The organism is Paenibacillus vandeheii, assembly GCF_030433635.1.
Classification (GTDB): domain Bacteria; phylum Bacillota; class Bacilli; order Paenibacillales; family Paenibacillaceae; genus Paenibacillus; species Paenibacillus vandeheii.
Genome location: NZ_JAROCD010000014.1, coordinates 1 through 57,671 on the forward strand (window position 1 = coordinate 1; position 57,671 = coordinate 57,671).

General features: G+C 48.2%; 45 protein-coding genes and 1 tRNA gene (1 of these 46 running past the window's edge). 9 read left to right on the top strand and 37 right to left on the bottom strand.

Annotated features, from left to right (window positions below; translation table 11 throughout):
- Window positions 1-429: 429 nt before the first annotated feature.
- Window positions 430-503 (bottom strand) — tRNA-Arg (locus tag P5G61_RS24810).
- A gap of 280 nt (window positions 504-783) precedes the next feature.
- Here P5G61_RS24810 and P5G61_RS24815 point away from each other — a divergent pair.
- Window positions 784-1,077: a magnetosome magnetite crystal formation protein family gene (locus P5G61_RS24815; protein WP_053783120.1), complete on the top strand. Its 294-nt coding sequence runs from the start codon at window positions 784-786 to the stop codon at window positions 1,075-1,077.
- A gap of 79 nt (window positions 1,078-1,156) precedes the next feature.
- Here P5G61_RS24815 and P5G61_RS24820 read toward each other — a convergent pair whose 3' ends face one another.
- The 3 genes from P5G61_RS24820 to P5G61_RS24830 all read right to left on the bottom strand — a co-directional run bounded on the left by P5G61_RS24820 (window position 1,157) and on the right by P5G61_RS24830 (window position 2,058).
- On the bottom strand, window positions 1,157-1,285 hold the full coding sequence (locus P5G61_RS24820; RefSeq protein WP_256984583.1) for a hypothetical protein: 129 nt from the start codon (window positions 1,283-1,285) through the stop codon (window positions 1,157-1,159).
- A 91-nt stretch (window positions 1,286-1,376) separates the two neighbouring features.
- Window positions 1,377-1,733, bottom strand: a complete 357-nt coding sequence (locus P5G61_RS24825; RefSeq protein WP_079347381.1) for a hypothetical protein — start codon at window positions 1,731-1,733, stop codon at window positions 1,377-1,379.
- A 25-nt stretch (window positions 1,734-1,758) separates the two neighbouring features.
- The gene (locus P5G61_RS24830; protein WP_301248897.1) at window positions 1,759-2,058 is read right to left on the bottom strand and encodes a hypothetical protein; all 300 of its coding nucleotides are present in this window, start codon (window positions 2,056-2,058) and stop codon (window positions 1,759-1,761) included.
- A 195-nt stretch (window positions 2,059-2,253) separates the two neighbouring features.
- Here P5G61_RS24830 and asnB point away from each other — a divergent pair, with 195 nt between their 5' ends.
- Complete coding sequence (gene asnB, locus P5G61_RS24835) at window positions 2,254-4,098, top strand: asparagine synthase (glutamine-hydrolyzing) (RefSeq protein WP_301248898.1); 1,845 nt, start codon at window positions 2,254-2,256, stop codon at window positions 4,096-4,098.
- A gap of 139 nt (window positions 4,099-4,237) precedes the next feature.
- Here the strand turns inward: asnB and P5G61_RS24840 are convergent, their stop codons facing one another.
- From P5G61_RS24840 to P5G61_RS24875, 8 genes are all read right to left on the bottom strand, one after another.
- Window positions 4,238-5,101, bottom strand: a complete 864-nt coding sequence (locus P5G61_RS24840; RefSeq protein ID WP_301248900.1) for an STM4011 family radical SAM protein — start codon at window positions 5,099-5,101, stop codon at window positions 4,238-4,240.
- A complete protein-coding gene (locus P5G61_RS24845; protein WP_301248901.1) occupies window positions 5,098-6,495 on the bottom strand; it encodes an STM4012 family radical SAM protein in 1,398 nt (465 codons plus the stop codon). Before P5G61_RS24845 ends, P5G61_RS24840 begins: the two co-directional genes overlap by 4 nt.
- Before the next feature lie 68 nt (window positions 6,496-6,563).
- Window positions 6,564-7,349: an STM4013/SEN3800 family hydrolase gene (locus tag P5G61_RS24850; protein WP_301248902.1), complete on the bottom strand. Its 786-nt coding sequence runs from the start codon at window positions 7,347-7,349 to the stop codon at window positions 6,564-6,566.
- Window positions 7,342-8,703, bottom strand: coding sequence for an STM4014 family protein (locus tag P5G61_RS24855; protein ID WP_301248903.1), 1,362 nt, complete (start codon window positions 8,701-8,703; stop codon window positions 7,342-7,344). Before P5G61_RS24855 ends, P5G61_RS24850 begins: the two co-directional genes overlap by 8 nt.
- A 3-nt stretch (window positions 8,704-8,706) precedes the next feature.
- Entirely contained in the window at window positions 8,707-9,549 is an 843-nt protein-coding gene (locus P5G61_RS24860; RefSeq protein WP_301248904.1) for an STM4015 family protein, read from the bottom strand.
- A 369-nt stretch (window positions 9,550-9,918) separates the two neighbouring features.
- The gene (locus P5G61_RS24865; RefSeq protein WP_301248906.1) at window positions 9,919-10,542 is read right to left on the bottom strand and encodes an XTP/dITP diphosphatase; all 624 of its coding nucleotides are present in this window, start codon (window positions 10,540-10,542) and stop codon (window positions 9,919-9,921) included.
- Between the two features lies 1 nt (window position 10,543).
- A complete protein-coding gene (rph, locus tag P5G61_RS24870) occupies window positions 10,544-11,302 on the bottom strand; it encodes a ribonuclease PH (RefSeq protein ID WP_024632518.1) in 759 nt (252 codons plus the stop codon).
- Between the two features lie 146 nt (window positions 11,303-11,448).
- Complete coding sequence (locus tag P5G61_RS24875; RefSeq protein WP_079347395.1) at window positions 11,449-12,504, bottom strand: GerMN domain-containing protein; 1,056 nt, start codon at window positions 12,502-12,504, stop codon at window positions 11,449-11,451.
- A 213-nt stretch (window positions 12,505-12,717) separates the two neighbouring features.
- Between P5G61_RS24875 and P5G61_RS24880 the strand changes: the two genes are divergently transcribed.
- Window positions 12,718-13,284: a phosphatidylglycerophosphatase A family protein gene (locus P5G61_RS24880; RefSeq protein WP_024632520.1), complete on the top strand. Its 567-nt coding sequence runs from the start codon at window positions 12,718-12,720 to the stop codon at window positions 13,282-13,284.
- 74 nt (window positions 13,285-13,358) lie between these two features.
- On the opposite strand, the gene P5G61_RS24885 is transcribed toward P5G61_RS24880, so the two are convergent.
- The 5 genes from P5G61_RS24885 to P5G61_RS24905 all read right to left on the bottom strand — a co-directional run bounded on the left by P5G61_RS24885 (window position 13,359) and on the right by P5G61_RS24905 (window position 17,431).
- Window positions 13,359-14,015: a ferric reductase-like transmembrane domain-containing protein gene (locus P5G61_RS24885; protein ID WP_301248907.1), complete on the bottom strand. Its 657-nt coding sequence runs from the start codon at window positions 14,013-14,015 to the stop codon at window positions 13,359-13,361.
- Between the two features lie 33 nt (window positions 14,016-14,048).
- The gene (locus tag P5G61_RS24890) at window positions 14,049-15,092 is read right to left on the bottom strand and encodes an FAD:protein FMN transferase (RefSeq protein ID WP_301248908.1); all 1,044 of its coding nucleotides are present in this window, start codon (window positions 15,090-15,092) and stop codon (window positions 14,049-14,051) included.
- Window positions 15,089-15,484, bottom strand: coding sequence for a hypothetical protein (locus P5G61_RS24895; protein ID WP_301248909.1), 396 nt, complete (start codon window positions 15,482-15,484; stop codon window positions 15,089-15,091). Before P5G61_RS24895 ends, P5G61_RS24890 begins: the two co-directional genes overlap by 4 nt.
- 195 nt (window positions 15,485-15,679) lie before the next feature.
- Window positions 15,680-16,669: an MBL fold metallo-hydrolase gene (locus tag P5G61_RS24900; protein ID WP_301248910.1), complete on the bottom strand. Its 990-nt coding sequence runs from the start codon at window positions 16,667-16,669 to the stop codon at window positions 15,680-15,682.
- A gap of 18 nt (window positions 16,670-16,687) precedes the next feature.
- Window positions 16,688-17,431 (bottom strand): class I SAM-dependent methyltransferase, encoded by a 744-nt coding sequence (locus tag P5G61_RS24905; protein WP_301248911.1) that lies wholly within the window; start codon window positions 17,429-17,431, stop codon window positions 16,688-16,690.
- Window positions 17,432-17,748: 317 nt separating this feature from the next.
- On the opposite strand from P5G61_RS24905, the gene P5G61_RS24910 reads away from it, so the two are divergent.
- Entirely contained in the window at window positions 17,749-18,624 is an 876-nt protein-coding gene (locus P5G61_RS24910) for a DUF72 domain-containing protein (RefSeq protein WP_301248912.1), read from the top strand.
- 128 nt (window positions 18,625-18,752) lie between these two features.
- Here the strand turns inward: P5G61_RS24910 and P5G61_RS24915 are convergent, their stop codons facing one another.
- The 7 genes from P5G61_RS24915 to P5G61_RS24945 form a co-directional block, all read right to left on the bottom strand.
- Window positions 18,753-20,957, bottom strand: coding sequence for a glycoside hydrolase family 88/105 protein (locus P5G61_RS24915; RefSeq protein ID WP_301248913.1), 2,205 nt, complete (start codon window positions 20,955-20,957; stop codon window positions 18,753-18,755).
- 77 nt (window positions 20,958-21,034) lie between these two features.
- Window positions 21,035-21,856, bottom strand: coding sequence for a polysaccharide deacetylase family protein (locus tag P5G61_RS24920; RefSeq protein WP_301248914.1), 822 nt, complete (start codon window positions 21,854-21,856; stop codon window positions 21,035-21,037).
- Window positions 21,857-22,027: 171 nt separating this feature from the next.
- Window positions 22,028-25,363 carry a glycosyl hydrolase gene (locus P5G61_RS24925; protein WP_301248915.1) on the bottom strand — a complete coding sequence of 1,112 codons (3,336 nt, stop codon included), beginning with the start codon at window positions 25,361-25,363 and terminating at the stop codon, window positions 22,028-22,030.
- 232 nt (window positions 25,364-25,595) lie between these two features.
- A complete protein-coding gene (locus P5G61_RS24930) occupies window positions 25,596-27,101 on the bottom strand; it encodes an extracellular solute-binding protein (protein ID WP_301248916.1) in 1,506 nt (501 codons plus the stop codon).
- Window positions 27,102-27,119: 18 nt separating this feature from the next.
- The gene (locus P5G61_RS24935) at window positions 27,120-28,007 is read right to left on the bottom strand and encodes a carbohydrate ABC transporter permease (protein WP_301248917.1); all 888 of its coding nucleotides are present in this window, start codon (window positions 28,005-28,007) and stop codon (window positions 27,120-27,122) included.
- 47 nt (window positions 28,008-28,054) lie between these two features.
- Window positions 28,055-28,984: an ABC transporter permease gene (locus P5G61_RS24940; RefSeq protein WP_301249056.1), complete on the bottom strand. Its 930-nt coding sequence runs from the start codon at window positions 28,982-28,984 to the stop codon at window positions 28,055-28,057.
- Between the two features lie 342 nt (window positions 28,985-29,326).
- Complete coding sequence (locus P5G61_RS24945) at window positions 29,327-31,729, bottom strand: AraC family transcriptional regulator (RefSeq protein WP_301248918.1); 2,403 nt, start codon at window positions 31,727-31,729, stop codon at window positions 29,327-29,329.
- A 249-nt stretch (window positions 31,730-31,978) separates the two neighbouring features.
- Between P5G61_RS24945 and P5G61_RS24950 the strand changes: the two genes are divergently transcribed.
- Window positions 31,979-33,334, top strand: coding sequence for a dipeptidase (locus tag P5G61_RS24950; protein WP_301248919.1), 1,356 nt, complete (start codon window positions 31,979-31,981; stop codon window positions 33,332-33,334).
- A gap of 638 nt (window positions 33,335-33,972) precedes the next feature.
- Here the strand turns inward: P5G61_RS24950 and P5G61_RS24955 are convergent.
- Both P5G61_RS24955 and P5G61_RS24960 read right to left on the bottom strand, forming a co-directional pair.
- Window positions 33,973-34,344 (bottom strand): hypothetical protein, encoded by a 372-nt coding sequence (locus tag P5G61_RS24955; RefSeq protein WP_301248920.1) that lies wholly within the window; start codon window positions 34,342-34,344, stop codon window positions 33,973-33,975.
- Between the two features lie 183 nt (window positions 34,345-34,527).
- Window positions 34,528-41,385 carry an S-layer homology domain-containing protein gene (locus tag P5G61_RS24960; RefSeq protein ID WP_301248921.1) on the bottom strand — a complete coding sequence of 2,286 codons (6,858 nt, stop codon included), beginning with the start codon at window positions 41,383-41,385 and terminating at the stop codon, window positions 34,528-34,530.
- A 345-nt stretch (window positions 41,386-41,730) separates the two neighbouring features.
- On the opposite strand from P5G61_RS24960, the gene P5G61_RS24965 reads away from it, so the two are divergent.
- Window positions 41,731-42,969 carry a HupE/UreJ family protein gene (locus P5G61_RS24965; RefSeq protein ID WP_301248922.1) on the top strand — a complete coding sequence of 413 codons (1,239 nt, stop codon included), beginning with the start codon at window positions 41,731-41,733 and terminating at the stop codon, window positions 42,967-42,969.
- A 167-nt stretch (window positions 42,970-43,136) separates the two neighbouring features.
- On the opposite strand, the gene nagA is transcribed toward P5G61_RS24965, so the two are convergent.
- Genes nagA through P5G61_RS24980 form a run of 3 tightly spaced genes read right to left on the bottom strand, consistent with a single transcriptional unit; the run spans window position 43,137 to window position 45,938 of the window.
- Complete coding sequence (gene nagA / locus P5G61_RS24970) at window positions 43,137-44,345, bottom strand: N-acetylglucosamine-6-phosphate deacetylase (RefSeq protein ID WP_301248923.1); 1,209 nt, start codon at window positions 44,343-44,345, stop codon at window positions 43,137-43,139.
- Window positions 44,342-45,070: a glucosamine-6-phosphate deaminase gene (gene nagB / locus P5G61_RS24975; protein WP_301248924.1), complete on the bottom strand. Its 729-nt coding sequence runs from the start codon at window positions 45,068-45,070 to the stop codon at window positions 44,342-44,344. The genes nagA and nagB overlap by 4 nt, the downstream gene beginning before the upstream one ends.
- Window positions 45,071-45,074: 4 nt before the next feature.
- Entirely contained in the window at window positions 45,075-45,938 is an 864-nt protein-coding gene (locus tag P5G61_RS24980) for a MurR/RpiR family transcriptional regulator (RefSeq protein WP_301248925.1), read from the bottom strand.
- Between the two features lie 243 nt (window positions 45,939-46,181).
- Between P5G61_RS24980 and P5G61_RS24985 the strand changes: the two genes are divergently transcribed.
- Entirely contained in the window at window positions 46,182-46,535 is a 354-nt protein-coding gene (locus P5G61_RS24985) for a hypothetical protein (RefSeq protein WP_301248926.1), read from the top strand.
- 506 nt (window positions 46,536-47,041) lie between these two features.
- Here P5G61_RS24985 and P5G61_RS24990 read toward each other — a convergent pair.
- From P5G61_RS24990 to P5G61_RS25015, 6 genes are all read right to left on the bottom strand, one after another.
- Complete coding sequence (locus tag P5G61_RS24990; RefSeq protein ID WP_017692532.1) at window positions 47,042-47,266, bottom strand: helix-turn-helix domain-containing protein; 225 nt, start codon at window positions 47,264-47,266, stop codon at window positions 47,042-47,044.
- A gap of 264 nt (window positions 47,267-47,530) precedes the next feature.
- Complete coding sequence (locus P5G61_RS24995; RefSeq protein WP_301248928.1) at window positions 47,531-48,499, bottom strand: YhcN/YlaJ family sporulation lipoprotein; 969 nt, start codon at window positions 48,497-48,499, stop codon at window positions 47,531-47,533.
- 236 nt (window positions 48,500-48,735) lie between these two features.
- Complete coding sequence (locus P5G61_RS25000) at window positions 48,736-49,734, bottom strand: DUF4340 domain-containing protein (protein ID WP_301248929.1); 999 nt, start codon at window positions 49,732-49,734, stop codon at window positions 48,736-48,738.
- The gene (locus P5G61_RS25005) at window positions 49,731-51,125 is read right to left on the bottom strand and encodes a GldG family protein (protein WP_301248930.1); all 1,395 of its coding nucleotides are present in this window, start codon (window positions 51,123-51,125) and stop codon (window positions 49,731-49,733) included. Before P5G61_RS25005 ends, P5G61_RS25000 begins: the two co-directional genes overlap by 4 nt.
- A gap of 4 nt (window positions 51,126-51,129) precedes the next feature.
- Window positions 51,130-51,846: an ABC transporter permease subunit gene (locus tag P5G61_RS25010; RefSeq protein ID WP_024632542.1), complete on the bottom strand. Its 717-nt coding sequence runs from the start codon at window positions 51,844-51,846 to the stop codon at window positions 51,130-51,132.
- The gene (locus P5G61_RS25015; protein WP_301249057.1) at window positions 51,843-52,958 is read right to left on the bottom strand and encodes an ABC transporter ATP-binding protein; all 1,116 of its coding nucleotides are present in this window, start codon (window positions 52,956-52,958) and stop codon (window positions 51,843-51,845) included. The genes P5G61_RS25010 and P5G61_RS25015 overlap by 4 nt, the downstream gene beginning before the upstream one ends.
- A gap of 240 nt (window positions 52,959-53,198) precedes the next feature.
- Between P5G61_RS25015 and P5G61_RS25020 the strand changes: the two genes are divergently transcribed.
- Complete coding sequence (locus P5G61_RS25020) at window positions 53,199-54,281, top strand: glycosyltransferase family 4 protein (protein ID WP_363325767.1); 1,083 nt, start codon at window positions 53,199-53,201, stop codon at window positions 54,279-54,281.
- 84 nt (window positions 54,282-54,365) lie between these two features.
- On the opposite strand, the gene P5G61_RS25025 is transcribed toward P5G61_RS25020, so the two are convergent.
- Both P5G61_RS25025 and P5G61_RS25030 read right to left on the bottom strand, forming a co-directional pair.
- Entirely contained in the window at window positions 54,366-55,853 is a 1,488-nt protein-coding gene (locus tag P5G61_RS25025) for a DHA2 family efflux MFS transporter permease subunit (protein WP_301248931.1), read from the bottom strand.
- A 268-nt stretch (window positions 55,854-56,121) separates the two neighbouring features.
- A complete protein-coding gene (locus tag P5G61_RS25030) occupies window positions 56,122-56,469 on the bottom strand; it encodes a hypothetical protein (RefSeq protein ID WP_301248932.1) in 348 nt (115 codons plus the stop codon).
- Window positions 56,470-56,656: 187 nt separating this feature from the next.
- On the opposite strand from P5G61_RS25030, the gene P5G61_RS25035 reads away from it, so the two are divergent.
- Window positions 56,657-57,671, top strand: the 5' portion of a protein-coding gene (locus P5G61_RS25035; RefSeq protein WP_301248933.1) for a glycosyltransferase family 4 protein. Its footprint extends 224 nt past the window's final position; the window shows 1,015 of its 1,239 coding nt (coding positions 1-1,015); its start codon is at window positions 56,657-56,659; its stop codon lies beyond the right edge, outside the window.

The window sequence follows — 57,671 nt, forward strand, 5'->3', positions numbered from 1 at the left end:
TTCATTCTACACGAATCAGGCTATGAGCCATTTTTTTATTTCAGTAGGGTGTCGCACTTCATATTACAATCCGTCTTAAATATATAAATTCTATACAATTTATAGTTTATACCTATAACCTTTCATCTCTTTTCCATCACTACCAATCATTCAACCCCTTTTTAATGCCGACAGGAATCTCTCTACTCTCCTTACAGTCGAGACTGCGAAGTATTCCTATCGAAGCTTATCCTCCGACGAACCTTGGGGTTCTCATCCCCTGAACGCAAAAAAGCTTCCCGAAGGAAGCTTTTTCTTACGTCCCAGGAGGGATACTCTCCTTACTGTCGAGACTGCGAAGTATTCCTTTCGAAGCTTATCCTCCGACGAACCTTTGGGGGTTCTCATCCCCTGAACGCAAAAAAGCTTCCCGAAGGAAGCTTTTTCTTACGTCCCAGGAGGGATTCGAACCCCCGACCGACGGCTTAGAAGGCCGTTGCTCTATCCTGCTGAGCTACTGAGACAAATATGTATAAAAATATGGCGCGATTCCTATTATACTCCGATTTCTATATTTTTCAATAGTTTTATAAAAAAATTAATAATTGCATCTTTTCACTTGTCTTGAACGTATTATTTTCATACTCAACACAGGTACAGAATATGAATGCTTTAAGCAGGCAATATTGAGGATATTAAGCTCAGATGTATATAGAACATGGGCAGACATATTCATGATGAGAATTGCTGGGTAATCTTTTGCATACATACATTTCACTGAATCAGATAAAGGAGAGAAACGCTATGAGACAACTTTTATCCGCATTATCCTATTTTAGTATCTTCTTCGCACCATTCCTGTTTCCCATCATTATTTGGATTGTTGCCAAGGACAACTATATTGAGGGACATGCTAAACGGGCCTTATTCTCGCATATATTCCCGTTTCTTGCCGCCATCCCGCTACTTTATTTCTTCGTTACCGCCCACAGTCTCGGTTCCGCTGTCGGATTTGTAATTCTGTTCTTTGTCATTTATGCATTAAGTTTTGTATACAATATCGTCAAAGGGATTCAAGTGCTTCGTGAATATGCCTGACCACAAGTTTTCACAATCAAGTTAAATTAATCATTCAAAAACCCGCCTTTCGGAAGAAGGGCGGGTTTCTGCATTCCGGTTACTTGTTTCCCTGACGCCACGGATTTTTCTGGGCAGGACGCTTGCTGTTTATGGCTAGCACTTCCTCGGCAAACTCGGTATGATGCGCGTAAAGGTTTCCTTTGTTTTTCTTGAACTTGGAAGCCATTGCTATCACCTCCCCGGAACTTGCATTTAGTATGGCTCCGGGTAATTCCGCTTATCCTTTGCCCCTATCGGCATTTGTTGGAACACTCGCCTTACGCCTGCCCCACCAAATAGCGCTGAAGAGTCGGCCCCAGTAATCCAAAAGCAAGCAGCTCACTCTGAAACCGGGCCTTATCCTCTCCTGCTGTAATGCCTTCACTGTTCTCAAACGCCGTTTCTGTGGCATCTTCAAACGCTGTATGCATATTGTTATTGTACCAGTCCAGAACAGCATCCGAATGATTGCGTACAATTCGAACGACTTCAAGCGAGTTCCCTGGCTGGGTTGCCGCAACGTATACAAGCAAAGACGGGTCCCCCGTATTTCCAGGCTGCACCTCAACTTCTGCACAAGACAATCCATCCACTTCGGTTAATCTGCGTATTTTGGCATCCTGAATGGCATACATTTGTTATCGCGCTCCTTTGTCCATTTCATGTACTTTGTTCGATCTGGTATCGGGTCTCCGGTGTTCCCAAGCGATAAATCTCCCGATACACCTGCTGTAATACAGCTTCATATGCACGATTTACAGACTCCTCCGGTGTATCCGGCCAAGGGAATACCATTCCTGGAAAGGCTTCTTCCTCTTTTTCCTGCATTAGATTAAGCAGTCCCAGTAATTGTTCCGCCTCTTGAGGCGTCGCATGGATAACCCATTCATACGACGTTGCGTACGGGTCCGGAATAACGGAGCGCCCCATGACAGATACATAATAGGTCATACTGTCCATTTGCAAGTTCTCTCCTTCACAGGCATGTTGAGGCCGTTGTCCCTAGAACTAGTTTCCGAAGAGGACAGACATTTTATGCCTGCTTTCGGCATATATTTGTTACGACTTCTGACGAAAAAGACAACATTTGCTGGCTGTTAGCAACTTAAGCAGCCTTTCGGATGAATGACTCGACTAAGAAAGGATGAACAAACCATGTGCGGTATAACCGGCTTCATACAGTGGAATCGGGACTTGACCCAGGAATCAGAGCTGCTGGTCCGGATGACGGACAGCTTGTCGAACCGGGGGCCCGACGCTTCAGGTACATGGATCTCCAATCCTTGTGCGTTCGGACATCGGCGTCTCAGCGTTATGGACCCGGAGAACGGGGCACAGCCCATGCATGCGTTACAGGGAGACACCTCCTATACCGTCGTGTATAACGGAGAACTATACAATGCCCCCGAGTTGAAAAAGGAATTGCTCCAGCGGGGACACCATTTCCGCACACAATGTGATACGGAAGTTCTGCTCGCCTCTTATATTGAGTGGGGACCGGCCTGTGTTGACCGGTTTAACGGAATTTTTGCTTTTGCCATATGGGATGGTGGACGCGAACAGGTTTTTATCGCACGTGACCGCCTGGGGGTCAAACCTCTGTTCTACAGTAATGCAAAAGATACCCTTGTATTCGGCTCAGAGCCCAAAGCACTTCTCATCCATCCGGATGTTGAAGCTGCTGTTGGCCCTGAAGGATTGGCAGAGGTATTTATTGTCGGTCCTGCCCGGACACCTGGACACGGCGTATATTCCTCTCTTAACGAGCTCAAACCTGCGCATGCGCTTATCTACAACCGAAACGGGATTAAAACCTATGCTTACTGGAAGCTGGAAAGTCAGCATCACGAACATAACCTGGAAGAAACAGCTGCCGAGGTGCGCAGCCTGTTGCAGGATACATTAGAACGGCAGCTTGCCTCGGACGTTCCGGTCTGCTCCCTGTTGTCAGGAGGACTGGATTCCAGCGCTTTGTCTGCATTAGCGGTGGATTATTACAACCGAACCGGTCAAGGTCAAGTCAGCACATATTCGGTCGACTATGTGGATAATGCAAAGCATTTTCAGGCCCATTCCTTCCAGCCTGGTGCTGATGGCCCCTGGATTAAGCGAATGGTGGATGAACTGAAGACGGATCATCACTGGATTGAGATTGAAAATGGTGAACTGGTTCATGCCCTGACTCAGGCCATGCTCGTGCGTGATTTGCCGGGCATGGCAGATGTGGATTCCTCCCTCTATCTCTTCTGTAAAGAAATCAAAAAAGGAGCCACGGTTGCCATTTCAGGCGAAGCGGCAGATGAAGTATTTGGCGGTTATCCCTGGTTCCATCGGGAAGAGATGCTGAACTCCGGTACATTCCCATGGTCTGTAGCGCCTGACATGCGAGCAGGATTGTTATCCCCGGACATTCGGGAATGGATCAAGCCGCTGGAATATCTCGCGGATCGTTATTCAGATGCTGTAGCTGAAGTGCCGTTACTCGATGGAGAAACGGGTAAGGCAGCCCAAATGCGAGTCATGTCCTATCTGAACATCACCCGGTTCATGCCTACACTCCTGGATCGTAAAGATCGGATGAGTATGGGGGCCGGGCTTGAAGTTCGGGTGCCTTACTGTGATCATCGTTTAATTCAATATGCGTTTAACGTTCCTTGGGAAATGAAAATGACAGGCGGACGGGAAAAAGGAATTCTGCGTAAAGCGCTGGAAGGTGTATTGCCTGACGATGTGTTATATCGGAAAAAGAGTCCGTATCCGAAAACACATAACCCGCAGTACCTGGCGGCCGTTAAACAGCAGGTGCTTGATATTTTGGATGACGCAAGCTCTCCGATCTTGCCATTAATCGATAAAGCGCAAATTCGCAAATTGGCCTCCTCATCGGATGCTTCATCGAACCTGCCCTGGTTTGGACAGTTAATGTCGGGTCCACAGCTGTTTGCTTATTTGACACAGATCAACTCGTGGCTCCGTACGTACAAAGTGGCCATTCGGTAAGTTGTACTAAGGTTCACATGTATGGGTCAATATTAAAATGGGTGTTTGGTGAACAGCATAGCTGTTCTTACCAAGCACCCTTTTAATATATAAAACCAAAATAATATTCACTTTGAAATTTTGGTTGGAGGCCTTCCTCCTATCCATGGATTGCAGCTGGATTTCGTTCAAGCAATCCACTGCCAAAGATCTCTCTGAACGGTGTATCCTCCATATGAATATAACCGATGTAACAGCCACACTTCTTCATGCCACACGGGCGATCTGCGGCTAAAGCTTCCAAACCATCGCGGTATAAATGTCCTATGATCCGACGATCTTTATAACATCTTTTTACATGCCCTGACCCTTGCACATAAAATACCTGCGAACCAGCGGAACAGCGCTTGCCCAAGCTATCGTAATCCTGCAAATTCCCTTCAAACAGCGGGTCAATCGACCGTAAAAAGGCGACCTCATCTACGGTGTAATACTTCGGTCGATCTTTAAAGGCATTGATCCACATATACACATCTTCGGGTAAAGCCTGCCTCATCGATTCAATAGCCGGAAATGCACTGCGCAATCCAACCGTCCCCACACTAAAAGCAAGCCCCATCTCACGTAAAGTCAAACATTGTTTTACAAAGGAAGACTCCTTCGTCTCACGCGGGTGATAGGTCGCCCAAAATGCCGCTTTCTGATGATTCAATTCACGGGCCCAGTCCAGTTTGACGGATAAATTGGTTTGGACTGCAATTTTGTCAACATGCGGCATATGTGACAGCTCTATCATGGCGTCCCGGTACCAGCGACGTACCAGCGCTTCTCCATACGGGTTAAAGAAAATCGAAAATTGATGTCCAGCGTTCTCCTGTTCCCTCACCCAATTCACAAATTGGCGCAGTTGTTGTTCATCCACCTCAAGCGTCTCCTTGGAATCTATCGTTTTGCTAAACGGGCAGTAAGGGCAGTCGTAATTACAGGATGACAGCTTGCCCCGATAATACAAGGTTGCTCTCATGAGAACACAAACCCTTCCATTTGTTCACGAACCTCAGCGGAGATAAGCCAATCTCCAATGGCATCAGAGTACCCCAAGCCCTCTTCTGTCAAGCGCAGCACCTGACTACCCTCATAATCCCGCTCAAGCTCAGCCATGCCCTCTGACAACAATTCACCCAACCAGACGTAGTCTGACATGACTTCCGTTTTGAATCGCTCGTAATAATCGGACAGCGCCAATCCTTCGCGATGCAGCAGGGCTTTCAGAATAAAGCGGCGCTTCTGCTCCTCCCGGCTCAGGACAATACCGTAATCGGCCACATCATAGCGCTCGGTCGCCACATAATCAGCAATGATGCTTTGTGTGGCCTTATAACTCACACCATACTTGGAAGCATAGTGTACTTCACTGGTATACGAGCGCGCACCGCATCCAAGACCAACCATGCCTTCCTCCTGACAACTGTAGGGCAGAAGCTCCTTACTGCCAAAAGAAGATTGCTCTTTGGCAAATCTGCGCATGGAATACTGGACATAGCCCCGGCTTTTTAAAGTCTCACGCGCAGCCCTGTAAAGCTCCATCCGAATATCCGGTCCCTGACGCTGGATATCGTCCGGTTTCACAATGGTATTCTCACGGGTGTACAGCGGATAAATGAAAATCTCACCCGGTTCATAGGAGAGGACACGTTCCAGGGAATACAGCCATGATTCCACCGTTTGTCCCGGCAGCCCATAGATCAGATCCAAATTCAACAAAGGAAATTCAAAACGCGCAAGTTTCTCAAGCGCGCGTTCCACTTCCTGCGGTTTCTGTGGACGGTAGATCGCTGAGGCTTCCGCTTCAATAAAACTTTGGATGCCCATGCTTACACGGTCCACGCTTCGCTCCTTCATAATCTGCAGCTTCGCTTCCGTTACGGTGTCTGGTGACGTTTCTACCGAGATCGAAGCTTGCGCTGGATCAAGCCCCATCACATGTTCTGCAATATCGAACAAGCGGTTCAACTGAATTTCATTCAATAATGTGGGTGTCCCACCACCGATGGCAAACCTCGAATAGGGTCTGCGTGAAGTGAGTGGTGCCCACTGCTTGGCTTGCCGTTCCAGCGCATCCACATAACGTACATGGGTGTCATCACGGCGATCCGGCAGCGTGAACAGATTGCAAAATCCGCAACGAGCGGCACAAAACGGGATGTGCATATATAAAAAATACGTATCAGTATTCTCACGTTCCCACAACGGACCGAGCGGTAACGGCGGGTTCAAGTCCCGATATGCGGTCTTGTGGGGATACGAATATAAATAAGAGCGATAGGGTGAAGCAAGCACTTCTCTGAGACTGGTAGCTGTATTAGAGCAGGCCTGTGCGGAATGACCAGCTGTCGTATGTTGAGATTGATCGTCCATCGGTCTCCTCCTTATCTCCGGTTTGTTATCGTTCGTAGTACAAGCTGTCTCCAGCAGTTTCAGCAGTTCTATAAAACAAATTCACGGTAAGGCACATTCCAGACGACATCATGCGCCAGCCTGTGGCCCTGATAACCATCCTCACCATAAGCCGTGCCATGATCGGAAAAAGCAAAACAAAACGTAGGCCGTGAACGCTGCCTCATTGCATCAAACAATGGCCCGAGGGCCTTATCCACGTACCGAAGCGCTGCACGCTGTGTCTCTACCGAGTCCTCTCTGGCACCCTCCACAAAATAACGATTGGGCCCGTGGATGGCAGACACGTTCAGGAACAGAAACAGCTTTTCATCCGGTGCGCTCTGCTCCAGCAGCTTCAGGGCATGCTGAACCTGATGCTCGGTCGATTTGGGATTGGTTACCCCAAAGTTCATTCGCCAGTAGCTTTGCTGAAAATAAGCTGGCAGCACTTTGGCGAGCGGATTTTTCTTGGTGAAGAAAATGACCCCGCCAATACAGATCGTACGATATCCTTCAGCAGCGAATCCGGATACGATATCCGGTGTGTCGAACAGCCAGGTATGCGGATGAGTCTTTAATCCGGTATTCCGGGAATGAAAAAGTCGTACGTGAGAGGCTTTGTCCGTATTGGCAGGTGTAGGCATGAAGCCGCCAAAAAAGGCATGATGTGCCGCATACGTAAAACTTCCCGGTGTATGACGCTGCTCCCAGGAACCCGAGCCGCACAGGTTGGGGCAATTCTGTTCCTCCAGCTTGGCCACGTCATACCTTAACGTATCCAGGGTGATCATCAATAGATCATGGGAGCCTACGATGGTGTTCATATCAGGCATGGTTGTAAGGCCCCTTTCGCAAAAGTTCCATTTCCCATTCATACGTTCCAAGTCCGTTATGCTGTACTCTGTACAACAAATCTCCGAACGGATTTACATCCAGAACATAAGCACGGGGTTCAGTGCCACTACTGAGCATCACATCAATACCAGCAGACCATGAGTTGGGAAAGGCAGCCATCGCCGCTTTCGCTGCCGTCTGAACCCGTTCCATCTGCTGTTCATCCAGCCCCGCTTCTGCGGGCAGCAACCGCTCATTGCGCAAATGCAGATTGGTGATTGGTGTCTGACTAAGCCGTACGACAGCATGTCCTGCTTGTCTGCCTGCCACAAGCTGGCGAATATCAAACACGCTTGAACCCTGGGACGCTTTGGCCATCCAGCGTTCAATCTGGGCACCCTCAGCACACAGCCAATCCATGAGCGCTGAAATCTCTGAAGTACGTGTGTACCTGCGCATCCGGCCTTCATTATAAAAAATGGTCTTTCCTTGATCCCGCTCCATTCCCACCGTGGTTATGGCAATTTCAGCACCCGTTCGGGGATTAATTTGATAGGCAACAACGCCTGAAGCCCCGGAACCACACGCTAGCTTCACGAAAACGCGATTCATACCGGCTGTCTTCATTGCAATACGCAGCTCGGCAGCGTTTTTGATCGGCTCCGAAGAGGGGAGCATTGGAGGGATCTGAACCCCGTGTGAGGATAGATGCTGCTGGCATTTCCTTTTATCAAACATGATCGCAATGTCATGGGGATCATTCATGAATCTGGCATTGGGCCAATATTCCCGAGCTTCACGACCGACTCGTTCCAAACATGCCTTCCAGCCACGAAACCATTGGCCGGGTGCGTGGATTCGCCCCCACTCCTGTTCAAGAACGAGTGTCTGTTCTGCCGAAATCATGCTTGCAGAAGTACCATCCTTTAACTGAGCTATATCACTCCCAGCTCCAAGAAAGAGCAGCTCACGCTCTACCTCCCATTCCTCACCAGGAGCGTCCATTCGAATAAGAGGTATGTTAATCGCTCCGTGAATTGAATCATGATTCGCATAGGACATCGATGTTGGTGAAGATATCCATGTCTCTCCGTACATGTGCGTAGTCCCTCGCGCTCCCAGACATTGCTGTAAAGCATCCGCTATAGTTCCGCCCTGTCTCCATGTCTGTAGCAAACGAGCATAAGGCAGCACAAGTGCAGGTTGTAAGCCAAGGCGCTGTCTTGCCTGCTGTAATTCAAGGGTACGGCGATTATTCGGATTTCCAATTAACAAAAATGGCTGCTCCAAAATCATATCCGAATGCTTAGCTAAGCGTTGCAAATTTTCTTCCATTTCCGTCATGCCTGACATCATTTATTCCGTTAACGACGGGTAACGCCAGTCATCTTCATCACTCTGTTGTTGCTCGCTGACATCTACAGATATGCCAGAACGTTTCCAGCGAATGAGCATTTCGTCCGTCATGTAGTGGTAACTAAGATTAAGATGCTTAAGTTTTTTGATCTTGTCACTGGCAAGCAGTGCTTCGGCCCCTTCATCAGACAACGTGCCCTCCGACAGATCAAGGACCTCCAGTTGATCCAAAATCGGCGCCTCTGCTGCAGCTTTTGCAATCTCATCCTGAATCTCACTATCTTTCAGACCCAGGTAGACGAGCTTTGGAAACAAGCCTTGTTCCAAGAATGGAAGTACATCCTGAAGCGAACCATCGAACCCGTAATCCTCCACACCCAAATATAGTTCAAGCTTGCGCAATTCAGGCAACTTAGCGCGGGCAATTGAAGCTAATACGCCTTGGGGCAGACCACCGCAAATAATGATCAATTCTTCAAGTTTGGCATGCTCCATTGGCTCCAGACTTAGTCCGCTGCTGCCCTTTACTGAAAACGACTTCAATTCAGGAAAAGCAACCAATAGTGGTGTGAGATCCGTCTGAATAATCCAGGATACCTCGCATTCTTCAAAGCCCATATCTCCGATAAACAGTTTCTTCAAGGACGGAAAGCTTGGAGCCAATTCGGTGAGTGTTCCCAAGAATTCATCCGGCGAATTTTCATAAGCCTGTCCCCAGTCTCCAATAATCAGGCTCTCCAGCGAACCAGCCTCCGGTTTGGCAGCCAGCTCCCTGATCAACGTTTCCATACGAATACCGTTCTCATAATCATCATAAGACACCGTTAGCTTCACTTCTTGCATAAGCAAATCCCCTCCGTTTGAGTTCATTGATGATTCGTTAACTTGAATGTTAACCGATACGGTACAAGACTTGCAACTTCTTCCAACCCCGGTCCTAATGCTCTGCTCAAACGTGAAATCTTCATATTTCCTTTATAGGTATAGGAACATACGTTCCGATATTTATCCTAAGAAAATTGGGGTTTATTGGGGGTCTAACGTACTGGATTTATTAAATTCAGCTCACTCATTTAAAAATAAAAAAACGTTAATGGTCGGTAAACCATCCCACAGGAATGATTCTTACCTTCCACTAACGCTTTGATATTGAAGCAAGGCTATGAATTCACCTTATACATTCATATTCGTATGAGCCGATTCGGTTGAAGCTCAACCCTCCAGTGTGGATACGAGCGCTCTCAGCGCGTGACCCCGGTGACTGATCGCCTGCTTTTGCTCCAACGTAAGCTCAGCCATCGTCATCTCGTATTCAGGCACATAGAAGAGTGGGTCATATCCAAACCCGCCACCACCGGCTGCTTCAGCTGTGATCCAGCCTTCCACCATGCCTTCTGATTCATACTTGTCTCCGGTTGCCGGATCATATAACACCAGTGCACAGACGAAACGGGCCGGACTCAGCAGCGGTTGCTCGGTATCTTCACCGGATTTGAGGGATTCCAGCGTCTCAAGCAGCTTGGCATTGTTCTTCGCATCGGTTGCACCTTCACCTGCATATCTCGCAGAATACACTCCCGGGTCGCCGTCCAGCAGATCCACGCACAATCCCGAATCGTCAGCCAGGACAGGCAGCCCAAGGGCATCACCCACCGCTTTGGCTTTCTTCCAAGCATTCTCCGCAAAGGTTACGCCATCCTCAACAACATCTGGCAGCTCCGGATAGTCAAACATGCTTTTGACTTCTTTGCCCAGCGGAGCGAATGCATGGGCAAATTCACGTACTTTCCCCGCATTGCGGGTTGCAACAATGATAATTGAGCTATCCAGACTCATCTTAAGCTTCTCCTAATCCACGAGCACCGATCTTGAGTGCAATGGGACCAAGAACTTCTTTTTGACGCTCAATCATTTCCAGAATGCCCTGCTCACCCAGCTCCAGCATCGCGTTCAGCTCACGACGGTCAAATGGTGCTTCTTCGCCTGTTCCCTGAAGCTCCACATATTTCCCGCCGCCCGTCATCACGAGGTTCATATCTACCTTGGCTTTGGAATCTTCATCATAGTTCAGATCCAGCACAGGCTGTTCTCCAACTACACCCACACTTACCGCTGCAATGAAATCTGTAATCGGGAATACTTGCAGTTTATGTTGTTGGGAAATTTTGTTCACAGCGAGAGCCAGAGCTACAAACGAACCGGTAATGGACGTTGTGCGTGTACCCCCGTCTGCTTGTATAACATCACAGTCCAGTGTAATCGTACGCTCACCCAGCGCCTGCAAATTAACGACTGAGCGCAGTGCCCGGCCAATCAGGCGCTGAATTTCCATGGTGCGCCCAGTCAATTTGCCGCGGTTCGCTTCACGCTGATTCCGGGTATGTGTTGCACGCGGCAGCATGGAGTATTCAGCCGTTACCCAGCCTTTACCCTGCCCTTTCATAAAGGGAGGAACACGTTCCTCCACAGTAGCTGTACAAATAACCTTGGTATCTCCCACTTCAATCAGTACAGAACCTTCGGCGTATTTATTTGTGTTAATTGTTAAATTCATCGGGCGCAGCTGGTCGCTTGTTCGTCCGTTAGATCTCATCATTTCTGCCTCCTACGACTTAAGCATCCTGTAATGTCGAGCTTGTTCACACTTTTACTAATCCCTTCTATATTACCAAAGAGTTCAGTTAAAAGCATCCTGTCCCCCAAAGAGTTCTGTCAACCTTACGCTAGACGGCTCTTTGTGGCTTAAATTGGAATCTCGTTGATATATTCAGGCTTCGATACGGGGGCACTATAATCCCGATTATCATCACTCATGACTGTCTTTTGGCCATTCCATTCAATCTGGACTTTAGCTTCCTTGCCTGCTGTGTTCTCAGCCGTGGTCAACACGACGGATTGCAGCAGTTCACTTGGCACGACATCTCCCTCGGTGAACATGTCGTCTTTGAGTGCAACCGTTACGGTTCCATCCTGGGACGTTTTGACCGATTGCAGCTGGGTTCCGCCTGTCATAACCTCTTCCAGCTCCCCGCCTTTGGCTGGCCCCTTGATCAGTTCATTCAACGCCGCCTGCACCCGGTCTCCACCTGGTGTCACAAGACGTGTAACCGGAACATAATATTGGATGCCTGCTGGCGTAGCGGCTGAGAAATAAACCGTCACCGGACTGCTGTTGGTCGTGAATGTATCACCCAAATCGAGATTGATGCCCACCGCCCGGTTCAACGGTTCCGGCAGCGGTGTGCTGTTTACTGGCATTTGCGTCAGCTTTTTGCCGTCTACCCAGATCTGTACGTTCTGCACATCTGGTGTACCCGTGAGTGTCCAGGTGACAGCCTCCAGCATTTTGCGCTCGTCCTTGGCATCATACTTGGCGAAGTCGCCCGAGAACTCCACGACTGCCAGCTTGTCATCCGCATGAATCGTTACGTTCTGAACAACAGTGCCCTGCGGGAGAACGCCCTGAAATCCTTCAGGCAACATCCCTGCATAAGGACCGCCCGTCACGAGTGTATCCAGAGCTGTTTTGGGGCTGCTAACGTCCGTGCCCGACGGAAGCGTCATGGATACCGGAGCAAGCAAACCTTGCTGGTCCTGCAAATACACGGTTGTAAGCGGCAGCTTGGCGAGTGATCCGTTGCCCTCGGCCGCCTGAATCATAGCCGCTTCCTGAATCGGCGGCGGTGGATCGATTGCCTCGGAGGACTGTGCCCCAAACATGCCACATCCGGATAACACCACAGGAATACTCAACAGCGCAGCTGCAGAAGCTGTACGCAAATAACGGATCTTACTCATGATCACGTTCCCCCTCATCATTTTTACAGTTTGTACTACCATGTATACGAGCCTTTGCCCAAAAAATAACTACTTTTTAAACAAGCACATCATGCATAAAGTCAAAATCAGGCGTTCCATCCCCATCGAAAGTAGCAAAGAAACCCAAAACGGTTAATAACGTATTAGGATACAAGCATAAGGACATTGCTAACTTCAGAGGAGGAATCGCCCATGGAACATCCTGAGCAAGAAAAAATCCCTTACAGCCTGAATAGCCGCAAAGTGGAAGAGGCCACGAGGGAATGGCTGCATAAGAGGGGCGTCAAAATCTCTGAGATCGCGGAACTGGTCATGATGCTGCAGAAAAAGTATTATCCAGATCTGACGATGGAAGAATGTATCGACAATGTGGAGAAAGTGTTACGCAAACGTGAGGTCCAGAACGCAGTCCTGACAGGCATTCAGCTGGACCTGTTGGCAGAGCAAGGCAAACTCATTTCGCCTTTGCAGGAGATGATTGAGAATGATGAGGGGTTATATGGTGTGGATGAGATTCTCGCGTTCTCCATCGTCAACGTATACGGCAGTATCGGATTCACGAATTACGGTTATGTAGACAAGTTAAAACCTGGCGTGCTTGAACGTCTGAACGACAAGAGCCTTGGGCCTGTGCATACGTTTCTGGATGATATCGTGGGTGCTATTGCCTCGGCGGCCAGCAGCCGGATTGCACATCGCAAACAATCGGAGCTTGAAGAAGCTTTGGGACAAAAACCGGTCAGCGATGATATCGTATAGTTTACGATTCGGATCATGACAAAAAGGCGGCCACCAGGCCGCTTCTTTTGTATATTCACTTATTTCGGTATACGTTATTTCATATGCTCCTGTCTTCCCGCTCCCGCCAATCGATATACTTCTCTCCAATTCTGTTCGGCTGAAGCTGGCTTAGCCTGTACACGACTGGGTCCAATCGTAATTTCCGGGCCTTTGCGTTCTCGCAACAAACCACGAAGTACAGTAATACCAAGTATGCTCAACCCAGTAAATACATACATCAGGCGCATAATGACGTTACCGGAATCCGTACCGGTAACCATGCCATGGAACAGTAAACCGATAAATACGGGATAAGACAGCAAATGGAACATAAACCACCATTTGCGGCCGAGCTTGTTACGCAGGTCACTGGATAACAGTACGATCACGAGACCATAAAAAGCTAACGTACCCAATCCGCTTCCGATTGGATGCACGGAAGCCGTAAACGGAATGAGCAATTCACTCCAGGTAAACGGGCTATAGTGATCAATATATAGGGTTAACGCATGTACAAGTCCAAGTCCAAAGGCGAGCCAGGTCGTTCGGGTATGCCATTTAAACATGGCTGCTTTGGGTTTGCCTTTGGCCATGGGCATGCCTTGAGCGATCCCCAGAAACACACCCGCAAAGAGCAGCAAATAAGCGCCTATTCCACTAATTCGAATGATATTCCACGTCGGCAGGTAATTTACAATCCATTGTGCCATAACCGGCTCCCCCATATCTGATAGACTTGTCGTTTATATAAGGCTGAAGCGGTGATCCGGATCAAACCCGGGCCAGCGTTCAGCAAGCGTATCGGTATTGCCTCTAAAATAAGTGCTCCCATTCCGAGTCATCCAGAGGACGTCATGCCGATCGTAATGTCGGTTTAACCAGCCCACTGCCTCGGCACTTCCCAAGATACAAACGGTCTTGGCAATAATTTCACATTGCGATGCATGCTGGCCCAGAACGGTACACTGCAGCACATCGGTATCCGCTGGCTTCATCGTACGGGGATCAATCAAGTGATGCGAAAGGCTACCGTCCATATTCTCCCAATGTCTTCGCACAATACCAGAAGTGGCAACTGCACCTTTCCGCAACTGAATGTTCCCTATCAGATTACGCTCCTCTTGATAAGGATCGGTGACATGTACAGACCACATCGGATGATCCATTGTCCCCCATGCCTGAATATCTCCACCTGCATTAATTAACCCCGCCGGAATATGGAGTGTACGTTGCAGCCAATCGGCGATACGCTCAACAGCCCAGCCCTTAACAATGCCCCCAAGGTCCAGCTCGGTTCCAGGGTCCTTATGAACCATTCGGCTGCCTTCCCTTTGAATCCAGCTTGGGCGGCTATAGTCATATTCATCTTTTGGCATATCATTTATATCCGATTGTCGGATGTCCCACCTGCGTTCGGTTCCTGATGGATGAAGCTCTCTTTGCTGCAGCTGCTCGAAGCTGACATCGTAACCAGAAGCCCGCAGAGCCTGAGAGATACCTGGCTGAAAAATCCCTTCCGTCTGACCAATATAACCGTATGCCAAACTTAACACCTCATCCATTGCTGCGGAGATGGGCATCCAGCCTGTGCAACGATTCAGACGATTCAATTCACTGTCTGCCGCAAATCGGCTGAATCGCTGTTCCTGCGTTTCGAACCAATTTTTCACCAGCGCTGCCGCATGCTCAGCCTCTTCCCGTCCTGCTGCCAACTGGACTTCCACGTCCGTGTTCATCGCCCGGAAACGGAACATAAGCAGACGGGAGGCTTGCTCTGTGCGGCTCATGATGCACCTGTGCGTGACTGATAGTTGCCACGGCTATATCCGGAGTCTGTATCCTGATTGCTGCTCTGATCTGATATCCAGCCACCCGACGATCTGCCTTGATTCGGAACGATGGCGTTGGTTCCATCGGCCGTCCCCTCATCCAGGCTATCGCCCTCATTGGACGGTGCATTGGAAATGCTGTCCGTGTTATCTGTCCATTCGTCCATGACATCATCCTGGGTATCCACCCGGGTAGAGGCTGTACTGCTTATATCATTACCATTAGCCGCCGCATAAGCGATATCAAAGGCATCAGAAGTTCTTACATATTGAAAGAGTGCAGCCACGGTCAACGTTGCCGCCGCCGAGGCTTGCCATTTTCTCCATTGGTTTCGTTTTTTTCTAGTCATCGCTCTTCCCTGCTTTCTATGGCGAAGTTCATGCATTTATCATAGAAGTGCAGGCTTAAAAGAAGATGAATGAACCGTTAAGAGAGACTAAAGCTTTATTTTATTGAAGTCATTATTTAAGTCGTTATACGCAAAAAAAAGACTCTGACCAGGAAGATCCCCTGCCTCAAAGTCTTGTAATCCCAAGTATACACCCTAACCATGCTCCCTAAAAAAGAATTCTCCGTCCGACCGCTGCTCCTGTACAATAACCTCACGTCGGATCAATTCCTGCAGATGCGCCAACGTCTCACTCATCGCAAAGCGAAGCTGATGTGTTCCCAAGCGGTCGCCGAACATAAATACACACATATCATATGCACTCGTCGGTGCTTCCCGGATTCGCTCACCCATCTTCTGAAGGCGTTCCTCATGATGAGTAAGCAGATGGACGGTTCGATCGGCAAAATGGCCAAACGGATTCCGGTGACCTGGATATGCCACCTCTACATCCAAAGCCCCCAGTCGATGCAGCCCTTCCATATAAGACAATAAAGGCTGATCGTCACTTCCTGGCTGCAGGCTGATATTCGGTGAGATCTGCGGTAATACCGCATCTCCACACAGGATCTCCCTGGAGTCCGGCGCATAAAAGGATAGATGTCCTGGCGCGTGCCCCCCTGTTTCCACCGCAATCCACTTTTTCCCGCCCATAACCAGCCATTCGCCATTTTCAATCGGTGTCACAAGTGGAAGTGGCGTAATCTGTGAGTTGAATCCCTCCATATGTTCGCCAATCTGCTCCATCTTGTCTTCCGGCATCCCGTGGCGACCATAGTATTCCGGTAGCACTGTGTTAATGGTCGCCTCAGGTCCCCACATATAATCTGCCTCCTGGCGGGATCGTGTGGACATTCGAACAGGCGCACCCGTTTGCTGCTGTATCCAGCCGGATAACCCCAGATGATCGGGATGATGGTGAGTCAACACAACTTGCTTAATATCCTGTAAAGTTAAATTTAAACCTGCGAGTGCTTCATGCCACTCCTGTTCCGTCTCAGCACTGCGTGGTCCCGGGTCAACAATCGTTATTGTTCCGTCCGGTTCATAAAGTATATAGCTGTTCACCCAGCGGAGTGGAAAAGCCATCGTAATCTTGACCCGATGCATGCCTGCTGGCATGGAAATGGATTCCGTTTGCTTCATTAATATTCTCCTCCAACTCTACTGCACAGGCCGATGACCGACAAAAATCATCCGCGGCGATGTCTGCTCATCGTACTTTTCTTCATCATAACCGCCATGTACCTGATCTACCACGAGTCCTGCCTCGTGAAGCAGATCACGTAGTTGTTCGCGGGTGTACAATTTGACGCGTTCCTGATAGATTCGCGGTTTCTGCTCGGATGCGATATCGGTGATGTGTATTTCTTTTTGCACAAATCCATCCTGGATCTTGCGAAACTCTTCAATATACTGTCCTTCGCTTTCACGTGTTGAATGCTGCACCAGATGGCGAGTCACGTAAGCCGTGTTCATAAAATCAATAATATAACTGCCTCCCGGCTTCAGCATCCGATGAATAGCGCGCAATACTCTGAGCTGTTCTCCATCCTCTCGGAAATAACCAAACGAGGTAAACAGATTGACCACGGCGTCAAATCCGCCTTTCAGTGGAAGCTCGCGCATATCGGCGTGATACCACTCTACACGATGTTCGGTATCCATTTCACGTGCTTCACGCAAAAGCACATCAGAAAGATCGATACCGGTCACCTGGAAACCAGCGTCAGCAAGGGCCAAAGAATGTCGGCCCATACCACAGCACAGATCCAGTACCTTGGATTTTGGCTGAAGCTTTAACCAGCTTATCATTTTATGTACTTCCTGGTATGCACCCTGCACATCCCGATGCTTATACACAAGAAGATAGTCTTCTCCAAAACTCTTTTCATACCATTCCGTCATTACGTATCGCCCTCCACATGGTCACTGGCCCAACGATCCGTAATACGCTGTTATACCAGCCGGATCATTTCTCTATAGCTTTTAGCCATTGTACCGTCTTTATCCTTCAAACTCAAAAATTCCCACGAATCGTCCGCGTTGAACGGCCGGGAACCACACGATATAATGTTAAACATAGTCAGGCCCTCGCGAATCGGTTAACTATACATAGAAGATTGATATCAAACCAGTATGGCATTTTCACATCATGAACGACAGGTGACGACTGAAACATAACGCTAACATAAGATATGCAGTAGCAACAGGAGGTGTTATTTATGATTCGAATTGGACTTACGGGCTGGGGAGATCAGGAAGATTTATACCCCAATCGTACCAAAGCGAAAGACAAGCTCCGTCTGTATGGACAATATTTTACGAACGTAGAGGTAGACAGTTCCTTCTACGCCGTTCAGCCTCGGGACCGAATGGCACGCTGGGCAGCGGAGACGCCGGAATCCTTTGCTTTTATCGTCAAAGCCTATCAAGGGATGACAGGACATCTGCGAGGAAAGCCCTATTTCACCAGCACCTCCGAGATGTATAAGGCTTTTCGCGAATCGCTGGAGCCTGTCATGGAAGCAGGCAAGATGCAAGCGGCCTTGTTCCAGTACCCACCGTGGTTTGAATGCAATCGGGACAATGTCAATGAGCTTCGTGAAGTGAAGCTGAGAATGGAAGGCATCCCATGTGCTCTCGAATTTCGTCATCGCAGCTGGTATGAAGAAGGCATGCGCGAGCGGACGCTGGCTTTTATGAAGGAGCAAGGCTGGATTCACAGCGTCTGTGATGAACCTCAGGCAGGCCAGGGGTCTATTCCCATCGTTCCCGAGGCTACCGATGCCGAGATGACGTTGGTGCGCATGCACGGACGCAATGTATCAGGCTGGCATCAGAATGGTGCACCCAATTGGCGGGAGACCCGTTATCTGTATCGCTATAACCAGGAAGAGCTGCTGGAATGGAAGGGTTATTTGGAGCAATTGCAGGAGCAGAGCAAGGATGTGTATGTGATTTTCAACAACAACTCGGGCGGCGACGCCGCTGCGAATGCACAGATGATGATGGAGCTGCTGGAGCAGCCTGTGAAGCCCTTCCCCGACCGCACGGAGCCGGAGGAGGAAGAAGGACCGGAGCAATTGGAGCTGTTTTAACTCCATCAGTGCAATTCAGAATGTGAACGGAATATTTCCATCCATAAAGAATAAGCGGCAAGCCTCAGGGCTATGCCGCTTTATTGGTCATTAGGCTGTATGATGCAGATGAACACATGGTTGCTGTACTAGCGTTGTGCGGCTGTAACCGAAGAGTCGAATAAAATCCGGCTTAGCTGCTGGTTCATTTTATACGTTTCAATCCCGGCCAGAAGTACAATTCCTATTCCATGTGTATCGTTCAGAATCCATCCCAGATCGTCCCGGTAATAGAGAGCGGTGAAGGAATAACCGGAACCCCGACACACACCGTACACATTGCCTTTATAATCAATGGACAGACGGGTCATGCCTTCCCAGCCTTTGCGCACCGCATCCAGGTAGGCCGCCGGCTGCTCCAGCCAGCCTTCACGAATACCGCGTGCATAGGCGTAGATGAACATCGATGTGCAGGAGGTTTCCTCATACGAATCCGTGCGATTCAGCACCTGATGCCAGAGTCCATTTTCACCTTGCAGCGTCAAATATCCCTGACATAAATCCCGGTAGAAGCTCAGCAGTTCCGGGCGTTTGACGTGATCACTTGGCAGAATTGATAGCAGTTCGGTTAGCGAAAACAGAACCCATCCATTTCCGCGCCCCCATGGGATGCCTGTCGCCCGTCCACGCACAAAATCATACACATGGGACATGATCTGCTGTTCGGGAATATAGAGATATTTGCGGAACATGAGGAACTGATTGATCGCATCATCCCAATACGAAGTATCTCCCGTCAATTGACCGTAACGCATCAGGAAAGGTGTGCTCATATACAGATCATCACACCACATCGTTTCCTGGCGCATCTCGCCGCTGCCGCGAACACGGTAAAAGGCCCCGTCGTCCAGACGTTCCTGTTCATCCGTGATGTAGCCTGCAATACGATCTGCAGTATCTCTCCCCCCGCGAATATCGCCAAGTTCCATCGCTGCGAGTAAAGTAGATCCGAATGAACCGCAATCATCCAAGCTATCGATCGCAGACAACTGATTATTGATTCCCGCTGCGCCGTACCCTTCCCGATCCCATAGACCATAACGGTCAAACGACGTACTCAGGCCGATATGGTCCCGCACATACTGAACATAGTCGTCACGTCCCAACTCCTGTCCAATCTGCAGAAGGCCAAGCAGGGTGACACCGAGTGGATAATTCCATTTGCCATAATGGGTATTTTCCAAATAAGGTCGAACACTCGTTTCGGGAAGATCTACATGCCAGTACACGCCTCTGGCTCCATCATCAAATACGGTATCCGTTACCACGATATCTTTGGGAGATGGTTCAGAGCCTGGAGCAAATACGCCCGTATACAGCCAAGCGTCGGGACATCCTGCAACCGGATGAGGTGGTCTTAATCTCCAGCCTTTTGAATCTGAGGTTTCCCCAGTATTTAATGTAAATCCCCAGGAGCCGTTCCTGGCCTTCGTTTCACCTTTGGCTACGAGATCACAAGCACCATAGCGACAAGGCAGCTCAACATGGAAAGTTCCGGTAGCCCCAGCAGTGTACACTTCCCTGCCGTCCACATATAAAGTCAGTGCACCGTCATGCGTTCCTTGTAAAATTACTGGTAACGATCCAGGCTGGATTACATCGAGCTTGGACCAAGCATAAGCTACCAGCGACTGCTCGGTGTCGGATGGATTTGCTGAATCGGATTGATCTATCGAATCCGTGGCAACTGTCAGAATTCTGTTAAAGCAACCCGCCTCCTGTTCCTCTTCTGTCCAGTCCCTGCGTGGATACCAGGAGAGACCCGTTTCTGCTTCAGTCATGTCATCACGAGGGAGTGCTGATGGAGGTTCATCGACTGGTTCCGAGTACAACCAGCCTTCCTGGCCTTGACGATCCACACCGGGTGTGAGGAAGTGAAGCGGGAAATTTTTGAATGAAGCCGTGCCGTAAATACCACCGAATCCCACCTCGGTTTTGACAAAACAAAGCAACACATCGTTCCAGCCATACTTCACGGAAATGGGGATCTGGGTTCTGCGCTCGGGAAATAACTCCTGCAACAGCTCGGATCTGAAAATTTCTTCTCCGTTCACATAGATCGTCACCGGACTATAACAGTTCAGTCCTGTATTTAATGTAGCCTCCTGGTGACTCCATAACTTGCCCCACACGTACACATACTGGCCTACACGAGCCTCTTTCCACTTGGCATCCAGATTCAGATCATAACGGTAATCCCCAAGTCTGCGGAAGCCTCCCCGGTGGTAAGCTCGGAACAAAAAGGAGTGTTTCGGATGATCGCCAATATAACGCTGGGCCACCGTGGTCAACATATCCGGAATTGAATCATACACCTTGCCTGCAATCGCCTCGTTCTCATGAAAATAACGAATGATCGTCAGCTCCCTTCCTATACCTTGATTCGTTCGGTTAGTCGCAATGTCTCTCCAGCCTTCACTTCAACCACCTGCTGATCCGCCGTAAACCAGACGGAAATGGCCGATGGATTGTGAATGATGGACCGATCTGCTGAACATTCCAGACGTTTGACTGCTTTCCAGTAAGCCATCACTTCAATGTTCGTTGCGTACCAGATGTCGTCTCGGCCGCCAATCTGCTCTGCAAACTGTTCAATAATTTCCCAGTTGTCGTTATCATTGAATTCGTAGCTGTGGCCCCATACATATAACAAAAGTGGCGTACCTGTCTTCGTGTGCTGGATAAAACGTTCAGCATGAGCCGCCAGATCATGGTTGTGGTGACAGGTTGGATGCCATTCCAGCGGTCGCTCAGGCAGTGTGTACCTGCCATGGGATTCAACCGTGCGTGCATAATCGATACCGAGCCACTCCAGCTTGGTGCTGAGTGAACGGTCATAGCCCCCATTCGGGTAGGCCATACCTCGTACCGGATAACCGACAAGCTGTTCCAGCGCTCTCCGATCCTCCATAATCTCTTCGGTCAGCAGCTCATCCGGAACGTAAGGCAATGTAGGATGGGTGACCGTATGTACAGCCACTTCATGCCCGGCGTACAATTCCGCAACTTCTGCCGTCTCGATCCGACCAGGCTTGCCCAGCGTACCGGAGTTCAGATTGAAGGTGCACCTCAGCCCATGTCGATTGAAAAGTTCCACCAGTCTGCGGTCATGCACCACCCCGTCGTCATAACTGAGCGTCAATGCTTTCATTACGCCACCCGGATACCGGTCGAATTGAATGCGATGTCCCATCTTGTTCCTCCTCTTCATAACTCACCATGAATCTTCCAGCATGAAATGAACGTTGAGAAATTTGAAATTTACACTACCTAGAAACGTCTGTAGCCCGGAGCCCTGCATGAGAAATGGGTAGGGATAATCCCGACATATCCCTTTCTCTCGTAACGTTTATTCTTTAGCAGATCACTGACCCGCTTCACGCAAGCTATGACTGGCTGAGTCAAAATACGTACCTTCCAGCAATCCAATCAATGTATTGGTAACACGAACTTCAATATCGTTATCCCCTGCTCGAAGCCAGGAGGGTTCTCCCGTCCAGCGATATGGAGACCAGCATCGAACGCCCAGACTATAACCATTCACCCGTACCTCTACCACATCCTGTACCCGCCAGTCGTTGAATTCCAGTTCAAAAGACCCGACCTCTTCAGCAGGCTCATCCAGCCAGAAGTTCCGTTTATAACTCATCTCTCCTGCAAAGTGAGGATAAAGTGGTTGGGGTTCTGGCCCAATTCGAATCGCTGTATCCGGTTCAGGAACAAGAGAGATCATCCCCTCATGATGGAATTCAACACCAAACTGCCCTTGCAGATACAGCGGATCAACGATACCTTCTTCATCCCTCGTCACCTGTACGGTAACGGTCATTTCATTCAGACCACTGTGTAATAACTCCGTTATATTACAGCCAATATTATGGTGATCGGTAATTTCAATCGCCTCAAATTGACCTAGTCCAATCTGTTGTCCGTTGATTTCCATCGTCCAGTCACCTGATATAGCCGCCCTGTCCATGAATAACAGACATTCTGCCAATGCCGTCCTCAGCTCAAATGTAGTCGTATATTTGCACTGGATTGGATAGGCAACGGATGCTTTCTTTGGTGTGCCGAACACCTGATTAAATTGGAGTGGCAGGTGATGTTGCTCCGACAATTCAGCCGCCTGGTCAATAAAAGGTTTGACTGCCACATGATCACGCTCAAAAATTACACCGTTGTCATTGGAAGCTGTTACGTTGAACTGACCCATTCGAAGTGTATTGGGCTGCACCGTTTCCAGGCGCCAAGGCCCCTCCGAAGGAAGCTGAATGGTATAGGGTGCGTTCTCAGTCTCAGTAACTAAACGACCCGCGCCAGACTTCGTCCCTGTTTGGTTCAGAGCAAAAGAATTCCCCTCTGATGCCTCTTGGGCATGTTGTAAAGTAAGCCTCACCGCATGTGCTTCATAGGGAGCAAGCTTTAGAGAAATGCACCACTCACCACCACTGCTGGTATATGGTAATGGATAACACTGTCCTGTCTCCAGATCAAGCCGTTCCGCCAGCAGAGTTGTACCTGTTGAAAGATCCACACTTGTCCATAACCGCTTGGCTACCATTTTCAATTGCCCCTCAAGGTGTTGTCCTTCCTGGTTGGACAAGAAGATCATAAACTCTCCATCCGATAATTGACGGGTCTGCATAAGCAGTGACGCACTTTCTTCTTCCATGATCCAACAGATCGGTTCGGGCAGTACCTGATCCAGCAGCAGGGAGATCAATTCCAAGGAGAAGTCATCCCCGCGACCTGTTCCCGCAGGTAGAAAATAGGCATTTCCCTGTCCCTGTTGCCACATCGATTCGCTGCTGTCGTGACCTGTTTCTTCCGCATTGCCCCAATATGCCTCCTGCGGCTGATTGCCTGCACCAAAGAACTGGGCAGCCTCATCTCCCACAGGACTCCCCGGTTGTATGGCTACATACGGGGGCATGCCTACGGATATGACCGTTCCCCCCTGTTCCACGAACTGTTTTACCTTCTGCCAGGCTGCTGCCTCCAGGTTCAGCATCGGTGGAAGAATCAGCACCTCATAACGCGCAACGCCAATCTGAATCGTGCCCTCGGCCAGCACAGCTTCGGCCAACAGCTCAGGGTCCAGATGGTCATAGTCGCGTCTGTTTTCGAGCAGGTGGGAGCTAATGCGCATCCAGTCGTTCGTGAGACGATCCAGCTTGGTCCGTTCTGCTTCGTCCTCTCCACCATATTCAAATCCGTGAAGCGGATTACCCATCAGGCTCCAGAACGTAGTCGTTGGATCAAGCACAGCAATTCGGATATCCGCTGTTCCGGTGCTCATCAGATAGCTTAAACGTCCCGTGTAATCCCCGAGCTGCCGGAAGTGACGCCAATATGGGTTCTGTATGAACTGGGATGGTGGTGCATCATGCTTGGCAAGTCCGCCAATGGTATAGAAAAAGGCATGGAAGTTAAAAAAGTTGGTGCCCATGGCTGCCATCCGATCAATCATCCACTTGGCATCCTGCAGCGTCATCGACCAGCCTACACTGTGAAAACACTCCATCAGATTACGGCTTCGTCCCAGCTGTCTGGCAAGCGAGCTGACCATCTTCGGATTGTCGCGCATTTTTTTGCCATACCGTTCCAGAATCCAGGATAAGGGGCGTCCGATTTTCTCATGTGCCGAGTCTCCCCCTGGCATGTGGCTGAACAACTGCGTGGTCATACGAACCCCGGGCACTTCTGCCGCATATTGAATCCCCGCCTCTTCGCACCAGTCATGTACCTGCTTGTGATATGACTCCCTGAGCAGCAGATGCAGCGACTGGTAATAGTCATATCGAATACGCTCCGCATCTGGAACATCGCCATATAACAGAGCCGGCAGGGACTCAATCAGACTGTAACCACAGCGTTCACTGAAATATGGGGGAAGCTGTGGAGACCACGGGATACGCCCAAGCGGCGCGATCTCATCGGAGAACATGCCTTTGATTACGCTTTCAAATTGTTCTCCAACTGCCTCTTTATACCGGTCATGGGTCAGTTCAATAAAACGGCTCATTGCTTCCTTGTGACACGGGTCAACGAAGCTGCCGTAATATTTGAAATCATCCATCTCTTCTTCCTGAAATATAATCACGTCCCATTCCCCAGCGGGAGCTACCCACAACAGTCGAAAAGCCGTTCGATATGTAAAAAACCGCTTACGGTTATACGACGTGAGTCCTGTCTCCTGGTATACCTGATCCGTCTGAATATTGCCGATATTGTTCCGCAAATCAATGGATTCATGCCACACTCGTTTGCCCTGTTCATCCTTGGGTATTGCCTTTGCGACTAGAACTCTTCCCCATGGCAATTCATGCTCCACAGCTTCTCCGCCAGGAACACTGAATTGATGATGTACAAGCTCGCGCTGCTTCGCCTCGGGAAAATCCAGTGTCACTTCTCCACCTGCCATCCCGCTTGGATAAGGGTACTCGTCATATAACCAGACCTGCATGCCGCAGGCAGCCGCCGCATCCACCGCAATCCGCACCTTGTCAAACCATGCTTCAGACAGATAGGGAATCTCCAGCCCCTGACGTGGACAGATGAAAAAACCGCCTACGCCCTTTGCAGACATTTCGGCGATTTGCCGTTTGATTTGCCCTTCTTCCATATCCCCATTCCAAAACCAAAAGGGATGAACCCGGTATTGCGCTTCAGGATTTTCAAATGCATCCTCGTTCCACATGTCGCTTCCTCCCTGTATGTTCAAGAGTGGCTATTCGTCTACCAATACCGTTCATTTAAGTTCAAATCAGTTTGTTTTTCAATGATTATACATCAAAATCCAAAGACTGGAAGCCATATTTCGCAAAAAGAGATGAAGCTGGTTTTCAGATGGCCTGAGCAATGCATATACGGAAATGCCCGGCTGCCGCCCTTACACTGCGAGCAAGGCTGCCGGGCTCTGGAACATCCATCTACTTCAGTGCAGCGTACAGTTCATTCACTTCTTTGACATAGTCATCACCACCACTGCTTTTCCACAGTGCTACGGCATCCTGGAAGCCTTTTTCATCAATTTGCCCTACGATGAATTTGATACGCGCATCATTAATGATGTTATCCAGCTGCGGGCCCTTCTGGGCATACACGTCAGAGATCAGCGGTTCGCCAGGATTCGCAATGACGATCTCCTCGTTGGCTTTCTGCACCTGTGCAACCTTTTGGCGAACAGGTGTCTGCTGCACACGCAGCGTTTTGTCCTCTGGAATAAACATTAGGATCTGGTTAAGCCCCTGCACATCACGCAGTGCCAATTTGTCGGTCGTCGGAATGACATAATCCTCTTTTTTCTCATACTGCTTGCCCTCCAGACCGTTCCCCAGCAGCGCCTGCAGCTCAGGTTCATTCAACTGATCCAGGAAACTCAGCACTTTTTTCAGGTCTTCTTCCGTTTTGACACTGCTTTTGGAAATGGCGATCATGCCGGAGTAGCCGGACGTTGGCATGTCACGAAGACCCTTCGGCCCTTCCATTGCTTGAAGCACATCCACATGCCCCGTCGCTGTCGGATCTTTATCCAGTATTTTCTGATCCATACGCTGTGCGTTATCTGCCACATCTACCATCACGCCTGCTTGCCCATTTACAAAAGGATCAGGCAGTTTCGTCGCATCCATCACGGCAAAGTCCTTGTTCACCAGACCCTCGCTGTAGATTTGACGGAAAAATTTCAGAGCTTCCATATACTCCGGTGTCTCATGTGCCGGCATCAAACCTCCTTTTCCATCTTCGCCCCATTTGTTGGGTGCACCGAACCAAATCTGCATGTTATCCCAAGGACCGGTGAATTTGCTCGCCACCAGACCGTAAGTGTCGTCCTTACCATTGCCGTCCGGATCATCCTTCGTGAACGCTTTCAATACGTTGTAAAACTCATCAATCGTCTTTGGCTCTTCCAGACCAAGCTTCTCCAGCCAATCCTTACGGATCGTGACACCGTTACGTCCTAGGGCACGTGCGCGATAGATGCCATAGGTTTTGCCATCGATAGAAGCATTGTTGGTGATAATTTCATTCATCTGGCTGAGGTTCGGATAATCTTTCAGATAAGGTCCAAGCTCCCAGAAAGCTCCGGTTCGAGCCGCATTAATGAAACTCGGGGATTTGCCAAGCACAACCATAATATCGGGCAGCTTGCCCGAAGCCAGCGTGATATTAAATTTGTCTTCATAGGAGCTGCTCGGTACCCATTGCAGATTCACATCCATCTTGGTCAATTCTTCAAGCTTCTGAATCACAGGGCTGTTATCCGGCGGATTCTCCGCTTCAAAATTCGGAAGCATAATCGTAATCTGATCCGTGCCTCCCGCAGTGGTTCCTGAACCTGCTTTGTCTGTGGAGCAGGCCCCCAGAACCGTGCTCAGTACTAATAATGCAGACAGTAGCAGTGCACCTTTTTTGAATCCCGTCTTTTGTCCCATACGTTCTCCCCCTTGGCTTTAGCCCTTGATTGAACCTAACATGACACCTTTGGCAAAATGCTTCTGCAAAAACGGATACACCAGCAAAATCGGAATGGTACCGACGACAATGACCGCCATCTTAATGGACTGCTCCGGTGGCTGCACAAAATTGGGGTCCATGTTCGCCATATCGCCGACACTGGCCTGCGAGAGCAAAACGATCTGTCTCAGCATGACTTGCAATGGCCATTTGTCACTGTCGGAAATGTACAGGAGGGCCGAGAAAAAGTTATTCCAGTGCCCTACGGCGTAAAATAACGCAAATGTGGCAATCACCGGTTTGGATAATGGCAGAACAATTCGCCACAACACCCCAAGATCCGAACAGCCGTCAATGCGGGCCGCTTCCTCCAGCCCGGGCGGCATTTGCTGAAAAAAGTTTTTGACAACTATTAAGTTAAAAGCGCTGATGGCGCCAGGAAGCATGAGGGCCCAATAGGAATCCAGCAGTCCAAGTCCACGAATGACGAGATAAGTCGGGATCATCCCGCCACCGAACAGCATGGAGAAAATCACCATGTTCATCATGACATTACGCCCCCAAAAATCACTTCGGGACAGTGGGTAAGCCATCGTCAGCGTGAAGAAGAGATTGACCAATGTACCTGCAACCGTTACAAATATCGAAACCCCTATACTGCGGAAGATGGTGGACGAGGAGAAAATATACTCATATGCGCTGAATGAAAATACCTTCGGGATAAGGAAAAAACTGCGTTCGGTGATCTCGGCTTCGGTCGCGAATGAATTTCCTATAATATACAGGAACGGAAGGACGGTTAATATGCCCAGAATCCCCAGCATGACGTAATTGATAATATCGAATACTCTGCCGGCAGGGCTGTTGTATAGACGGCTGTTCATGGGCGATTTCCTCCTTATGAATGGATGGCAATGGATGGCAACACACCTTAATAGATCCCGGGATGACCGAATTTCTTGGCTAGTTTGTTACTGCCGAGCACCAGAATGATCCCGACCACAGACTTGAATAAACCGACAGCCGTACTGTAACTGAATGCACCTTGCGTAATCCCGACGGTGTATACATACGTATCAAATACGTCTGCCACATCACGGTTGAGTGAATTGGTCATCAGATAGATCTGTTCGAATCCCGTATCCAGAAAGTTTCCCAACCGGAGAATGAGCAAAATGACTATCGTTGTGCGAATCGCTGGAAGCGTGATATGCCACATGCGCCGCAATCGTCCTGCACCATCCACAATCGAAGCTTCAACCTGCTCTGTATCCACACCCGCCAGCGCCGCCAAGAAGATAATCGTTCCCCAGCCCATCTCCTTCCACATCATCTGAACAATAATGAGCGGACGGAATGAACCTGGACTTGCTAGCACATCGATCGGCTTGCCTGTGATCCAGGAGATCAGGTCGTACAATACCCCGCCTTGCGGAGTCAAGAATACGTAAGTGATACTCGCGATAATAACCATGGATACAAAGTGAGGTACATAAACGAGCGTCTGAATCGTTCTTTTGAAAAAAACGACGCGGATTTCATTTAATAATAAAGCGATAATAATCGGTGCCGGGAAAAAGAATATAAGATCATATAAGGCAAGGACGAGTGTATTCCTTAGCAATCGGAAGAAGTCCGGGTTGGAGAAAAAGTTAGTAAAGTTCTCCATGCCCACCCATTGACTGTCGCGAATGCCGAGAAAAGGCTGATAGTCCTGGAAGGCAATAACGATCCCCCACATGGGCAAGTATTTAAATATGACAAAGTACAAAAAACCGGGAAGTACAAGCACATACAGCCATTTATTTCGCTTGAACTGCCTCTTCCAGTTGGACTCCCGCTTCATCGGCAATGCGGCCATTTCCACTTGAGCTGCTGTAGCGCCATTTCCATTCCAGTCCGTCTTCCCGTTCATAATGTCTCCCCTCCCTATTTATGTAAGCGTTATCAAATGACTTGTTATTCAGACTATACAGCTGCCCTGTTTCCGGCAACCTTCATTTTTTGCATGGTTGCGCAATGTGGTCAAAAAGCCCGCTATAACGCCATTCCCACTTCGATTTGGACCTATTTGGGCAGAGGAGATTGCACATTTTTGCAGCATTATCCTTCGTTGCTTTCGAGGTATTTTCGAGGTGAAACATGAATAACCGGATTCCCATGAAGCGGGATTCCGGTCAGCGTTGAAGTCTTATGCACAGGTTTATTTACCCAGCCATTGATCCCGATACTGGCTCGGCGTTAAGCCTTCCTGTTTCTTGAAAATCCGATTAAAGTAACTGTGCTGGTATCCAACAGCCCCTGCGATATCATTGATTTTCATCGTGGTCTCACGCAGCAATTGCTTCGCCGCATCCATTCGTACCCGTGTTAAATAATCAATGAAATTCATACCGGATACCTGCTTGAATGCTTTGCTTAATGCGTAAGGGGTCATCTGCTCCGCATCTGCACAGCTTTCCAGGGAAAGCTCATTTCGATAATTCTCATCGATAAACAACATCGTGCGTGCCACTACCTGCTTCAGCGGCTCCTGGGACCGCATCTCGATCTCCTGTATATAAGGAAGCAATACTTCTCCGATCATCCATTTCATCATTTGGGCAGGTTCTCGAATTGTGGACAATCGCTCATACATGTTGCAGCCCCCAAACAGCTTGTAAGGCGTTACCCCGGTCTGCAGCATCATATGCTGAATACTTCCCAGCAATTGAAGCATCATCTGCTGCACCTGGAATTCGGAACCGCCCGCTCGGGTGACCTCGCTCATAAATTGCTCCAGTACGCGCTCCGATTCATCCTTCTTCCCAAGCCTGATCGCCTGAAGAATCTCACGTTCCAGCCCCAGTGGATACGAGGCTTCTTCCGTCCTACGGAAACATTGCTCATCCTCCAGATCGAGAATCTGGCTCCCAGCTTCCACGCTGCGATAAGCAACCGCCTGCTCCATCTCTACGAATAATCCTGGCAATTCCTGCGGGGAAGCAGCAGGACGGCTTACCATCACCGTCACGTTCATTTTCAATGTCTGACTAATGACCTCCACCAGCTCCTGTCCCCATAACAACGCTTGTGACTTCACCGGCTCGTCCTCGGGAGCTATCACGAGCATGGCCGAAGACAGGTCGTGAAAGTTCATCACGCTAATTTGACTGAAATAGTCTTTGGCAACTTCTTCAATAATATTAACTGCCGCAAAGGTAACCAGCCCCGTATCCTGGCTTCCAAATCGACCCTGTAACTGCGCATATCCCGTAAAATACATCTGAAGTAGCAAAAACTGCTGGCCTTCCACCTCAAAGCCAAGATTCCTCATCCGCTGCTGGAGATCCTGCTCGTTATAGGCATATAGATGCCCCTGCACCAGCTGTAATACAAAACTGTCCCGCAAGTGGGGCAGCTGCTCCTGCAATTGACGGTGTGCGGTTAAACGCTGCGAAGTCAACTCGTTCCACTGCTGCTCCAGCAGCTGGAATTCATCCAGCCTGGTGTCTGTTGTCGTTTCATTCCTGCCCGGAGTCAATAAGTGGAGCATCCTTGCTACTGGGGAGTATATCCTCCGTGATGCAAACCAGGACAACACCAGCCCCAGGAGAAGACTGCCTGCGCTCGCAATGACGATGATTTTGGATACAAGCTTAACCGGCGAGGTCACCGATGTCAGCGGAGCTGCGGAGACATACGTCCAGTCCGAATCAATCCGACTCAGGGATCCATAGGATACGGAGTACGTCTCCTCCTCATATTTGAACAGGAAGGAATGGCTGTCTGGATGCAGGGCCACTTCTTCTTTTAGCTGCTGCTCAAAAGCAAGGTCTGCCTTACCCGCTACCGGATTACCGGTAACCAGCGTATTCCTCTCCTGGTCCATGAGAAACGTTAACCCTTCGTCATAAGGAGTAAGCGTTTTCAATAAGCTGGCGACTTTCTCATTATCCAGCGTAATGATCAGTGCACCGAATGGATTAATGCTTTCACCCGGAATCTTATGTACAAGAACCAGTGCATTACCCGGGTCGGTATGCAGTATACTATCCTTTGCTTGAGCTGCCTGATCGCTGCCCTGGCTCGCAACCCAATCTGTCCAATACACATGGTTGCCCATCGTCAGATAGCGATCATAGGCCTCTATTTTCGCATCGTCCTTCAACTCGTTATAATCCCGGTTAAACAAAATCGATTTCGGTTCCTGTAAATATAGCTGTGCGGTTTTGATGAGCGGATGGGAGCCTTGCAACACATAAAGAGTGGTGACAATCTCCTGTGTTTCGTTGAAATAATACACAAAATCCAGCGTTCGCAGCGCGTTGCCAAATCTGGGTTCAAAAGCCCAATGGGACAAGGTCATCTCCAGATATGCGAGCTGGTCGTCCACGTTGCGTGCCCGATTCTCAATCTGGCTTTGGTGCATCTGATTAAATTCATTTTCCATCCGGTCAACGACCAACTGGTACATCACGATGCCTGTAATCAGTCCGGGAATGCTGGCAATGAGCAAAATAAGCATGAGACTGTTTCGGTAAAAACGCCCTTTATGCCGTCCTGTGGTTGAGGCGGGCCAACGAATGAGTCTGCTGGATGACCTTACGTTCCTACTTGGTTCCATCAGCGCTCACCTGCCTGCTTGTGAATGGTCTGACTGTCATGGGAACTCCCTCAACTCCCCTGCTGAATGGTTTATATTGCAGTGCAAAATACATCTGAGAATATATGGATGAAATCCGTTTCTTGTATTATACGCATAATTTCCAGGGGAATGAAACGGTACGTAGCAGATCATTTTTTAACCAATGTTTTATTAACACATCAAAATGGATTACAATAAGGTAAAGCAAAACATCAAGGAGGCCTTTTAATGAAGGAACAAGCTTATTTTCAACAAAATAGAGACAAACACCTGGCAGAATTAAATGAATGGTTATCCATTCCAAGTATTTCAGCCATTTCAGCGCATAAAGAGGACATTAACCGTGCGGCACAATGGGCTGCGGATGCACTCACACGTGCAGGTATGGAAAATGTAGAGGTTATTCCAACGGCGGGACATCCGATTGTCTATGCAGACCACCTGCATGCACCCGGCAAACCAACCGCACTGATCTATGGGCACTATGATGTACAGCCTGTCGATCCGCTAAACCTGTGGGATACACCTCCTTTCGAACCTACCGTTCGGGACGGCAAACTGTTTGCACGTGGTGCCACGGATGACAAAGGACAAATCTTCATACATATCAAGGCGGTTGAAGCTCTGCTTGCCGAAAACAAGGAACTTCCCGTGAATGTAAAATTCTGCATCGAAGGGGAAGAAGAAATCTCCAGCCCGAACCTGCCGATCTATCTGAATGACAATACGGACAAGCTGCGTGCAGATATGATACTGATCTCGGATACATCCCTGCTCGAAAAAGGAAAACCGGCGATCTCCACGGGTCTGCGCGGCCTTTGCTCGCTCGAAGTGGATCTGAACACAGCCAACACGGACCTGCACTCCGGTTCTTTTGGCGGAGGTGTACCGAATGCATTACATGCGCTCGTATCCTTGCTCGCTTCGCTGCATGATGAGCAAGGCCGTGTAAGCGTAGATGGTTTCTATGATGGCGTTCTGCCGCTCTCTCCTGAGATGAGAGAAGAGTTCGTGAAGCAGGGCTTCAATGAAGAGCAGCTTCGTCAAGACCTCGGACTGGAGCAATTGTACGGGGAAGAAGGCTACTCGTTCGTGGAACGTGTTGGCGCACGTCCAACGTTGGAGCTGAATGGCGTGTGGGGCGGTTTCCAAGGTGAAGGCACCAAAACCGTTATTCCGAAGGATGCTCATGCCAAAATTACATGCCGCCTCGTTGCGGATCAAGATCCGCAGCATGTGCTGGATCGTATCGAAACACATCTGCGCGCTCACGTTCAGCCAGGCGCGACGCTGCATGTGAAGCAAATCGAGAAAGCCTTTGCGTTCAATACCGATCCATCCGATCCGGTAATGCAAAAAGCGGCTGATGCGTATGAGCACGTGTACGGCGTTCGTGCCCTGTTTACGAAAGACGGCGGCTCAATCCCGATCGTGGAGAAACTTTCACGCGTACTGGGTATTCCGGCTGTTATGATGGGCTTCGGTTTGCCAGATGAGAATCTGCATGCACCGAATGAGCATTTCAACCTGGAGAACTTTGATAAAGGGTTGTTGACGGTTGTTCAGTTTATGAAGAGTTTGTAAAGGTTAGTTCATGTGAAAAATAAGTGCTGGAAAGCGTGCTTAGTGGCCGTTCCGGTGCCGAATCGTTCTTTCGATAGCTGTTATCGTCGGATTTTTTGGATTCCCCCTTTCAAAGGGTAAAATCCGACGATAGCATATGCTTCCGAAGTAGCTTTCTTGCAGAAAGCTTTCAGGCGAGCGCTCCGCTTCTACAGAATCGATTTCGGCCCCTGCACTACTTTGCCGCTTTTCCATGACTGATTTTAAGATTGAGCCTACATTACAAATGATGGGTAGTAGGTAGGTATAACAAAAAAGCGACGGCCCTAGGGGTCGTCGTTTTTGATAATCGCGGAAAGTGGATTTTATGGGTGAGCTAAGATTTAAATTGGATAGTAGGTTCAAGTACAACTTTAGGACCGGTGTAAAATGATATCTTTCCGCATGCAAGCATTAGGCTACGCTATTTGCCTTATATGTGACATACCGAAGGGGAGTTCTGCCATATTCACGACAGGACTCCTCTTTTTGCTCCTCAATTGAGACAGTTACACTCGTTCCGCTAATCGTTATTTACCTTTTAACGAATCGAGCACGTGCTATTCGACGAAAATCCGCAGTGTAAGTGTCTACTTTCTTGACAGAGGTCCATCCTCCACTTAGGAGCGAAAGGTTGTGAAATTTAACATATGCACAAGTTGCATCATATGCGTAATCTCCTGCTGGACTGCAGAGGTGTCTGTACCCGCCATCGCCAGATTCGCTCGCAGCGTTCTACGGGTGTTCAGCATACCGTCAATCAATTTCATGACCGTGTTGCGTCCCCGATGATCCACAATCATATACTTTTTGCGTGCATCCAGCTCCACCCATACGATATTACTGAATGAGGTGAACAGGTGTCTGCGGTACTGCTCCATATCGATCTCATTGTAGTGCTCACCATAAAAGGCATAATATCCGTGCAAGTGCAGCTTTTCCGCCAGCTCTGTGATGAACGGGTCGAATTCGAGCATAGCGTTACGTTCCATGTATAGCACCTCCATTCGGTAATCGAGGAGTAAGGATTCAATTGCAGGTATTTTACCATATGGACCGAACCATTGCGACAAATGCCAGTGTATACACAATAAAAAAACAACCCTTCGAATGCTTTTCAGCATGAAGGGTTGTAACTATAACTGATGAATTTTTAGTGGAGCTTTACATCGAAATCATGGGTTGAATTTTAACATCTCACTCAAACGACCCAGCATTGCCGCACTCTCGGCGCGTGTTGCCGATCCTTTAGGTTTGAAGCTTCCATCCGGATTGCCTTTGACAATCTCATATTGATTCAACAGTCCTACAGCTGATTTCGCCCAATTCTGGATCTGTTCTCCGTCGGCGAACGATGCTGCACTCGTCGTGCTGCTGGTATCATATCCTGCCAAAGCAAATCCTCTGGAGATGATAACCGCCATTTCTTCTCTGGAGATTGTCTGTTCAGGCTTGAACTGGCTGCCCGTGTAACCTTTAATCAGACCAGCCTCTGTTGCGGATGTAATATATGGTGCATACCAGGATGTATTGGATACATCTTTAAAGCTGCTTCCTTCGGTATCCGGTACAGACAGACCGAACATACGGATCATCAGAGCGGTGAACTCAGCTCGGGTAATGGACCGGTTAGGCTCAAAGACCTTGTCGTTTATACCTTGAATAATATATTTGCCTGCTAAAGCTTCGATCTCCTGACGGGCCCAATGGGACATCGTATCGTTGAAGGAAGCTGTGTGCTGAACAAGCACATAAGACCCGTTCGTTCGGCTGTAAATGTTAATATTGTTTCCGTCCAAGGTGAACGGAACCGGTGTGAATACCGTCTTGCCATTAACTTGATCCACACGAAGCACAGCCAGATGACCAGTGTCCGTCCCTTTAGAAACGCTAACTTGATGGTTGGCATACTTGTCCAATTGCTGAATGTTCTGCGACTGTCCCGCAGGGTTCATTGCTGTTAATGTGAACGCCGTTGCCCCAATGACATTCATTCCGGCATTGGTGGCCTGCCTGGAGGCAGTCGCGTTGGCAGTGATGCTCAAGTTGAGCGAAAGCTTTTCCTTTGTCACGCCAAGCTGCTTCTCCAACTTGCTCCAGTTGATCTGTTCAGGCGTCAATGTGTATTGTCCCTGTGCATTTTGTAGAATCACTTGCTGTACTTTGGATTGATTTAGGAAAAGACCCAGCGCGTCAGAAGTTATGGTGATCTGACCTTGTGTTCCCATGTCAATCTGTACTTGGGTTGACGCTGCTGAGCTCAATGCCTGACTCATTTTGTCTGTGTCAACCAAATTTGTTGTTTTTTCGCCAGTGCTACCGCTTCCTGGCGCAGTTGTTCCACCACTGGACGAGGCATTATCTCCATTGGACGAATCACCTCCACTATTTCCAGATGAACCTCCCGATGCACTGTCTGCAGACTGACGTGTTACCTTCAGGAGGTATGTTTTCACGGTAGTGCCATCCTCAGCAGTGACCTGTATCGTGATCGTGGTAGCCACTCCGGCTGCCAGCGCTACCTCGGCATAACCGTCACTGGAAATGCCTGCCCCATTAACTTTTATCATTGCCAAAGCACCTGCCGCTGCTGATGGATATACCTTAACCGTGTCAACCTTGTTAAGCACCGTTGTCGTATATTGCAACGTTTCACCGGAGAATAACGGAGTGTAGGATACGGCATTTCCATCCTTGTCTTTCATGAGCAATCCTGACAGTGCGGCCTCTGAATCAGGAGATTCTGTCGAGCCTACCTTTTTCAGTTCGCGCGTATCTCTCACCCTGATGCGGCTACCTTCGGCGAATCCGCCAAGGATTCCAACCGCTTCAAGCGTATCTCCTGCTTGCAGCTCCGGTACTGGACCAGACTGATTGGTAATGTAACCGTCCGTAAACACAATCATTGGGCCACTGCCATCATCAATGATATAAGAATTGCTATCATATTTTGACAAAACTTTACCCGTTACCTTTACAAGCAGACCTTGATAACCAATTACCTCCGAGTCTCCCGTATGAATTGATTTAGGTTCCGCCGGATCAGCATGCCCCACAATCACGACATCCTTACTGAACTCGTCGAATATAATTTCCCTGTTGCCTTCGAAATTATGAGTCGATCCGTATACGCGAACAATATCGCCTAGTTTTAGCGAATCATCCTTCACTTCCTTGAAGGCCATAATACCACCTGTTGCATCCTGCAGGTAGAAAGCATCGAAGAACACACCTGCCGCTGAGGTCACCACACCCTGCACAACAGCATCGGAGCCATCCGGCAACGTGCGTACCGCACCGATGTCTGATACCTTGGTTTCTCTTCCGGCAAGCCAGTTAATTGCATTCATTCCAAAATCGTTATTGCCGTTATCTCCGAAAGCATCATCCCACTGCTGGTCATTAACAACGTTCATCCCCGACACAATGACACGTCCACTCCCCACCTGCTCGGAAGCAATGGCTGGAATAACAGAACCTCCCGATGCATCTGAGACCGTATCATAGGTATATGACGGAGCCTTCACGCTATTTTGGTAAGAGGTCTCATTGGCAAATGCCAACACTGTCACGTTGTCCTCTGTGGTTAACGGCTCCGGTCCGCTCGTTCCAAGCTTATACAAGCTTGCCCCGCTGTAATATTCTATAGGCGGAACCCGATCCATGATATAGTTGTCGACTATTTGCGGGAAGAGTCTGACAGCAAACTTCGCTGTAGCCGGTGTACTCCAGAAGTTGCCGGTGCTGGAATCATCATAAATTCCATCGTTGGATACCTGGATATGAGACCCGATCTCGGCCAGCAAATTATTATTTATGGCTGGATTGGCACCATAGTTGCTCTTCTCGGTCATAAACAAGGCCCCTCCATTTTTGACAAAGGCTGTTACGGCCGCCTTCTCCTCGGAAGTTAGATCCACGTTTGGATGAGATATCATCAATACTTTGACATCCTTGAGCACATCAGTCGTCAATTGCATTTTGTTCTCAACGACATTGTAACCCTCCTGTCTAACCATGCTTGTGAAATTTTGCAGTTTATCGACATATGTGCCGATATCTGTCGTTGTATTTTCATTTTTGTGTGCCGCATCAATCATGACGGTCAGACCAAGCGGCTCCTTCACCTTAACACTTAGCTCATACGTATTATCTAATGGATCATCCCCGTCAGGACTTGACACAACGGCAATCAGCTTATGCTCCCCGGATACCGGATTGCTCCATGGAACAGTCACATAAGCGACGGAGTTTCCTTCTATTGAGTTAACCGCTGCGCTGCCGAGTTTATGCTCAGCGTCCTTGCTGTCATAGTACAAGTCTACGGTCAGGTTCGACAACGCCTCTGTACCTGCGTTCGATACGCCAATCTTAATATTTGTCGGTGTATTGCCCACCAATGCATTGTCTACAACTTCGATTCCAGATACTTTGACATCTACAGGTACAACCTGTGACCAGATTGGAGACGAATAGGCTCGCTCGCCATCCTTTTGGGTTACACGGATCATGTACCATTGCTGACCACTGGTCACCGCAACTGACGGATGCCATTCAAACGAGGTTGAATTCGGCTCAATGCTGTCAATAACCTTCTTGCCATTAGAAAGCAGTTCTACTTTTGCAATCGTGTCGTTGGAAACATACGAGTTACTGAGAAAATTATACTCCGCCATCGTTTTGTTCTCAGCGACATCATCATGACCGGAAACGCTAAAATTCAGGGTGTTGCCTTCCACCACAGCGCCCATGTACTGGCCGTTCGCCGAAAAATCCATTCGAAAATTTGGATCTTCCGTCATGTATACCCGCATCTTGCGCATGGAATCAAGCAAGGAATCAGGAGTTAGATCCTTGGATACTATAATCGTCCGCTTCAATGTTTGTCCCCAGGTAGCATCATGGTTATCCTCGCCGTATGTCGGTGCAAGATGCCAGCCCAGATCGAGAGCCTTAAAGTATGTGTCTTCCATATTATAGTAAGCATAATGTCCAGATCCATTACCTACTTCTGACATAGTGAACAATTCATCCACTTGCTTGTTATAGGGAGTGAATCCGTTGAATGATCCGGCAGGTGTATCCGGATGGTTGAACTGGGCAATCGCCTGATCTTGCGTCAGCACCCAAGCATAATATTGGTTCAGGTTCTGATACAAGCCACCGTTTTGTTTCCGGTCAATAAAATTTTCGGTGTTAAAAACGTTGGAGTGGCCCCAGGTTGTAGAGGTCGCTTCAAATGCCGGAAAAACAACAAACTTGCCATCCTCGGTGTACTGCTCTGCCAACTGTTTTTCCAAATTCCATTTTTCCCCGCCCGTGCGCTCAGGCATTCCACCACTATTTGTAACGGTATCCTTGTCAACCTGGGCCGAGTCAATGTCATGAGAATGGTCAGAAAAGGCAAACCAATCATAACCGTACTTTTTGGATTCTTCCACCGCAGTTACAGGCTCTCCATCTGCATCATGGGACACATTCGTATGATTGTGTGTTGTCCCGGCATATTGATTGCCGCCAGTGAAGGGCTCAACAACTTCAAAAGACCATGTGAAAGAATTTTCATTTTGTTTGCTATCCTTCGCACTCACCATTACGGTATGCGACCCAAGGGTCATCTCGGTAGCAGGAGTATACGCGACCAGGGTTAAAATTGCACCCGTTGTAATGACAGGGTCTACTGACACTCCATCCACTTTCATTACAATTGTCGAAGTATCCACACCGCTCAGATCGCTAATTTCGAGCGAAATTTTCGGACGATAGCTCTCCTGACGATAATTCTGTGCAGGTGTCGGCGTTCCGAATTCGGGGCCTGTCGTGTCATCCAACACGATAACAGCATAAGGGGTACCCGCTGTTCCTGCAGATGCCTTATTTTCCCCGCTAACGGCTTCAATATAATATTGGAAATTGCGTGTTCCAATAGTTTCGGCTGGAATGACGACCGAATATGTTGATGAATCAGATACACTCATCGTTAACGGGGTATATGCAGCATCCCCTTCACTGCGGTAATAAAGGATAACCTGTTCTGCTGCATCCGCAATTGCCGTCAGGGTCACATCGGCATCTACATAAGCCTGTTTGATCGGGGTATGTGTAATACCCAGCAACGGGGTGATATCTGAGGCTGAGGCAGGCATCAATTGATAACCCGATGTATATGGAGAGGAAGAATCATATTGTCCGACAATGCCTGTAATGGTATACAATCTGTCCTTTTGTAATGTAGACGTTAAATCAATGCCTGCTCCCTGAAGCACTCGGACAGTTGTCGTCTTTGTGGAATTAGGGTCCTTAACCGTAACGTTAACACTCCCGCTTGTCGAAGGGACGTTAGTTACTACGGCATTCAACTGCACACGCATGCCTTCCAACGGCTCTGCCGTCGCAAAAGCTGAAAGATCCGTTACTGTGATTGGAACAAATTGTGGAAGCGACTGTTCGACCCCCGTCCGTTCAATCTGCAGTGGTTGAAATTCCAGCAAGCCATAGTATTCAAGAATGGTGCCTGTAATTTTCAGACGATCGCCTTTGACAATGCTGCTGCCAAGGCTTGTTCCCCCATAAATCAAAATGCCGGCTGTGTCATCCTGAATGAAATAATAGTTGGCCCCTGTTCCAAACACATTGTTGTCAACAGTAACCACACCTTCAATGGTAAATATTTTACCGTTCGTATATTCAGATGAGCCTTTACTGTCTACTGTACGGATATCATGAATTGGTGTTATTACCGAAAGATCCAGTTTTTGTACGGCAACCGGTTCGCTCTCAAGACTACGTCCGTTGCCCCCGTATGTCACCTGAGTCACATAGATGGTGTTCGGAGTGCTCGACAATTTATAAGTGAATTTCTTATCAGGACCTGAAGCGACAGACAACGCACCCGAGGTCGCTGTTAATGGTTGGGTTTTCTCGGCGTCCGCGTACACCGAGATCAGGCTGCCTGCGGCCTCTGTGGTTCCGGAAACGGTTCCGCTTGAGTTTTCTACCAGATATGAAGCCTCACTCACCTCAACAGAACTCTGGGCACGATTCAACTGAAGCGCGAAACTCGCTTGCTTATCCGGTTCTGTTGAAGTCAAGTAAATGGTATTGGCTGTCTCAAGTGTGGTGCCAGTCAGATCCACGCTGAAAGCCCCACTTGGTGTAGACTGGGTCCGAGCAATCTCGGGGACCGTTTCTGTGGATGGATCGGCACTGTAAACACTGACAGTGACTGATGCTTTAACCGCGCCATCATAACCAGTAACGGTTACCCCGGAGAACTGGATATTCTCTCCCACAGGTCGGACGCTATGCGGCAGTTCTCCAGCAGCAAAAGGAGTCTCGATAATAGATGAATTACGTGGATTTGGGGTAGTTACAACGAAGTCCAGGGAATTGTCATCCGAATCTTGCCCTGCTCCTTTTCCAGTAGAAGCCGTATTATCCGAAGGGGTGGCTTTACGAATCGCTGCTTTCGCATTGGCCAGAGCAGCTGTTGGATTTTTCTCAGATTGATTGGCTGAACCATATCCAACAAAGTCCACCAAGTCTGAATTGTCCAAAAGCAAGACTGAACCTGGTGATGCGCTCAAAGCTGTGTTTGATTTAACCAATGCAACCTTTCCACTGCCTGCGGCCATAGCGATATTTCCAGAAACGTCTGCAGGAGGTAATTCTTCACCATTGCCTGCGCCAGCAGCTTCCTTAATCAGATAATAACCGTACGCATGGATCGTTCCGCTTAGAACCGTCATGCTCTCCGGCGTGTATTGAGCTCCTGTACTACCAGCATATTGTATGGTCCAATTGTCCAGTACAATATCATTACCTGTAGGATTATAGAGTTCAATGAAATCATTTTTATATGGAGCACCGCTATTCCCGCCTCCGCCATAAACCTGACTGATTACGACATTATCCCCTGCAGATGACGCTTGAACCGGCAGAGCAAATGCCCCCGACAATGCCGATAGCATCAGCGACATAACAAGTGCGATGTTTATGCATTGCTTGAATTTTCTGAATACATTTAACTTCATGTTTCCCTCTCCTTCTTAGATGCCTTACCGACTTGAGTCCTTACCTTAACGTCAGCCCTTTTTCCCTAATCTCACTCCCCAGACAATCGTCCTACTTGAGATACTTTTGAATAATGCACGAAATTATGTAAAGTATCCATTAGCAAATGTGCACTATTACGGATAATATACATTAAATAATGACATATGAACATGAGTTTGTTTGTAAAGCGTTATGTTTATGTAAACTATTTTTCACCATTTGTAAATCTGAAGTAAAATATATGTTAAATTTATTGACATATAATTAAGTCAAGCTTATAATTCACCTCATTATCAGGCAAAAATACCATCAGGAGGAACTTCATGAACGCATCACAAATTTCCACTTATCTCGGGGCGAACCGCCTTCTATCTGTATTCTGGATAATCCTATTCACCATGACTGTGTTAATTACATATCCACAAGCAGCCCAAGCTCATCCGCTGAGCGCCAGTTATACCAATATTGATTTTGGACAAGAAGGGACTACGCTTGATTTTTCCATAGATGAAACCTCTGTCCTCGAAAACATTAAGGCAGACACCAACAATAACGAGAAGCTGGATCCGGATGAGTTGGATATATGGGGGGATAAAATCGCGGATTGGATCGGGGATTCGATCGCCCTCGAAGCCGATGGGAGACAGCAGGCCGAGACGTTACTGAACCTGGACATGAAGGATGAGAACGGTACCCGTTATGTGACCATTCACTGGGAGTTCCCTGCCTATTCACCCGGCACAACCATTACGATCAATGACGGACTGTACTACGATAACGGAAATACAACATATACCAACCTGCTTGCGGCTACACAGGGTGGACAGCTAAGTCAGGCCATTCTACAGGGCAAGGAACGGGATTGGACCATTCTGCTTACGGAAAATCAGATCAGTCAAGGCGAGCCCACAGTTGAACAGCAAGAAATGACAACGCCAGCTCCCCAGTCGCCCTCGTCAACAGACTCTGGTTCTCCCCCCCATGAGGTGGAACAAACCACATCACATTCTCCTGCAGCCCGTTCAGCATGGTTATCCTTCCTGCAATTGGGGATGAATCATATTCTTGGAGGGTATGATCACTTGTTATTTTTACTGGCTCTCTTGCTCGGAAGACAGACTTTCAAGCAATATGCCCTGACCATCACCGCGTTCACGGTTGCCCATAGCATTACACTTACACTGACCTATCTGGACCTTATTCATTTGCCTTCCAAGTGGATTGAAGCCGGCATTGCACTAAGCATTGTTTATGTCGCGGTGGAAAATATTTTCCTCAGAAATATTCGATTCCGCTGGCTGATTACGTTTCTGTTCGGACTGATTCACGGAATGGGCTTTGCAGACATCCTTATGGGCATGCACATTCCCGCCAAAGAGGTCGCCATTGATTTGGCAAGCTTCAACATTGGTATTGAGATCATTCAGCTGGCCCTGGTAGCAATTGCCTTACCTATCCTTAAATATCTACAAAAACGCTCTGCCTACAATAACGGTATGAAGGTTGCCTCTTGCCTCATCGCAGCGGCAGGTGCATTCTGGCTTTTCGAACGTCTTCTGTAAGATAAGGAAGATGAGGATAATTAAAGCTCCTCCATTCTTGCTAAGAAAAATAAAAAAAGAAAACAAGCGTCGAGTGACATGTAGCTCTGTCTTTCAACGCTTGTTTATATTCGTGGAGCTATCCTCCGTAGAATTGCTCCTAATTATGTTTAACTTGAGATTGATGTCTACACTCGTCTGCCCTTCACCCACACATCCTCAATCTGCAACTCACCATTCAGCAAAACCACATCCGCCTGTTTCCCTTGTGCAAAGGAACCTGTCCGATGATCAATTCCAAGCAGACGTGCCGGCGTCAGACTGGCTGCCCTTGAAGCTGCGTTCAGACTCATTCCTACTTCCTGCACCAGATATCGGAAACCGCGAATCATCGTGAGTGTGCTTCCTGCCAGTGCGTCTCCGTCTTTCAAACGTGCTACACCCTCTTTAACCATCACAGGCAGGTCGCCAATTTTGTATTCACCATCATCCAGCCCGGCAGCAGACATGGCATCGGTGATCAGCACGATTTGATCGGTAGATTGCTTCAATTGTGCGATGAGGGAGATCGCCGCTGGATGCACATGAATACCGTCTGCAATAACCTCTGCACTAATACGCGGATCACTGAGCACCGCTCCTGCGGCTCCGGGATTTCGGTGATGCAGGGGAGTCATTGCATTGAATGTATGCACTGCATGATGCAACCCGGCTTCAACAGCCCGCTCTACTTCTTCATAGGTCGCATCCGTATGGCCTAATGCTGCCGTAATTCGCTGCTCACGCAGCCACGAAATGACTTCCAGCGCTCCCTCACGTTCCGGCGCTAGGGTAACTTGACGAATCAGGCCCGGATATTGTTTTTCCCACGCCTCAAGCCAGGATACATTAGGCAGTACGATATGATCCGGGTTTTGAGCGCCAGGCCATTTGGGACTGAAAAAGGGGCCCTCCAGATGTACACCTTCCAGCTGTGCATAAGGCATGTCACCGGAACGGTAGCTATGCACTTCTGCCAAAACCTGATCCAGACTGTCTTTTGGAGCTGTCATGGACGTTGCCAGCATTGCAGTGGTCCCCTGTGTGCTGTGGAATGAAGTGATTTTATCCAACACTTCCTTACTCGCGTCCATGAAGTCCTCTCCGTTACCACCATGTACATGGATATCTATAAACCCTGGGACAATGACACCATGCTTGGAAACAGGCACAGATACGGCTTCACGGCGAATGTGTTCAGATAGTCCCTCGGGTGCGCCAGCATAAAGGATTTTCCCTTCTGTCCAGACGAGCGCACCGTCCTCCATTACACCATCGGGCAATACAATTTTGCCTCGAAGAAGGGAGATGGTTTTCTCACTCTCTTGCTCATGTTTCTCCGTATGTTCTACGCTCATTTCACCAACCTCCCGGCAGCACGGTCCAGCAATACGACCACATTGGGATGACATTGCAGCAGCGAAGCGGGACATTGTGTCGTAATCGGCCCCATAAAGGCTTCACGAATAATTTCGGCTTTCTCCTCACCACGAGCGATCAGCAGGATTTGTTTGGCTTTTAGAATTGTACCTACTCCCATCGTAATGGCCTGAGTCGGAACTTCATCAATGCGATTAAAAAAGCGGGCGTTTGCTTTTCTTGTCTCTTCTTTGAGATCCACCACATGTGTCCGCCCTGTCAGCTCGGTTCCGGGTTCATTAAAGCCAATGTGACCATTATGTCCGATACCCAGCAGTTGCAGGTCTACAGGACCACGATCATCAATCCGTTGTTCATAGGAGACACATTCTTGTTCCAAATCCGAAGCCTGCCCATCCGGTACATGCGTTCTGGCGAGATCGATATCAATATGGGAAAACAATTGTTCATTCATGAAGCTGCGGTAACTCTCGCGATGCTCTACAGGAAGACCGACATATTCATCCAGATTGAAGGAAGATGCCTGTGCAAAGCTGACCAGACCTTTTTGATACAAGGCAATAAGCGATTTATAGATACCCACAGGAGAACTTCCAGTCGCGAGTCCCAATACAGCCCGGGGTTTCGTTTGTAGTAAACTGGCAATCACACCTGCACCTGTTGCATTCAAATCTTCTTCATTTTCAAAAATACGTATATTCATCTTTTTAGGCACCTCCGTTATGTTGAACTCGATAAGACTGCACATTGTGATACGATTGTTCCAATTTGGGGATAAAACGGTCAAAGTCTGCACTCACCATGCCAGTGAACAAAATATCAACGACATGCAGCAGGGCAATACGTGAAGCCATATCTCCCCGCCTCATGCCTTCTTCCAGTGAGGAAGTAAATAACGGAATATCCGATACCCCCGCAAGTTTGTTATTGCCATAGGATGTCAGTGAAATGGTAGAAGCTCCCGCCTGTTTGGCACAATGCAAAGCATCGATCGTCTCCGGCGTTTCACCCGAATAGGATACTGCCATCGCCACATCTCCCTCACCCAGTGAAGAGGCCGACGTAATTTGCATATGTGAATCCGAGAAGGCGGTACAGCTTTTGCCAATCCGCACCAGTTTCTGATAAAAATCCTGCGTAACAATGGAAGAGGTTGCGACACCGTAGAGATCAATGCGACGGGCATGACATAATAGCTGAACCGCATGCTCCAACCTTCCCAGATCCAGCAGACGGGTGGTATCCGCAATGGATGCGAGATGATTCGCTTCAATAGCTTCCACAATTTTGGATAAAGGATTGCCCGCGACGATATCCTGATATGCAGTTTCAGTGGATGAGTGAGACAGTTCTGCGGCCAGCTTCATTTTGAAATCAGGGAAACCCTTGAAATGAAATGATTTGCAAAAGCGGGTTACCGTAGCCGCACTTGTTCCGCTTTGCTGCGCGAGATGGTTAATGGTCCAGCCCGGAATATCGGATGGTGACTGTAAAATCACCTCTGCAATTCGGCGTTCCTGAGACGGAAGTTCATTCAGCTCTTGCTGCAACGCATGTAATATGGCTGCCATGAGGACTCCTTTTTTTGAAAATTATTTTTATGAATTCATTATAAATAAAGAAAATTATTTTTATATCTTCATTCTAATCAATGCGTTGTTGCAAATCAAGAGGATTCTAACCATGTATTCTCGGTTTGTATGATGAAATTTTGAGAAGGCATCTTCTTGATTGAGGAATGGGATTCCGCTTATATTGGAGATGAGCTTTGAAACGAATGTGGATATTTCATTTCTAAGGAAGGAGTACACTCGATGAATCTACGACAACGTCAAAAAATGATTCCTTCCACCTGGATTATTGCCATAAAACAGACCGGAGCTCGTAAATACTGTGTCCTGTATGCCATTGACTGGAAGCGCGGAGCACGACTAAGCTGGGAAGGTTGGAATAGCCTCGACGACTTGCTGCAGTTTTATATTCCAATCAAACGTAAAACTGGCGGTACACATTCTTCCTCCCAACCAGCTGCCAAAATTGCGAAAAAAGCACTCTATCTGTACTTAGATGAAACACAATACGGTGAATTGGAGCAGCTCTTCTATCAGCCTTTTTCAAAGAAACAATGGAGATCCTTTATTGAGGAGCATTCCAATAACCATATGTAGGTGAACCCTTATGCCATATACAATTACGATTTCCATCACGCTCTGCCCGTAGCAATCTGTACCCTTGGAATTTCTGCGGGCTGAGCCTTTTCCCAAGGGAGCGTGATGATCAATGAAATCTCAGCAAAGAAATCGAGCCTATTACAGGCATCACAGAAGGCGTGTTATTCAGCGTAAAAAACACCTTGCTATTCGGTACGGTTGGTCCTACAAGTTCGAAGGGATGTTTGCCAAAGGAAAGATACATTGTTCCTGCTGGTGGTGCTGTGAAAAGACAAAGCGGCTAGGCTACCCTAAATCTGATCTAACCAGAATAGCGGAATGCAATCAGCAACTTCTGAATTTAGATTTCTGAGAATGACTATTTAAAACAAGCGATTTCTCCACTTTGAGAATTCGCTTGTTTTTGCTTTCCAACCTAACAACAAAAAAGTCTTTCCCCATTCTTCATGATGAAGAATAGGAAAAGACTTTCATGCTGCTTCAATCAACTGTGCAGTATCGCGTCAGATCTTCAGTTCTCCGAGCTTAATCAGCTCAACAACTGCTTGCGAACGACCCTTAACATTGAGTTTTTGCATCACATTCGAAATATGGTTACGCACCGTTTTCTCGCTGATGAATAACTGCCCTGCGATGTCACGCGTTGTTTTGTCCTGAACCAGTAATTCGAATACTTCGCGTTCACGGTGGGTCAACAGAAATTTGCTTTTATGATCGATACCCTTCAATGTTCACCCCTCCTTGCTCGGGTTGTGTTGGTGTAACAAGGTTAAGGGGATACAGTCAACTCATCTTATGTAAGGTCAAGGGCGTTGGTTCAGTTTTATTAAAAAAATGGGCAGTAAATTGGGGTTTTAAGAATAAGCTCAGTCTTATATAAGCATTCTATTTCATTTTCTTAAAAACGTTATTTTCACTCAGAAACAAGCATGCCTTTGCTGCTGATGTCACCATCTGCGCAAAGGCAACTTGTTCGTTCTTCTGACTATTGTTTACCGATGATTCATGCGGTTCATCATGCCATCGTTGTTGTTACGATTCATGCCATTATCAAGCACGCCGTCACGGTGATTGGTGTTCAACGCATTCGTTGGGAAAATACGTTCAACCATCGATTGGAACGTGTTAATCATACCTCTAACCGGTTTGCCGTTACGAATATCCGTGGCATAGCCCTCCACATGCTGGACAAATTCCGGGTTAGCCGACACGTATACGTTCTCTACGTTAGGTGCAAATTGTTTGATTTTGGCCGAGATTTTGGATTTAATCTCTTCCGGTGTGTTGTCATCCGTGCTGTCCATTCGCGTGGTTTCACTCTTCATGCCATAATGACCATCGCTCATTGAACGTGAAGTGCCGTTGCCACTGTTGGTCAGACCACGCATCATGCCATAAGATCCAGTACCCATGGTTCCATAGATGCTGCGGTCATTGCCCATGTGGCTGCGATCCGTAGCTGCATTGGTGTTCAGTCCTGGCGCAATGCCACTTGTGCTGTATGGAGACATTGTTCCATTACCACCATTTACACGCAAACCGCCCATTTCCTGCCCCATGCTTTCGGTACGCATCGTACCATTTGCACGGTTATGCAAAGATTTGCTTTCCAATTTGCCAGTGTGACCATCTGTCAAACGGACTGCAACATACGCGTTACGATCGGTCAGCATAACATGTGCTGACTTCACTTCCTTCATTTCCGTAATACGTTTAGCCAGCTCGTCACTTGTTTTCAGGTCAGTGACGTTATGCGTCCGATAGCTTTTCGCACGAATACCATCCATCCCATTGGACTCAACACCATAACGGTTAATGCCTTTCACTTCATGACGAACATTTTGGGTGTGCAGATTGTTGTTATCTTTTGTGCTGGTTCCACAACCCGTCAATCCGGCCATTACGAAGATTGCAGTAGACAAAGATAAGCTGATTGCTGTCGCCTTTTTGGCTGCTGGCATGTCTCATCCTCCAATTATGTTGGTTTTGGTCACAAGGATAGGATGCTCTTCTGTACGGACCGATATGCTGAAAGGATATGGAACATCAACCTCTATTTATCTGGGCTCAACGGGAATTCTTTCAAGGTTCAAAAAACAAAAAAAGCGGTGCATGCACAAAGTGCAGCACCACCTTCATTACCTTCGTATTCCTGTTTCAGTTAGCTCCTCAATGGTTGTTGAAGTAGACACTTCACTTATTTGGATGAGGAAGTTCCATCAGCGTCCTTCTCCGTTGAAGATGACACATCTGATTTGTGGATCGAAGTCGGGAATTGCTCTGCTTCCTTCAGACTGGCTGCATCCATGGGATAGGCCCACTGACCGTCTGGTGTGACTACCCAGATCTGATCCGGTTCCGAAGGAATAGTAAGCCCACGGTACACATCCGTAACAGCTTCTCCATTAACCGTCTGTTCAACGGATAAAGTAAAGCGTGGCACGGTGCCCTTCAGTTCAGAAGCTTTGCGTACATCGTCTGCTGTGGACAGGTTTTTAATTTTGCCAATCAGCGATACAGCATCTGTAGCTTCAACCGCTTCACCATTAAGCGTCCACGTCTGCTCTGCTGCACCCTCCTCAGAGGCTGATTTGAGCATCCAGGTGGCTGCTTCACCTTCCCACTCCAGCGTATTCACATTGCTTTCATCCAGATTAAAGGGAGTCGTGTCCAACAGATCGTGCCGTGATTTTTCTATATTGCTGATGGATTCCGTCTGTACGGCTACGACAGGCCCGGAGTCTACCCGAACATAACGAGCGTCATCAGCCGGTAGCTGGCCACCGATGCTCAGTTTAATTACAGAGTTATCCTTCAGTTGGATATCCAGCAGCGTTGCATCTGCACCCAATCCATACTTGTCGAGATCCTTCGGCTCTTCCTCCACAATCAGTTCCTGATCCGCACCACTCAAGCCATCAAGCCAACTGCTAACCGCATAACCATTCAGAGGATAAGCCTTTGGTTCCACCATACTCCATACGCCATTGTTTAGTTCCAATTGTGAGGGCTTTGAGGCACCTGATGTGTCTGCACTGGTGTCATGAATCGTGATGGACTGAATATCGGCAGACTTAATACCAAGCAACTTGACCTTCTCCGCTTCTTCTTCACGAAAATAATTTTGACTGGCCGCATAGACCCAGCCGATAATCAAAACCAATACGACCAGAATCGTTGGTAGCCATTTTTTCATACCCGTCTGCGCCTCCACCATAAGAGTACACCTATCATAACAAAGATGAGCGGGAATGCGACAATGGCCACGAAGAAAATGGTTCTGGCCTGCTCACCGTCCAGGTACGCCGTTTGATAACCGGATTGCACCCGCGGACGGATGGTTACCCCGTCTTCTTTTTCACTTAAATAATTAACGGTATTCAGAATAAAATCCCGGTTTCCGCCGTTCGCTATTTCCGAGTCCTGCATGAAAATGGATGAACCCAGAATAACAGCCTCCGGTTTGCCATCCGTTGTATCAGCCGCATATCCAAGCTCGACAGGACCTTGTACATCCTGATCTGGATCATTGGATGTCTCGTTTTGCAATAAGCCCCCAATGTTCGTCTCACCATAACTGTCATTCGATGAATGAATGAGCGGCGACAGCGTGTATTTATCCTGCTCTTTGCTTGTCAAAGCAATAGACAGGGATAACATGGGATAAAGCTTGTTTTCTGCTAGTTTATCCGTGATGGCATGTGTGCCATACTCCGGCACGACCCAAAGTGGTCCCATTGTGCTGGCCTGCTGATTATCCACCATGACTGCATGCTCATCCACCACGCCATAATCGGTCATGAGTGCATCAACATTTTTCCATGTCAATTTCATGTCTTCGTGAAAACCGAGGGATAACAGCAATTTTCCTCCGTTACTCAAATAAGTCCGTATAGCCTTCAGTTCCGCATCACTGATGTCGCGCTGTGGACCGATGATTGCAAGCACATCCGCATCTTCGGGAACCTGACCTGCCTGATTCAGTTGAAGTTCTTCTGTTGAGATATTATTCTGTTCCAGAGAGGAACGCAGCGTAGTCAGTTGATCCACCCCAAGCTCCTCATGCCCTGTCAGGAAGACCATCTTGTGCATCTCCGTTGAAGACAGGTTCATTAGGGCTTGTGTCAGCTTCTCCTCACCTGTGAACTGGTACGATCCATCGCTACCATCCCCGACAGCGGTGAACAGACTGGCGATATCAATGACTTTATGCTGATCTCCCTGTTCCAATACAATGGAGCTGCCTGTGATGCCATATTTAGAAGCCAGCGTAGGCTCCTGTGTCAGATTGTACTGCTTCATTTTCAGTTTGCTGTTGCGTTTCGTGTATTCCTGAACCATATCGGTAACTTCGCGGTTCAAGACTGTATTATTCGCATTTTCGACAGTTAACACCAAGACGTTGACGTCTTCTTTTACATTTTTGATCGCGGTTAGAGACTGGTCTGACAAGGTATATTGTTTGTTCGAGGTCAGATCCAATTGGAAACCGCCGAGCGAATTCAGAAACAGGGTCAGCAAAATAAAGATGCCAATCACCGCTACAGACAGCACGGTACTGTTGGTATGACTCAACCATTTTTTCATCTTCTCACCTCCACCGCTTCCGTTCCACAATTTGAATACTTAACAGGAGAAATACACCAGAGAGCGTCACGTAATACAATATATCCGGGCCACTAAGTACGCCCTTTGTAAAGCTGTCAAACCGGTTCGTCAGTGCAAATGGGTCCAGCCATTGCTGTAGGGCAGATCCGGAATTGCCAGCAAATGAATCAAGCATCCAGAATACGAGCAAAATAATAAAACCGGCTACCGCAGACACCATCTGGTGCTGAGATAGCGTGGAAGCAAACAGTCCGATCGCCATCATGCTTCCGCCCAGGAAAAATAGACCCAGTGCAGACAACCATACCGATGTCAGATCCAGTTCACCAAAGAAGGACATAATAAACGGATAAACGAGACTGCACAGAATAAGTACGGCAAGAATGGCCAGTGATGCCAGATATTTGCCGAAAATAATCTCGGTCACCCGTGCAGGTGAAGTCAACAAAAGTTCGTCCGTCCCCTGTCTGAATTCCTCTGCCACCAGTCTCATCGTTAGCAGTGGCACTACAAACAGCAGCATGGATAACGTGTCGCCCAGTACGAGGCGATAATCCACAATACTTGGCTGATAGTACACAAAGCTGGAATAGAACAGCAAACTTGTCATCAGTACATATACAGCAAACGCGAAATACGACGTCGGCGACAGGAAGTATGCTTGCAATTCCTTATTGCAAACCGCCATCATTCTTCTCATTTGGACTCCTCCCCTGTGCGGGATTCAGATGAAGCGCTCTCGGTCATTGCCGATGGCTCTTGATCTGAAGCGATATCCGATTGGGTCTCTGCTTCCGTCGCCGCGACTTGCACGGTATCCGCTTGAGGCTCCTTCGGTGACAGTTCCATTTCGGATTCCGTTTCCGTTGTCGTAAGCTTCAGGAAAATCTGTTCCAGACTGAGATTTTCTTTCTTCATCTCCAGGATCGGCAAGCCTGCCCCAGACAAAAGGTAAAACAGTTCTTCCCGAAAATCGTCCGACGATTCACCCGCAAGCAGCATTTTGACTGTATTGGAAGAATCGTTGGACGCATGTCCATCAGGTGTATGAACGAGTTCACTCCGCACCTTCTCCCAAGGTGTCAGCAAGTTATGTAATTGCTGCTCTGTCGCCTTTACTTCAATGGATACTTTGAACTGGTCACCCATCGCTGAGCCAAAATGCTGAGGGGAACCATCCAATACAAGCTGTCCCTGATTAATGATTAACATGCGATTACAAATGGCGCTTACTTCAGGCAAAATATGTGTACTAAGCAGCACGGTATGATTCTCACCCAGTTCACGAATCAAATCCCGTATTTCTATAATCTGATTCGGATCAAGTCCCGAAGTGGGCTCATCCAGCACGAGCAAATCCGGTTTGTGAATAATGGCTCCAGCCAGTCCCAGACGTTGCTTGTACCCTTTGGATAGTCCACGAACCAGTTGCTTCTCCCGATCCTGGAGACCCAGTCTGCTCACCATCTCACTGACCCGTAACTTTACTTCACGTGTTGGGACATCTCTTAGATTAGCGACGAATTTGAGATACGACTGAACCGTCATATCGGGATAAAGCGGTGGGGTCTCCGGCAGATAACCAATTTTGGAACGAACGCTCCGCCCCTGATCGTGCACCGATATGCCGTCTACCGTTATGGAACCTTCTGTTGGATGCAAATAACCTGTGATCATTCGCATCGTTGTTGTTTTTCCGGCACCATTTGGTCCCAAAAATCCAACAATCTCACCGCGCTCCATTGTGAAATCCAGTTGATGCACGCCGCGCCGTCCATCAAATACTTTGCTTACCTGTTTCACTTCGAGCACATCATTCATCCTTTCCCGTTAAAATACCCGTGTGCCATCGTCGCTTTTCTTCGGATGGTCAACACGGGAAGTTCCTTGTATCTTACGTGTTGTATCCTAAATGCAGCTTAAAGTCACTTAAAAGAGAGCTTAAAAATATGTGTCCAAAATGTGAACAAACCTTCATTCACCCACACGCTGTACTCTGGGGCAACGTACCATACAGTACGGGAGCATGAGCTCCTTTACAAAAGTCAGAGGGTGAACCGTGTGAAAGTACTATTCACATTTTTTGTTCCAAGCGGCGGTGTGGATACGTTAAACCGATTGCGTACAGCCGTTTTGCAACGCCATGGCATCGAAGCGCATGTATTGTATCTGTACCCTGGCTCGGGACTGCAGAACAATAACAACACGCCGGTCTTCACCGCTTCTAGTGATGAAGAAATATACAGCTTGATCCATCATCATCGCTATGATGCCATTATTGTCACCTCGGATATTTCCATGCCGGGCAGATTAAGGTCCCTCGGGTATAAAGGACGCATTATCTATGAAGCACAGGGACTCGGGACGCGTGAACAGGCTATGGAAACCATTCAGATGGGAGTACCTTATCTGCAAGCTCACTGTAATGCTGCGGTCATTCCTCCAACGGATCATTTACTAGAGCTGTTCATCCATATGTGTCCATGGCTTCATCGGTTTGTCATTCCCAATATGTTGGATACCACTACCTTTGCCCCCATCTCAGTGGATATCCCACCCTATCCGGTACTTGCATGGGTGGGAAGGCTCGAGCACAACAAAAACTGGCGGGAATATTTGATGATATCCAGCGAAATTATTAAAAGTGTTCCAGAAGCCAGACTATGGATGTTCCATGATCCCACCTTGGCCAATCCTGAGGATGAGGTCATGTTCCGACACATGCTTGCGGAGTACGGGCTAGAAGATCGGATTGGCATCTTTATCAACGTCCCCCATTCCCAGATGCCCACATTCTACTCCATGATTGCAGCTTCGGGGGGAATCATGCTGTCTACATCACTGCTCGAAGGCTTTGGATACGCTGTTGCTGAAGCCATCAGCTGCGGCTGTCCTGTGCTCAGTACCGATTCGGATGGCGTACGTTCCTTTATTACACATAACCGAACGGGAAAATTCTATCCGATTGGAAACGTGAATGCCGCTGTATCTGAAGCAGTAGACCTGATGCACAACATACAGCTGCGGGATTATATACGCATTCAGGGCAGACAGCATATGGCCGTTTCCTTCTCACCTGACCGATATGCCATTTCATTCCGTGAAATGATGACAGCCTTGAGCATTTTCTTTTGAACAAAACAAAAAGGCAGTTCAGAAAAATCTCTGAACTGCCTTAAATTCAAGTGAAGTGTTTACCTTAATCTCAGCGTATTTGAATTAGTGTCCCATCATCATCGCTGGATCGGGTTTATCGCCTGTTTGAAGGGAATCTTCTTCCATCCGTTTCGGTTTGCGCAGGATCAGACTGAGCAGACATCCAAACAGGGCAATGCAAGCCGCCAGGAAGAAGGTGTCGTTAAAACCAGCCACTAATCCATTCACCATACCTGCAGCATCAGTAGCTCCTGCTGTATTGCTCGCAATATGGGAGGTCAGGAATCCGGTCAGGCCGGCAACGGCAAAGGATACGACTACTTGTTGTGCAGCCGCAGTAAGCGGGGTGACCCGACCTACCAGCTTACGTGGAGCAGCATTCAGTACATGCGTATTAAGAGGCATCATGGAGAAGCCCATACCCAAGCCCATCATGACAAGACTAAGAATGATTAGACCCAGACCGGTTTCCGCCGTAATAGAAGACAGAATAAACAGTGCACCCGAGATGATACCCAGACCCACAAAGGCCAGTGGTCTTGCACCGATTTTATCAAACAATCGTCCACCAAGCGGCATACCCACACCCGAAGCCAGCGCCTGCGGAAGCAGAATGAGTCCTGTTTCCAGTGCAGTGTAGCCTTTGATCTGCTGCAAATACAGCGGGATCAAAATCATCGCTCCGAACAAAGCAACCTGTGATACCCATGCCAGAATAATACCACGTGTGAAATCCGAGGATCTGAATACTCGAAGTTCCAGCAGTGGATTTTTGTGACGAAGTTCTACGATAATGAACAGAATCAATGCCACGCCCCCGACAATCACACCCGTCAGCGCTGTTGCAGAACTCCAACTTGTTCCACCCTCACTTACACCGTATGCAAGCATCGAGAATGCAATTGGCGCCAGAATCATGCCAAGCAGATCTAGCGCAGGAGTGCGTCCACGATCCGTATCCGGCAGGAACTTGATACATAGAATAAAAGCGGCAATACCAATCGGCAGATTGATCAGGAAAATCCAGTGCCAGCTGAGTGATTCAATGAACCAGCCGGATAATACGGGACCCAGTGCAGGGGCCAGCAACATCGGAATTCCGAGCATCCCCATGATGGAGCCTCTTCTTTCAGGAGGAGCCAGACGGAACACCATCGCCATACCAATCGGCGCAACCATGCCTCCGCCAAGTCCCTGGATGATCCGGTAAATAATCAATTGTTCAGGAGATTGTGCAATTGAGCATAATACCGAACCCAAGGTAAACATAGCAATCGTGAACAGAAATACTCTTTTGGCTCCAAATCGGTCGGTCAACCATCCTGCCAGCGGAATAACAGCTGACAAGGCCAACGTATAGCCTGTAACGGTCCATTGAATGGTCTTCAGATCCGTCTCGAAATATTGAACCAGATTCGGAATCGCCACGTTAACCACCGTGCTGTCCAAGATGACCATAATCATCCCGACGATAATAGCCAGTAGCGGCAAAATAATCGTTTTAATCGAAAACTCCGCCGGGTCCTGGGGCACTGCTGTTTGTTGTTTCACTCTCTCCACTCTCTCCACTCTCTTTTCCGGCCTGGAGGCGTTATCTTTGTATCTGCCTCTCGATCGGCCTTATATTCACGACGTTTCAAACTTTTGTTTTAAACCGTCGTTTTAAACTTTTGTTTAAGCATAGGTTAATTCTAATGAAAATACCTTTGCTGTCAAGCTATTTTTATTGGGCAACGAATTAAGTGTGCATGCCAAAAAATGGACCAGGTCTTCTCCTGCTCCATCCGTTTGGATAAACTCGTTCTCGATATGAGCTTTACTAATCTGCCATCTTGATCATCTGATGCTCCGAAAGTATACCCAGGGTCTGACCCTGGTCACTTCTGCAGTATATGCGAATAACCAGATGTCTTGGTGAAGAACTGTTGCTAATGATACGTAGCTCACACCGATCGGATGAGACCGCCAGATTATGAATAATGTAGTTTCCTGTATCTGCCCCTATCCGAAAAAGGTATCGATATAGCTCCCCTCGGGTAGAACTTACTCCTCCAACAAATATATCCACATCGTCTTTCCCTGCAAATGCCAATTCAATGTCCATGTATCTCACCGGAACAGCGGTTTGCAGCAGGTTTTCGTGAATCTCCAACACAAATGCGGCCACTGTACATCCCCTCCTGTAAAGCAAGTTGAACCTTTCTCAAGATATGTTATGCCTTCTCTTGTCCATTGCTATTTAAAATCACCCATTTTAACCAAATCCATGGAAACGCCCATCCTTTCGTCTGCCTTTTTTCATAGACTGGAAGGATAGAAGCTCGGCCTGTGCAGGCCGAGACAAGGAGGTACCTATGAGAGTTCTGCTCGTGACCTATTGGGAGCTTACACAGATGGGTGGAATATGGACATATGTGAAGCAGCTGGCTGACAGGCTGATGGCACTTGGCGTAGAGGTGGATATTATGGGCACCAATGGAGCCAAAAATGAAGTGTACATTCGCAATCTAAATCGTTCCTTCTCCAAAGATAAAGTATGGCCTATGCTTCAAGCCAAGCTTAATCCAACAGATTTCCCTCAATTCACTGCCGATTCTCTCGTGGCTTATTATGAGTTGAACAGATATGCCTTTGAAATGGGTGCTGCCTATCTAGGCGTTGATCATTACGACGTCATCCATGCGCAGGATCCGGTCGCTGCCGTTGCGATGAAACGCATATTGAACCGCAATACACCGCTGGTCACAAGTTACCACGGAGCGCTTGCGCGCGAAGCCTTTTACGATGCTCAAAAATCTAACGCGAAGCTTAAACTTCCTGAATATATGCAATCCAAACGCGGACGTTACTTCCTGTCATTAGAAGAGCGAAGCGCTGAACAATCCGAACTTATTCTGGTCTCCAGCCATTGGATTAAGAGTACACTTACGGACCTCCAGGTTCCCGAGTCCAAATTCCGAATTATTCCTTATGCTTTGGATATTCCAGCCTACCGAGCCCAAGCAGCGGTCAAGTTCCGTCAGCGCAAGCCAGCGGGCAAAAAAGTGATCGCCTTTACGGGCAGACTGGAGCATATCAAAGGGGTGCACATTCTGGTCAAAGCACTCTCCAGCCTAAAGAAGACCCGCTCCGATTGGGTCTGCTGGATTGCTGGAGAAGGCAACCTGATGGAGGATTTGCGTTCCCTGGCCAATGATCTTGGCGTAGGTGGTGACATCGTTTTCTGGGGTAAACTCGACAACATTCCTTCATTCCTGCGTCGTGCCGATATTTATGTGCAGCCCAGCTTGCAGGATACCCAGCCTTTCTCGGTCACAGAAGCTCAGCTCGCCGGATTGCCTGTCATCGTAAGCGGAACGGCAGGTATGC

What these genes read in the sequence shown, in the direction of transcription:
- P5G61_RS24995 (WP_301248928.1), bottom strand. Translation starts at nt 48,499, where the DNA reads ATGCCAGCAGCCAAAAAGGCGACAGCAATCAGCTTATCTTTGTCTACT.
- P5G61_RS24850 (WP_301248902.1), bottom strand. Translation starts at nt 7,349, where the DNA reads ATGCCTGATATGAACACCATCGTAGGCTCCCATGATCTATTGATGATC.
- P5G61_RS25010 (WP_024632542.1), bottom strand. Translation starts at nt 51,846, where the DNA reads ATGAGAAGAATGATGGCGGTTTGCAATAAGGAATTGCAAGCATACTTC.
- P5G61_RS24875 (WP_079347395.1), bottom strand. Translation starts at nt 12,504, where the DNA reads ATGAGTAAGATCCGTTATTTGCGTACAGCTTCTGCAGCTGCGCTGTTG.
- P5G61_RS24920 (WP_301248914.1), bottom strand. Translation starts at nt 21,856, where the DNA reads ATGGGACATCGCATTCAATTCGACCGGTATCCGGGTGGCGTAATGAAA.
- P5G61_RS24815 (WP_053783120.1), top strand. Translation starts at nt 784, where the DNA reads ATGAGACAACTTTTATCCGCATTATCCTATTTTAGTATCTTCTTCGCA.
- nagB (WP_301248924.1), bottom strand. Translation starts at nt 45,070, where the DNA reads ATGAATATACGTATTTTTGAAAATGAAGAAGATTTGAATGCAACAGGT.
- P5G61_RS24845 (WP_301248901.1), bottom strand. Translation starts at nt 6,495, where the DNA reads ATGGACGATCAATCTCAACATACGACAGCTGGTCATTCCGCACAGGCC.
- asnB (WP_301248898.1), top strand. Translation starts at nt 2,254, where the DNA reads ATGTGCGGTATAACCGGCTTCATACAGTGGAATCGGGACTTGACCCAG.
- P5G61_RS24945 (WP_301248918.1), bottom strand. Translation starts at nt 31,729, where the DNA reads ATGGAACCAAGTAGGAACGTAAGGTCATCCAGCAGACTCATTCGTTGG.
- P5G61_RS24985 (WP_301248926.1), top strand. Translation starts at nt 46,182, where the DNA reads ATGAATCTACGACAACGTCAAAAAATGATTCCTTCCACCTGGATTATT.
- P5G61_RS24905 (WP_301248911.1), bottom strand. Translation starts at nt 17,431, where the DNA reads ATGACGGAATGGTATGAAAAGAGTTTTGGAGAAGACTATCTTCTTGTG.
- rph (WP_024632518.1), bottom strand. Translation starts at nt 11,302, where the DNA reads ATGATGAGATCTAACGGACGAACAAGCGACCAGCTGCGCCCGATGAAT.
- P5G61_RS24855 (WP_301248903.1), bottom strand. Translation starts at nt 8,703, where the DNA reads ATGTCAGGCATGACGGAAATGGAAGAAAATTTGCAACGCTTAGCTAAG.
- nagA (WP_301248923.1), bottom strand. Translation starts at nt 44,345, where the DNA reads ATGAGCGTAGAACATACGGAGAAACATGAGCAAGAGAGTGAGAAAACC.
- P5G61_RS25000 (WP_301248929.1), bottom strand. Translation starts at nt 49,734, where the DNA reads ATGAAAAAATGGCTACCAACGATTCTGGTCGTATTGGTTTTGATTATC.
- P5G61_RS24895 (WP_301248909.1), bottom strand. Translation starts at nt 15,484, where the DNA reads ATGACTAGAAAAAAACGAAACCAATGGAGAAAATGGCAAGCCTCGGCG.
- P5G61_RS24930 (WP_301248916.1), bottom strand. Translation starts at nt 27,101, where the DNA reads ATGGGACAAAAGACGGGATTCAAAAAAGGTGCACTGCTACTGTCTGCA.
- P5G61_RS24900 (WP_301248910.1), bottom strand. Translation starts at nt 16,669, where the DNA reads ATGAAGCAAACGGAATCCATTTCCATGCCAGCAGGCATGCATCGGGTC.
- P5G61_RS24915 (WP_301248913.1), bottom strand. Translation starts at nt 20,957, where the DNA reads ATGTTGACCACGGTGGCCCAGCGTTATATTGGCGATCATCCGAAACAC.
- P5G61_RS24840 (WP_301248900.1), bottom strand. Translation starts at nt 5,101, where the DNA reads ATGAGAGCAACCTTGTATTATCGGGGCAAGCTGTCATCCTGTAATTAC.
- P5G61_RS24960 (WP_301248921.1), bottom strand. Translation starts at nt 41,385, where the DNA reads ATGAAGTTAAATGTATTCAGAAAATTCAAGCAATGCATAAACATCGCA.
- P5G61_RS24865 (WP_301248906.1), bottom strand. Translation starts at nt 10,542, where the DNA reads ATGAGTCTGGATAGCTCAATTATCATTGTTGCAACCCGCAATGCGGGG.
- P5G61_RS25005 (WP_301248930.1), bottom strand. Translation starts at nt 51,125, where the DNA reads ATGAAAAAATGGTTGAGTCATACCAACAGTACCGTGCTGTCTGTAGCG.
- P5G61_RS24820 (WP_256984583.1), bottom strand. Translation starts at nt 1,285, where the DNA reads ATGGCTTCCAAGTTCAAGAAAAACAAAGGAAACCTTTACGCGCATCAT.
- P5G61_RS24925 (WP_301248915.1), bottom strand. Translation starts at nt 25,363, where the DNA reads ATGTGGAACGAGGATGCATTTGAAAATCCTGAAGCGCAATACCGGGTT.
- P5G61_RS24860 (WP_301248904.1), bottom strand. Translation starts at nt 9,549, where the DNA reads ATGCAAGAAGTGAAGCTAACGGTGTCTTATGATGATTATGAGAACGGT.
- P5G61_RS24955 (WP_301248920.1), bottom strand. Translation starts at nt 34,344, where the DNA reads ATGGAACGTAACGCTATGCTCGAATTCGACCCGTTCATCACAGAGCTG.
- P5G61_RS24910 (WP_301248912.1), top strand. Translation starts at nt 17,749, where the DNA reads ATGATTCGAATTGGACTTACGGGCTGGGGAGATCAGGAAGATTTATAC.
- P5G61_RS24935 (WP_301248917.1), bottom strand. Translation starts at nt 28,007, where the DNA reads ATGAACAGCCGTCTATACAACAGCCCTGCCGGCAGAGTATTCGATATT.
- P5G61_RS24885 (WP_301248907.1), bottom strand. Translation starts at nt 14,015, where the DNA reads ATGGCACAATGGATTGTAAATTACCTGCCGACGTGGAATATCATTCGA.
- P5G61_RS24890 (WP_301248908.1), bottom strand. Translation starts at nt 15,092, where the DNA reads ATGAGCCGCACAGAGCAAGCCTCCCGTCTGCTTATGTTCCGTTTCCGG.
- P5G61_RS24880 (WP_024632520.1), top strand. Translation starts at nt 12,718, where the DNA reads ATGGAACATCCTGAGCAAGAAAAAATCCCTTACAGCCTGAATAGCCGC.
- P5G61_RS24940 (WP_301249056.1), bottom strand. Translation starts at nt 28,984, where the DNA reads ATGGCCGCATTGCCGATGAAGCGGGAGTCCAACTGGAAGAGGCAGTTC.
- P5G61_RS24830 (WP_301248897.1), bottom strand. Translation starts at nt 2,058, where the DNA reads ATGGACAGTATGACCTATTATGTATCTGTCATGGGGCGCTCCGTTATT.
- P5G61_RS24965 (WP_301248922.1), top strand. Translation starts at nt 41,731, where the DNA reads ATGAACGCATCACAAATTTCCACTTATCTCGGGGCGAACCGCCTTCTA.
- P5G61_RS24980 (WP_301248925.1), bottom strand. Translation starts at nt 45,938, where the DNA reads ATGGCAGCCATATTACATGCGTTGCAGCAAGAGCTGAATGAACTTCCG.
- P5G61_RS24950 (WP_301248919.1), top strand. Translation starts at nt 31,979, where the DNA reads ATGAAGGAACAAGCTTATTTTCAACAAAATAGAGACAAACACCTGGCA.
- P5G61_RS24825 (WP_079347381.1), bottom strand. Translation starts at nt 1,733, where the DNA reads ATGTATGCCATTCAGGATGCCAAAATACGCAGATTAACCGAAGTGGAT.